This window comes from Lentzea sp. NEAU-D7 (assembly GCF_026242055.1).
Taxonomy (GTDB): Bacteria; Actinomycetota; Actinomycetes; order Mycobacteriales; family Pseudonocardiaceae; genus Lentzea.
In genome coordinates, this window is record NZ_JAPJDL010000018.1 from 1 (window position 1) to 57,671 (window position 57,671).

General features: G+C 70.7%; 49 protein-coding genes (1 of these 49 running past the window's edge). 27 read left to right on the forward strand and 22 right to left on the reverse strand.

Translation table 11 applies throughout. The annotated features are described in order from the left end of the window. Positions 1-212 precede the first annotated feature (212 nt). Positions 213-512 (forward strand): helix-turn-helix domain-containing protein, encoded by a 300-nt coding sequence (locus ORI60_RS30675; protein WP_266041481.1) that lies wholly within the window; start codon positions 213-215, stop codon positions 510-512. Here ORI60_RS30675 and ORI60_RS30680 read toward each other — a convergent pair. The 5 genes from ORI60_RS30680 to wecB all read right to left on the reverse strand — a co-directional run bounded on the left by ORI60_RS30680 (position 444) and on the right by wecB (position 4,921). Further along, the gene (locus ORI60_RS30680; RefSeq protein ID WP_266041482.1) at positions 444-776 is read right to left on the reverse strand and encodes a S26 family signal peptidase; all 333 of its coding nucleotides are present in this window, start codon (positions 774-776) and stop codon (positions 444-446) included. The two genes, ORI60_RS30675 and ORI60_RS30680, sit on opposite strands and share 69 nt — an antisense overlap. Beyond that, on the reverse strand, positions 776-2,557 hold the full coding sequence (locus tag ORI60_RS30685; protein WP_266041483.1) for an ABC transporter ATP-binding protein: 1,782 nt from the start codon (positions 2,555-2,557) through the stop codon (positions 776-778). The genes ORI60_RS30680 and ORI60_RS30685 overlap by 1 nt, the downstream gene beginning before the upstream one ends. After that, complete coding sequence (locus tag ORI60_RS30690) at positions 2,554-3,489, reverse strand: TlpA family protein disulfide reductase (protein WP_266041484.1); 936 nt, start codon at positions 3,487-3,489, stop codon at positions 2,554-2,556. The genes ORI60_RS30685 and ORI60_RS30690 overlap by 4 nt, the downstream gene beginning before the upstream one ends. A gap of 58 nt (positions 3,490-3,547) precedes the next feature. After that, on the reverse strand, positions 3,548-3,709 hold the full coding sequence (locus tag ORI60_RS30695; RefSeq protein WP_266041485.1) for a hypothetical protein: 162 nt from the start codon (positions 3,707-3,709) through the stop codon (positions 3,548-3,550). Positions 3,710-3,811: 102 nt separating this feature from the next. Beyond that, entirely contained in the window at positions 3,812-4,921 is a 1,110-nt protein-coding gene (gene wecB / locus ORI60_RS30700; protein ID WP_266041486.1) for a non-hydrolyzing UDP-N-acetylglucosamine 2-epimerase, read from the reverse strand. Positions 4,922-5,027: 106 nt separating this feature from the next. Between wecB and ORI60_RS30705 the strand changes: the two genes are divergently transcribed. From ORI60_RS30705 to ORI60_RS30750, 10 genes are all read left to right on the forward strand, one after another. After that, positions 5,028-5,855 (forward strand): hypothetical protein, encoded by an 828-nt coding sequence (locus tag ORI60_RS30705; RefSeq protein ID WP_266041487.1) that lies wholly within the window; start codon positions 5,028-5,030, stop codon positions 5,853-5,855. Further along, positions 5,852-6,796, forward strand: coding sequence for a polysaccharide deacetylase family protein (locus ORI60_RS30710; RefSeq protein WP_266041488.1), 945 nt, complete (start codon positions 5,852-5,854; stop codon positions 6,794-6,796). Before ORI60_RS30705 ends, ORI60_RS30710 begins: the two co-directional genes overlap by 4 nt. Further along, the gene (locus tag ORI60_RS30715) at positions 6,787-7,959 is read left to right on the forward strand and encodes an O-antigen ligase family protein (protein WP_266041489.1); all 1,173 of its coding nucleotides are present in this window, start codon (positions 6,787-6,789) and stop codon (positions 7,957-7,959) included. The genes ORI60_RS30710 and ORI60_RS30715 overlap by 10 nt, the downstream gene beginning before the upstream one ends. Continuing rightward, on the forward strand, positions 7,941-8,975 hold the full coding sequence (locus ORI60_RS30720) for a glycosyltransferase (RefSeq protein WP_266041490.1): 1,035 nt from the start codon (positions 7,941-7,943) through the stop codon (positions 8,973-8,975). Before ORI60_RS30715 ends, ORI60_RS30720 begins: the two co-directional genes overlap by 19 nt. Beyond that, entirely contained in the window at positions 8,972-9,826 is an 855-nt protein-coding gene (locus ORI60_RS30725) for a hypothetical protein (RefSeq protein ID WP_266041491.1), read from the forward strand. Before ORI60_RS30720 ends, ORI60_RS30725 begins: the two co-directional genes overlap by 4 nt. Positions 9,827-10,148: 322 nt before the next feature. Next, the gene (locus ORI60_RS30730; RefSeq protein WP_266041492.1) at positions 10,149-10,298 is read left to right on the forward strand and encodes a hypothetical protein; all 150 of its coding nucleotides are present in this window, start codon (positions 10,149-10,151) and stop codon (positions 10,296-10,298) included. Beyond that, positions 10,295-11,578: a glycosyltransferase 87 family protein gene (locus tag ORI60_RS30735; RefSeq protein WP_266041493.1), complete on the forward strand. Its 1,284-nt coding sequence runs from the start codon at positions 10,295-10,297 to the stop codon at positions 11,576-11,578. Before ORI60_RS30730 ends, ORI60_RS30735 begins: the two co-directional genes overlap by 4 nt. Continuing rightward, positions 11,575-12,975, forward strand: coding sequence for an oligosaccharide flippase family protein (locus tag ORI60_RS30740; RefSeq protein WP_266041494.1), 1,401 nt, complete (start codon positions 11,575-11,577; stop codon positions 12,973-12,975). The genes ORI60_RS30735 and ORI60_RS30740 overlap by 4 nt, the downstream gene beginning before the upstream one ends. Beyond that, positions 12,972-14,039 carry a glycosyltransferase gene (locus ORI60_RS30745; RefSeq protein ID WP_266041495.1) on the forward strand — a complete coding sequence of 356 codons (1,068 nt, stop codon included), beginning with the start codon at positions 12,972-12,974 and terminating at the stop codon, positions 14,037-14,039. The genes ORI60_RS30740 and ORI60_RS30745 overlap by 4 nt, the downstream gene beginning before the upstream one ends. After that, positions 14,036-15,133, forward strand: coding sequence for a glycosyltransferase family 4 protein (locus tag ORI60_RS30750; RefSeq protein ID WP_266041496.1), 1,098 nt, complete (start codon positions 14,036-14,038; stop codon positions 15,131-15,133). The genes ORI60_RS30745 and ORI60_RS30750 overlap by 4 nt, the downstream gene beginning before the upstream one ends. Here the strand turns inward: ORI60_RS30750 and ORI60_RS30755 are convergent. After that, complete coding sequence (locus tag ORI60_RS30755; protein WP_416234519.1) at positions 15,114-16,352, reverse strand: putative glycoside hydrolase family 15 protein; 1,239 nt, start codon at positions 16,350-16,352, stop codon at positions 15,114-15,116. The genes ORI60_RS30750 and ORI60_RS30755 overlap by 20 nt on opposite strands. Continuing rightward, positions 16,331-17,674, reverse strand: a complete 1,344-nt coding sequence (locus ORI60_RS30760; RefSeq protein WP_266041498.1) for a sugar transferase — start codon at positions 17,672-17,674, stop codon at positions 16,331-16,333. Before ORI60_RS30760 ends, ORI60_RS30755 begins: the two co-directional genes overlap by 22 nt. A 339-nt stretch (positions 17,675-18,013) precedes the next feature. On the opposite strand from ORI60_RS30760, the gene ORI60_RS30765 reads away from it, so the two are divergent. The 5 genes from ORI60_RS30765 to ORI60_RS30785 all read left to right on the forward strand — a co-directional run bounded on the left by ORI60_RS30765 (position 18,014) and on the right by ORI60_RS30785 (position 23,958). Continuing rightward, positions 18,014-18,838, forward strand: coding sequence for a glycosyltransferase (locus ORI60_RS30765; RefSeq protein ID WP_266041499.1), 825 nt, complete (start codon positions 18,014-18,016; stop codon positions 18,836-18,838). After that, positions 18,838-20,172, forward strand: a complete 1,335-nt coding sequence (locus ORI60_RS30770) for an NAD(P)/FAD-dependent oxidoreductase (protein WP_266041500.1) — start codon at positions 18,838-18,840, stop codon at positions 20,170-20,172. The genes ORI60_RS30765 and ORI60_RS30770 overlap by 1 nt, the downstream gene beginning before the upstream one ends. Further along, complete coding sequence (locus ORI60_RS30775) at positions 20,148-21,104, forward strand: lysyl oxidase family protein (RefSeq protein WP_266041501.1); 957 nt, start codon at positions 20,148-20,150, stop codon at positions 21,102-21,104. Before ORI60_RS30770 ends, ORI60_RS30775 begins: the two co-directional genes overlap by 25 nt. 373 nt (positions 21,105-21,477) lie before the next feature. Further along, a complete protein-coding gene (locus ORI60_RS30780; protein ID WP_266041502.1) occupies positions 21,478-22,572 on the forward strand; it encodes a tryptophan dimethylallyltransferase family protein in 1,095 nt (364 codons plus the stop codon). A 24-nt stretch (positions 22,573-22,596) separates the two neighbouring features. Continuing rightward, positions 22,597-23,958, forward strand: coding sequence for a tryptophanase (locus tag ORI60_RS30785; protein WP_266041503.1), 1,362 nt, complete (start codon positions 22,597-22,599; stop codon positions 23,956-23,958). Between the two features lie 52 nt (positions 23,959-24,010). Here ORI60_RS30785 and ORI60_RS30790 read toward each other — a convergent pair whose 3' ends face one another. The 5 genes from ORI60_RS30790 to ORI60_RS30810 all read right to left on the reverse strand — a co-directional run bounded on the left by ORI60_RS30790 (position 24,011) and on the right by ORI60_RS30810 (position 28,364). Beyond that, on the reverse strand, positions 24,011-24,619 hold the full coding sequence (locus tag ORI60_RS30790; RefSeq protein WP_266041504.1) for a GTP-binding protein: 609 nt from the start codon (positions 24,617-24,619) through the stop codon (positions 24,011-24,013). Beyond that, positions 24,600-24,977, reverse strand: coding sequence for a DUF742 domain-containing protein (locus ORI60_RS30795; RefSeq protein ID WP_266041505.1), 378 nt, complete (start codon positions 24,975-24,977; stop codon positions 24,600-24,602). The genes ORI60_RS30790 and ORI60_RS30795 overlap by 20 nt, the downstream gene beginning before the upstream one ends. After that, entirely contained in the window at positions 24,974-25,411 is a 438-nt protein-coding gene (locus ORI60_RS30800) for a roadblock/LC7 domain-containing protein (protein ID WP_266041506.1), read from the reverse strand. The genes ORI60_RS30795 and ORI60_RS30800 overlap by 4 nt, the downstream gene beginning before the upstream one ends. Before the next feature lie 25 nt (positions 25,412-25,436). Beyond that, positions 25,437-27,833, reverse strand: coding sequence for a nitrate- and nitrite sensing domain-containing protein (locus tag ORI60_RS30805; RefSeq protein WP_323055959.1), 2,397 nt, complete (start codon positions 27,831-27,833; stop codon positions 25,437-25,439). Positions 27,834-28,235: 402 nt separating this feature from the next. Further along, positions 28,236-28,364 carry a hypothetical protein gene (locus tag ORI60_RS30810; protein WP_266041507.1) on the reverse strand — a complete coding sequence of 43 codons (129 nt, stop codon included), beginning with the start codon at positions 28,362-28,364 and terminating at the stop codon, positions 28,236-28,238. A gap of 542 nt (positions 28,365-28,906) precedes the next feature. Between ORI60_RS30810 and ORI60_RS30815 the strand changes: the two genes are divergently transcribed. Both ORI60_RS30815 and ORI60_RS30820 read left to right on the forward strand, forming a co-directional pair. Next, on the forward strand, positions 28,907-29,785 hold the full coding sequence (locus ORI60_RS30815; protein ID WP_266041508.1) for an ATP-binding cassette domain-containing protein: 879 nt from the start codon (positions 28,907-28,909) through the stop codon (positions 29,783-29,785). Beyond that, positions 29,782-30,591, forward strand: coding sequence for a hypothetical protein (locus ORI60_RS30820; protein ID WP_266041509.1), 810 nt, complete (start codon positions 29,782-29,784; stop codon positions 30,589-30,591). The genes ORI60_RS30815 and ORI60_RS30820 overlap by 4 nt, the downstream gene beginning before the upstream one ends. A gap of 3 nt (positions 30,592-30,594) precedes the next feature. Here ORI60_RS30820 and ORI60_RS30825 read toward each other — a convergent pair whose 3' ends face one another. Next, positions 30,595-31,242 (reverse strand): hypothetical protein, encoded by a 648-nt coding sequence (locus ORI60_RS30825; RefSeq protein ID WP_266041510.1) that lies wholly within the window; start codon positions 31,240-31,242, stop codon positions 30,595-30,597. 450 nt (positions 31,243-31,692) lie between these two features. On the opposite strand from ORI60_RS30825, the gene ORI60_RS30830 reads away from it, so the two are divergent. The 5 genes from ORI60_RS30830 to ORI60_RS30850 are packed head-to-tail and all read left to right on the forward strand — an operon-like array spanning position 31,693 to position 39,936. Beyond that, on the forward strand, positions 31,693-32,994 hold the full coding sequence (locus tag ORI60_RS30830) for a helix-turn-helix domain-containing protein (protein WP_266041511.1): 1,302 nt from the start codon (positions 31,693-31,695) through the stop codon (positions 32,992-32,994). Between the two features lie 36 nt (positions 32,995-33,030). Further along, the gene (locus ORI60_RS30835; protein ID WP_266041512.1) at positions 33,031-33,987 is read left to right on the forward strand and encodes an AAA family ATPase; all 957 of its coding nucleotides are present in this window, start codon (positions 33,031-33,033) and stop codon (positions 33,985-33,987) included. Beyond that, positions 33,984-35,153, forward strand: a complete 1,170-nt coding sequence (locus ORI60_RS30840; protein ID WP_266041513.1) for a DUF58 domain-containing protein — start codon at positions 33,984-33,986, stop codon at positions 35,151-35,153. Before ORI60_RS30835 ends, ORI60_RS30840 begins: the two co-directional genes overlap by 4 nt. Beyond that, positions 35,150-37,366 (forward strand): DUF3488 and transglutaminase-like domain-containing protein, encoded by a 2,217-nt coding sequence (locus ORI60_RS30845; RefSeq protein WP_266041514.1) that lies wholly within the window; start codon positions 35,150-35,152, stop codon positions 37,364-37,366. Before ORI60_RS30840 ends, ORI60_RS30845 begins: the two co-directional genes overlap by 4 nt. Further along, positions 37,363-39,936: a PKD domain-containing protein gene (locus tag ORI60_RS30850; protein ID WP_266041515.1), complete on the forward strand. Its 2,574-nt coding sequence runs from the start codon at positions 37,363-37,365 to the stop codon at positions 39,934-39,936. Before ORI60_RS30845 ends, ORI60_RS30850 begins: the two co-directional genes overlap by 4 nt. Positions 39,937-39,945: 9 nt before the next feature. Here the strand turns inward: ORI60_RS30850 and ORI60_RS30855 are convergent, their stop codons facing one another. Genes ORI60_RS30855 through ORI60_RS30865 form a run of 3 tightly spaced genes read right to left on the reverse strand, consistent with a single transcriptional unit; the run spans position 39,946 to position 42,849 of the window. Next, entirely contained in the window at positions 39,946-41,331 is a 1,386-nt protein-coding gene (locus tag ORI60_RS30855) for a toll/interleukin-1 receptor domain-containing protein (protein ID WP_266041516.1), read from the reverse strand. A 37-nt stretch (positions 41,332-41,368) separates the two neighbouring features. Beyond that, the gene (locus ORI60_RS30860) at positions 41,369-42,358 is read right to left on the reverse strand and encodes a hypothetical protein (protein ID WP_266041517.1); all 990 of its coding nucleotides are present in this window, start codon (positions 42,356-42,358) and stop codon (positions 41,369-41,371) included. Next, a complete protein-coding gene (locus tag ORI60_RS30865; RefSeq protein ID WP_266041518.1) occupies positions 42,355-42,849 on the reverse strand; it encodes a hypothetical protein in 495 nt (164 codons plus the stop codon). The genes ORI60_RS30860 and ORI60_RS30865 overlap by 4 nt, the downstream gene beginning before the upstream one ends. Before the next feature lie 371 nt (positions 42,850-43,220). Here ORI60_RS30865 and ORI60_RS30870 point away from each other — a divergent pair, with 371 nt between their 5' ends. Both ORI60_RS30870 and ORI60_RS30875 read left to right on the forward strand, forming a co-directional pair. After that, positions 43,221-43,463 (forward strand): hypothetical protein, encoded by a 243-nt coding sequence (locus ORI60_RS30870; RefSeq protein WP_266041519.1) that lies wholly within the window; start codon positions 43,221-43,223, stop codon positions 43,461-43,463. Then, positions 43,457-45,148, forward strand: coding sequence for an HEXXH motif domain-containing protein (locus ORI60_RS30875; protein WP_266041520.1), 1,692 nt, complete (start codon positions 43,457-43,459; stop codon positions 45,146-45,148). Before ORI60_RS30870 ends, ORI60_RS30875 begins: the two co-directional genes overlap by 7 nt. Positions 45,149-45,152: 4 nt before the next feature. On the opposite strand, the gene fxsT is transcribed toward ORI60_RS30875, so the two are convergent. The 3 genes from fxsT to ORI60_RS30890 are packed head-to-tail and all read right to left on the reverse strand — an operon-like array spanning position 45,153 to position 52,524. Then, positions 45,153-49,388, reverse strand: a complete 4,236-nt coding sequence (gene fxsT / locus ORI60_RS30880; protein ID WP_266041521.1) for an FxSxx-COOH system tetratricopeptide repeat protein — start codon at positions 49,386-49,388, stop codon at positions 45,153-45,155. Next, complete coding sequence (locus ORI60_RS30885; RefSeq protein WP_266041522.1) at positions 49,385-50,419, reverse strand: AAA family ATPase; 1,035 nt, start codon at positions 50,417-50,419, stop codon at positions 49,385-49,387. The genes fxsT and ORI60_RS30885 overlap by 4 nt, the downstream gene beginning before the upstream one ends. Continuing rightward, a complete protein-coding gene (locus ORI60_RS30890; protein ID WP_266041523.1) occupies positions 50,416-52,524 on the reverse strand; it encodes an effector-associated domain 2-containing protein in 2,109 nt (702 codons plus the stop codon). The genes ORI60_RS30885 and ORI60_RS30890 overlap by 4 nt, the downstream gene beginning before the upstream one ends. Positions 52,525-52,650: 126 nt before the next feature. Between ORI60_RS30890 and ORI60_RS30895 the strand changes: the two genes are divergently transcribed. Continuing rightward, positions 52,651-53,304 carry a Crp/Fnr family transcriptional regulator gene (locus ORI60_RS30895; RefSeq protein WP_266041524.1) on the forward strand — a complete coding sequence of 218 codons (654 nt, stop codon included), beginning with the start codon at positions 52,651-52,653 and terminating at the stop codon, positions 53,302-53,304. 82 nt (positions 53,305-53,386) lie between these two features. Next, positions 53,387-53,710: a hypothetical protein gene (locus ORI60_RS30900; protein ID WP_266041525.1), complete on the forward strand. Its 324-nt coding sequence runs from the start codon at positions 53,387-53,389 to the stop codon at positions 53,708-53,710. An 81-nt stretch (positions 53,711-53,791) separates the two neighbouring features. On the opposite strand, the gene ORI60_RS30905 is transcribed toward ORI60_RS30900, so the two are convergent. The 3 genes from ORI60_RS30905 to ORI60_RS30915 form a co-directional block, all read right to left on the reverse strand. Further along, positions 53,792-54,892 carry a serine hydrolase domain-containing protein gene (locus ORI60_RS30905; protein WP_266041526.1) on the reverse strand — a complete coding sequence of 367 codons (1,101 nt, stop codon included), beginning with the start codon at positions 54,890-54,892 and terminating at the stop codon, positions 53,792-53,794. An 83-nt stretch (positions 54,893-54,975) separates the two neighbouring features. Beyond that, positions 54,976-55,644: a phosphoribosylformylglycinamidine synthase subunit PurQ gene (locus ORI60_RS30910; RefSeq protein WP_266041527.1), complete on the reverse strand. Its 669-nt coding sequence runs from the start codon at positions 55,642-55,644 to the stop codon at positions 54,976-54,978. Then, a protein-coding gene (locus ORI60_RS30915) for an AIR synthase-related protein (protein ID WP_266041528.1) crosses the window boundary here: on the reverse strand, positions 55,641-57,671 show its 3' portion. The gene runs 753 nt beyond the window's last position; only the last 2,031 of its 2,784 coding nucleotides appear in the window; the start codon falls outside the window, past its right edge; its stop codon occupies positions 55,641-55,643. Before ORI60_RS30915 ends, ORI60_RS30910 begins: the two co-directional genes overlap by 4 nt.

Genomic DNA, 57,671 nt, shown 5'->3' on the forward strand with positions numbered 1-57,671 from the left:
CCCCGGAGACGACACCGCCGCGACGCCCGAATACAACCCGGTATGAGGGCATCGCGGCGGCGCCGTCTCCGGGTCTCTCGCCCGCGCCTGCCACCGGACGAACTTCCGGGACACGACCTGGTCGCGAGGCCAGTGGCGAATTCCCGCCCCCTCGGGTAACCATGCAGTGGGCTGACGGAGAGGAAAAGAGCACCCACAACACGGGAGTCTGGATGGCCACAGGGGGCAAGACCGAGCTCGCCATCGACCTGGACGAGCTTCGTCTGCTGGTCGGATTGTCCTACCGCGAACTGGCACGCCGCACGGGGTGTGCCCGCAGCACGTTGCACGACGCCTTGACCGGCCGCCGGTTTCCCCGGCTGGACACGGTGCTGGCGATCGCGCGGGTGTGCGGCGGGGACACGACGCGCTGGCGGTTGCGCTGGGTCGCGGCGTGCAAGCGCTCATCTTCCTCGCACCGCACCGACGATGTCCTTGCAGTCGACCAGTCCGAGCTGACGGGAGTCCTGTGAACGCGGGTTGTCCCCCACGACGGCGACGAAACCGTCCGGCACGTGCGCCAAGCCGGGCAGCGTGGCGGCCAGCCACGGTGGCACCGGATCGCCTGCTGTGGCCGCCACCCTCTTGACGCGGTGCGGCAGTTCGGGGTCCGGTACCCGGAACACGATCACCTCGTGGTGACGGGGCCGCCGGAAGAGCCTGCGCGCCAGCAGCTTCTGACCGTCGTGCAGGGTCGGCGACATGCTGTTGCCCCGCACGGTGACCCTGATCCACATCAGTTGACCCTCGCGTCCTGGTAGCCGTCGGCCTGGAGCCGGAACAGGCGGGCGTACTCGCCTCCGGCGTTCATCAGCGCGTCGTGGTCACCCTGCTCGGCGATCCGCCCGCCGGCCAGGGTGACGATGAGGCCGGCCCCGCGCAACGCGGCCAGCCGGTGCGAGATCAGCAGCCGCGTGCGGCCCTCCGCGTGCTGCCGCACGGTCTCGTGCACCCGGTGTTCCGCTTCGGCGTCCAGCCCGGACGTCGGCTCGTCCAGGATCATGAGGTCGGCGTCCGCGCGCATCAGGCACCGCGCCAGCGCCACGCGTTGCCACTGCCCGCCGGACAGCGTGACGCCCGCCCGTTCCTCGTCGGCGTGAGTCCTCGACAGCACCGTGTCGTACCCGTCCGGCAACGCTTCCAGCGTCTCCGCGACACGGGCCCTGCCCGCGGCCGCGACGATCCGCGCCCGGTCACCGAGCTCGTCCACCCGGCCGATGCCGATGTTCTCCGCCGCGGTCAGGTCGTAGGTCATGAACTCCTGGAACACCACGCCGATCCGGGCACGCAACGCCGCCACGTCGAGGTCGCGGAGATCCACGCCACCCCACGTGATCGACCCCCGCTGCGGGTCGTAGAACCGGCACAGCAGCTTCACCAGCGTGCTCTTGCCCGCGCCGTTGACTCCGACCAGCCCGACCGCCTCACCGGCGGGGATGGTCAGGTTCACCCCGCGCAGCACCCACGGGCCGTCGTCGGAGTACCGGAACCAGACGTCCCGCAGCTCGATCGCCGCCTCGCCGGGAGTGCCGGTGCCCGGCGGCAGGTCGTCCCCGGTGCCGATCACGTCGAGGTAGTGCCCGAACAACCGCACGGCGCGCCCGGCCTCGCCGAGCTGCAGCACCACCCCGGACAGCCCGGTCTGCACCCCGGCCACCGCCCCGAGGAACAGCACGAGGTCACCGACCGACGACCTGCCCGCGACGACGTTGAGCGCCACCACGACCGTGCCCGCCCCGGCGACGACCGCGCCGAGCAACGCCAGTGCGCTCTGCACCGCCGTGCCCCTGCGCTGCGCCGCGAGCCGCGCACCGCTGACCGTCACCAGCGATCCGACCATCCGGGTGTGCAGCAGCGAGCCGAGGCCGAACAGCCGGATCTCCTTGGCGGCGCGCACGTCCGTGAGCAACGCCCGGTAGAACAGCCGCCGCCGGTCCGTCGCCACCCACGCCTCCTCCGTCGACGCCTCGCGCCGCGCGGTCGCCAGCCGGGCGAACACCGCCGTCACCACGGACGCCAGCAGCAGCAACGTCATCGGCGGCCACACCACCAGCAACGCGCCGGTGAAGCTGGCCAGCAGCACGACCGAGCGCACGACCTCCTGGGTGAACTGCGAGATCGTGCCGGGCGCTTCCTGCGCGGCCTGCTCGGCGAGCCGCAACCGGTCGTGGAACGCGGGATCCTCGATGCGCGCCAGCCCCGGCAGCGTGGCGACGCGCTGGAACAACCTGCTCTCGACCGTCACCGCCACCCGCTGCCGCACGACCTCCCCGAGATGCCCGCAGAGGTAGAGCAACGCGATGGCGACGCCACCGACGAGCGCCGACGCGACCGCCAGGAACGCCGCCCGGCCCGCACCGGCCTGACGCGACGTCAGCTCGTCCACCAGCAGCATCGTCAGCCAGGCCCCGCTCGCGGGAGCGGCACCGGCGACCACCGTGAGCGCGAGGGTTCCACCGGCGAGCACGGGTGCGGCCTTGAACGGCAACGCGAGCGCCGCCAGGGCGTTGCGGATCATGCCACCGGCGCCGGGACCCCGGCGAAGTCCGCGAGCTTGGTCCCGGACGCCGTCACCACTCCTCCGTGCGTGTACAGCAATGTCGGATAGGCCATGACCTCGAACGCGGACAGCACGGGGTCATCGGTGCCGACGACGGCCACCCGGCCCAGCGCGCCGACCTTCTCGACCAGCCGGGCCGTGGCCTCGGGATCGCCCGGGTCTCCGTCCACAACGGACACGAACCGCGCCGCGGGCGAATCTGCCAGCAGGGCGTCGGTCAGCGTCCGGCACGGCCCGCAGCCGACCGAGAAGAACCCGACCTGCACCGGCCCGTCGAGATCGGCCTCGGTGAACGGAACACCGCTCGTGTCCGCGACCGAGAACGGCTTGATCACCAGGCCCGGCCGCGGCAGGTTCGACTCGCGCTTCGGCTGCGAGTTCTCCTGCAGCTCCCGGACCCTGGCCACCAGCCCGTACGTGAACAACACGTGAAGCGCCACCACCACGGCGAGCAGCACGACGGCGATCGTGAGCAGGGTCAAGGGTTCCTCCCAGGAAACAGGTGCCGGCACGAACGCGCCCAGCGCGGCCACCGCGATCAGCAGGCCGTTGCGCACGAGGTGCTTGAGCCCCAGCACGTCCCCACCCGCGCCAAAACACTTGCAGCGCACCGACTTCCGGCCGGTGATGGCCAGCACGACCGCGCCGCAGAACGTCACGAGCAACGTCACGGCGACGCCGTACCCGAGCCTCGTACCGGGAACGGCGAGCAGCACGACCGCCAACGCCTCCCCCGCGAGCACCGCGACGGCGAGAGGCCGGGCGGGCAGCGGCACCAGGGCGGCGATCGAGTCGCGGAACTCGGCGAACCCCCGCCGTGACCGCACCTTGCCGGCGAAGGCCACCAGGAACACCACGGCGAGCAGCACACGAGCGAACAGATCGAGCACGTCGGCCTCCGGCAACGAGTGCGGGGTGCCGGTGACGAGTCACCGGCACCCCGTCGTGTCACTTGCAGGTGCTGCTCACCGACGAGCAGATGCCGTTGCAGTTGAAGCGGTAGCCCCTCTTGCAACACTGGCCGTGCTCCGGCACGCAGGCACCGGCATCGATCTTCGGCAGCACGAGTCCGACGAGCCGCTCACCGGCCAGCTTGGCGAATCGCTTCACGGGTCCGCTCCTCCCAGTTCGACCAACATCAACGCCACCCACGCTGGTCTGCGGCGGCGGCGAGCGGAAGACGGGTCGGACGAAGTCGGACGAGCTCGGACTCTAGGCCAGCATCCGGCGGACGGCGGACGCGATCAGCTCGGACGGCGAGCCGGTGCCGTAGGGCGACGGGATCTCGCGCAGCGCGGCCCGATGCCCCTCCACGTCGTCCAGCCACGCCAGCACCGAGCTGCCCACCAGCGGACCGGGCGGGACGAGCGTGCCGAACGTGCCCTCGATCTCCGGCCGTTCGGTGCTGCGCCGCACGACCACCACGGGCCGCTTCAGCACGCTCACCTCCTCCTGGATGCCGCCCGAGTCCGACACGACCACCGCGGACCCGTGCGCCAGGGCCAGGAACGGCCGGTACGGCTGGGGTTCGACCACCTGGAGGCCGTGCAGCAGCGCCTCCAGCCCGAACTCGGTGATGCGACTGGCGGTCCGCGGGTGCAGCGGCAGCACGACGGGCAGCGGCAGCCGGCCCAGCTCGCGCAGGATGATCTCCAGGTTGGCCGCGTCGTCCACGTTCTCGGGGCGGTGGATGGTGGCCAGGACGTAGCCGTCGGGCTTCAGGCCGAGCTCGCCCAGGACCACGTCCTGCTCGTCCGCGGAGGGCAGCGCGTGCGCCAGCGCCTCCACGACGGTGTTGCCGGTGACGGCGACACGGCTCTCCGCGACGCCCTCGCCCAGCAGGTTGCGGCGGTTCAGCGACGTCGGCGCGCAGCAGAGGTCGGAGAGGTGGTCGATGAGCACGCGGTTGTGCTCCTCCGGCATCGCGCGGTCGTAGCTGCGCAGGCCCGCCTCCACGTGCACCAGCGGCACGTCGCAGGCGTTGGCGGCCAACGCTCCCGCGAGTGCGGAGGTCGTGTCGCCCTGCACGATCACGGCGCCCGGCCGGTGCGCGGCCAGCACCTCGTCCACCGCCGAGACGGCACGGCCGAGCTGGTCGCCCCGGCGCAGTCCGCCCAGCCGCAGTTCGTGGAACGCGCCGGGTTCCGGCACCTCGCGGCGGATGAGGGAGTACATCGAGCGGTCGTAGTGCTGACCGGTGTAGATCATGGTGCACGCGCTGCCGAAGTGGTCGACGAGCGGCGCGAGTTTGATCAGTTCCGGCCTGGTGCCGCAGACGATCGTGACGATGTTCGTTTCCCGCACCGCGGCAAGGTACTTCATCGATCTTGACGAAACCGGGCACATCCCGCGCACGTTCACTCGAAAGAGTTGCCTCCGATATCGCTCGAAAGTGTTGCCGCACAAGCGTGTCGTAGTGTCCGCGCTCATGTCCGGTCATCTGGCACTTGCGGTGTCCACTGTGCTCTACGGCCTGGGGATAGTCGCGCAGACCGTCGCCGCGCGCAGGGCTGAGGAACGTCCCGGCACCGGGGTGGGGCTGCTCGCCCGCCTCGCCGCGGACCGGTTGTACCTGCTGGGGTTCACCGGTCAGGTCGGCGGGTTCCTGTTCGCGTTCCTGGCGCGCGAGGACCTGCCCCTCTACCTGGTGCAGGCCGGTTCGTCGTGCGCGGTCGGCCTCGCCACCGTGATCGGCGTGCTGCTGCTCGGCTGGCGGATCCGGCGCGTCGAGATCGCCGTGCTGGTGGTGATGGCGTGCGGACTGCTGTTGCTGACGGGTGCGGCGGCGCCGTCCACCGCCCGCGAGCTCCCGCTGGTGCCCGCCCTGGTGGTGCTGGGGCTGCTGACGCTCGCGGTGCTGCCGCTGGCACGGGTGTTCAAGGCCGCGACGCCGGTGCTCGCCGGCATCGCGTTCGCCGTGGTCGCGGTGGCCGCGCGCAACGTCGCCGGCAAGCCGGTGCTCGACCTGGTGCTGCACCCGCTGACCTGGGTGATGGTGATCGCCGCGTTCGTCGGGCAGGCGTGCCTCGCGACGGCGTTGCAGCGCGGTTCGGCCACGTCCGCGGTGGCGTCGATGGACGCGACCACCGTGGTGATCGGCTCGGCGGCCGGGCTCGCGGTGATGGGCGACCAGATCGCGGCCGGGCGCGAGTGGTGGGTCGTGCTGGGCGTGCTGCTGGTGGTGTCCGGCGTGCTGGTGCTCGGGTCCGTCGCGAAGCCCGCCCGGGAGCTGGTCACGGCCAGAGGTGAGCGGTGAAGCCCGTCGCCAGCGTGTCGCTGGACCTCGACAACCTGTGGGCGTACCTGCGCACGCACGGCGACCCCCGCTGGGAGAGCAGGCCGAGCTTCCTGCCGTCCGCGGTGCCGCGCCTGCTGGACGTCTTCGGTGAACAGCGCCTGACCACCACGGTCTTCGTGGTCGGCGCGGACGCGGAACGCGACGACGGCGCCGAGGCGGTCGCGTCGATCACCGCGGCCGGGCACGAGATCGCGAACCACTCGTTCTGGCACCAGCCGTGGCTGCACCGCTTCTCCGACGAGGAGGTCGAGAAGGAGGTCATGCGCGCCGAGGAGGCGATCATGACCGCCGGGGCGCCGCGGCCCGTGGGGTTCCGCGGCCCCGGCTACAGCGTCACGCCCGCGCTGCTCGACGTGCTGCGGCGGCGCGGCTACCTCTACGACGCGAGCGTGCTGCCGACGTGGATCGGGCCGCTGGCCCGCGCGTACCACAACCGCTCGGCGGGGTCGACGGACGGCGGCGAGGACCTGTTCGGCGGGTTCGGCAAGGTCCGCGCTCCCAACACCGCGTACCGCTGGCGGGACACCGGACTGGTCGAGCTGCCGGTGACGACGATGCCGTTGCTGCGTGTGCCGATCCACGGCGCGTACCTGTTGCAGCTGCACCAGGTCTCGCCCCGGCTCGCTCGCGGGTACTTCCGCACGGCGTTGCGCCTGTGCCTGGCGCGCAAGGTCTCCCCGTCGTTGCTGCTGCACCCGACCGACGTGCTCTCCGGTGCCGAGGCGCCCGGGATGGAGTTCTTCCCCGGCATGGCCGTGCCGGGCGCCCAGAAGGTCGAGCTCCTGGGCTGGGTGTTGTCCCTGCTGCGCAAGCACTTCGACGTGGTCGGCACCGGCGCGCACGTCGAGCGCGTCGCCGCATCCCCCCTGCGCGAACGGGATCCGGTCGCATGTGGCTGACGGTCCTGCTGCGCGTCTTCGCCTGCGGGACGGTGGCGCTGGCGCCCCTGGAAGGCTATCTGCTGCAGGTGCACGGGCAGCTGGCCAAGATCGTGCCCGCGCTGCTGATCGGTGTCTGGCTGTTCTCCCTGCACCGCGATCGGCGACTGCCCGCGCCGCACCCGCTGCACCTGGTCGTCGCGTCGCTGGCGGTCGTGCTGCTCGCGACCTCCGCCGTGCACGAGGCCGAGCAGTTCACGCTCGAGTACCTGGTGCGGTGGGTGCCGTTCCTGGTGATCACGGTGGTGCTCGCCGACGTGGCCGCGCGGGAGGTGCCGGTCCGCGCGTTGCTCGGGGCGACGGTCGCGGGCGCGGTCGTGGCGGCGGCGGGCGGGCTGCTCAGCGTGGCCGGTGGCTCGTTGCGCGCCACCGGGCCGCTGGAGGACCCCAACGACCTGGCGTTCTTCCTCGTGGCGGCGCTGCCGCTGCTGGTCGCGCTGCCGGCCAGGGGCCGGTCGCGGATCGTCCTGTTGCTGCTGGGCGCGGTGCTGGTGGCCGGTGCCGCGGCGACGTTCTCGCGCGGCGGCGGGATCGCGCTGGCCTGCGCGCTGGTGTGGCTGATAGCGCGCCGGGCCCTGCCGGTCCGGGCGGTGGTCGTGACGGCCGCCGTCGCCGGTGCGGCGGCGCTGCTGTTCGCCTCGACGGCGCAAGCGGAACTGTCGCGGGCGCTGCAGGAGAAGAGCCACATCGCGGGCACCAACGCCGACACCCGGATGCTGCGCTGGCAGGCGGCCGCGCGGATGCTGGCCGACAACCCTGTGCTCGGCGTCGGGCCCGGCGGGTTCCGCCAGGAGTACGCGGCCGCCGGGCACAACGCGGAGATCGACGAGCAGACCCCGGTGGCGCACAACCTGTTCCTCGAAGTGGCCGCCGAGCTCGGGGTCGCGGGGTTCGCGCTGCTGATCGCGTTCATCGCGGTCGGGTTCGTGGCGAGCGAACGGGCGCTGCGGCGCGTGGCGGACCGGCGTGAGGCCGTGGCCGTGCAGGCGGCGCTGATCGCCGTGCTGGTCGCCTCGATCTTCCTGTCCGAGCAGTACTACCTGCCCCTGTGGTCGCTCGTCGCCCTCGCGGCCGCGATCGAGCGGCGTTCCCGGAAGGAGCCTCGATGCGCGTTCTCCACGTGATCAGCGAGATGGGCGCGGGTGGCGCCGAGGCGCTCGTGGCCGGGATGGCCCTGGCGGGCGGCGACGTCGGCTGGGAGTCCGCGGTGGCGAGCGGCGGCGGGTTCCGCGTCGAGGCGTTGCGCGCGGCCTCGGTGCCCGTTTTCGACGTTCCGGTGGCACGGCGTTCGCCGCTGGGTGTGGTGCGCGCGGCGTGGGCGGTGCGGGTGGCCGTGCGCCGGTTCCGGCCCGATGTCGTGCTGGCGCACAACGTCTCCGCGTCGCTCGTCGCGCGCATCGCCACGCCGCGACGGCCTGTGGTGACGGTGTTCCACGGTGTGGCCGAGGCGGACGTGCCCGGTGCCGTGAAGGTCCTGCGTCGGGTGTCGACCGTCGTCGTGACCGTCGCCTCGGCCGCGGCGCGACGGCTGCGCGACGCCGGACTCGGCTCCGCGGTCGTCATCCCGAACGCCGTCTTCCCGTCCGTGCCGACGGCGGACCGGGCGACCGTGCGGGCCCGGCTCGGGACGCCGCCCGACGTGCCCGTCGCGCTCTGCCCTGCCCGGCTGGAACCGCAGAAGCGGCACGACGTGCTGCTCGACGCGTGGGCGCGGATCCCCGGCGACTGCGAGCTGTGGCTGGCCGGCGACGGCAGCCTGCGGGCGGAGCTGGAGGCGCGTGCCCCCGGCCGGGTCCGGTTCCTCGGCACCCGCACCGACGTGCGCGACCTGCTCGAAGCCGCGGACGTCACCGTGCTCACCAGCGACTGGGAGGGCATGCCGATCGCGCTGCTCGAATCGCTGGCGGCGGGCCGCCCGATCGTCGCGTCCGATGTGGACGGTGTGCGGGAGGTGCTGTCCGGCGGAGGTGGCGTCCTGGTCCCCCGCCGGAGCCCAGAGCAGACCGCGAAAGCGTTGCGCGGCCTGCTCTTCTCCCCCACCGCGCGCTCGGTGGCCGCGTCCCACGACGGCTCGGCCTGCGCGCACACCCTGATGAAGTCCTACGACGAACTGCTTCGTACCGTCCTGGAGGGACGATGAAAGCTCGCAGAGCTGTGGTGGAAGGCGTGCTGGCCGCCGTGCTGGTCGGTGCGGCCGTGCTGCTGGCCGTCGCACTGCGCGACGGCGTGACCGAGGGCAGGCTGACCCTGCTCGCCACCCCGTCCGCACCCGGCGGCGCCCAGTTCGGCGAGGTCACCTCGCTGGCGGCACCGGCGGTGGTGCAACTGGTCCGCAGCCCGTCCGTGCTGGACGCGGCGGCGGGCGCGGCGGGCACGACGCCGGACCGCCTGGCCGACGCCATCGCCGTCGAACTGGTCCCCGCGTCCGGCGTGGCCCGCATCTCGGTCCGCGCCGACTCGGCCGCCCACGCCGCCGCGGCCGTGACCGCGGTGGCCCAGGCGGTGATCGAGGCCGACCTGCTGACGCCCGCCGCCAAGTTCCGCCTGGTCGACCCGCGCCCCGAGACCACGCAGGTGACGCCGGACTGGCGCCTCGCCACGGGCCTCGCCCTGGTGGCCGCGGTGATCGCGGGCGTGGCCGTGGTGGCGGTGCGCCGCCTGCGCGCCAACGTCGTGGGCGCCGCTCTGTCCACGGCGGGCATCAGGCACCCGGTCGTCGTCGCGCACGACGACGACCCCGCTCTCACCGAGCGCCTCACGGCGTTGTGCGTGGCGGCGGCCCGCCCGGTGCGGGTGCTGCCGGTGAGCCCGTCGCTGGCGGACCGCGCGGAGGAACTCGCGCGGACGTTGCCGGACAAGGCTTCCGAACCCGCGGACGGCACGGCCGTGATCGCCGTCGCGTCGAACGACCGCGCGCGGCGCAACGACCTGGCGACGGCCCTCGCGGTGCTGCCGGCCTCGTCGGTGCTGGTGGCGGTGGTGCTGGCGTGATCGCCAGGAACTCGGCCACCCGGCACGTGAACACCCGGAGTGCGGCCAGCGAGAGTGCAATCAGCCGAAGCGAGACCACCCGGAGTGCGGCCAACGGGGACGCGACCACTTGGAACGTGACCAGCCGGAACGTGACCAGCGGTAGCGCGACCAGCGGTAGCGCGACCAGCGGTAGCGCGACCACCCAGGAACTGTCAGACCTGCCTGAGATGATGGGAGTGGGGGCCCGATCCCCCCTGGGGGCCGGTCAGTCCGAATCGATCCCGACGGCCGCCGCCCCAGCCGGTCGCCGCACCGCCCAGCCCGCAACGGCGGTGGCGGCGTGACGATCTCCTCCCGCTGGGCCGCCCTAGTACGCCAGGTGGACGTCCGGACCGTCCTCACCGTCGCCGGTCTCGTCTCTCTCGGAGCACTGGCCGCGGTCGCCGCCGCGGCCGCGACCTCGATCATCCTGGCGGTGGTGCCGGAATGATCACCACCAGCCGCACCGGCCTCACCAAGAAGACCGGCCTCACCAAGAAAGCCGGTCTCGCCAAGAAGATCGGCCTCGCCCTCGTCGCCCTGGCCGGCGTCCTCAGTGCCTTCCGCGCGCTCAAGCCGTCCTGGGAGGTGCCGCTCCCCACCGAGTCGAACCTGCCGGAAGAACGCATGCAGGACTTCCGCGACGCGCTCTACTTCCCGATCCGCGAGTTCCTCGGCGGCGGCAACCCCTACGACCCGGCGGTGATGTTCGAGCACTGGCCGGTGCGCCAGAACTTCAACCTCTACCAGCCCTACCACCTGGTGCTGCACCTGCCGTTCGCGCTGCCGGAGTACCGGGTGGGCGCTGTCGCGTTCGCGCTGGCGTGCCTGGTGCTGCTGGTGGGTCTCGCCGTCATGGCGGCGGGGCACGCGAAGCTGCCCGTGGTCGCGGGCACGGTCGTGATCAGCACGCTGCTGGTGACGAGCCAGGTCGGCAAGGCCCAGATGTACGTCGGGCAGGTCAACCCGCTGATCGCCGTCGGCGCGGCCGGGGCGCTGCTGTTGCGCACGAAGAGTCCTGCCTGGGCGTCGGCGGCGCTGGCGCTGGCCTGGTTGAAGCCGCAGTTCGGGCTTCCGCTGGCGCTGCTGCTGTTCGTGCGCGGTGACCGGAAGGTCGCGCTGCTGGGCACGGTGATCGCGGCGGCGGCCAGTCTGCCCGTGGCCGCGCTCCTCGTCTTCCGGGGCGGTGGGGTCGGCGCGTTCCTCGACGTCATCTCGCGCAACCTGGAGTGGGCCAGCAGCACCGGGTACGGCGCGGTGGACTCCATGACGGCGCAACGGGTCGACCTGCCGGCGGTGTTCTTCCGCACGACCGGGTGGCTGCCGCCCGCGGCGGAACTGCTGGCGCTGTGCGGGGTTCTCGCGGTCACCGCGCTGCTCGCCCGCAGGCTCGACCGCACCGCGCACGGGTCGGAGGCGGCGGACCTGCTGACCTGCCTCGGCATCGTGGTCGCGCTGGTGCACCAGCCGGGTGACGTGCTGATCGCGGTACCGGCGATGACGGCGCTGGCCGTCGTGTGCTGGCGTCGGCGCCAGGACAGCCACTGGCGGTGGGCCGGCGTGGCCACCCTGCTGCTCGTGGTTCCGTTCGCGCACCTGTACTTCGTCGACACGGCCATCAAGGGCGTGCTCGGCGCGCGGGCCGCCGTCACGCTGGACGGGGTCGCGGTCGTGGCGGCCTGGCTGGTGCTCGCGGTGTTCGCGGCACGGCACGTCCGGCGCGCCGCATGACCGATGTGGCGGTGCGGGGGTCGCTGTGGCTCTTCGCGGTCAACCTGGTCAGCAAGAGCAGCCAGATCGTGGTGACCCTCGCGCTCGCCCTGTTCCTCACCGAGGCCGACCTCGGCGCGGTGGCGCTGGTCGTGTCGGTCGTCAACATCGGCCAGGTCGTCCAGGCGATGGGCGTCTACGACATCGTCAGCCGCACCGCCCTGGATCCCCTCAGGACCGCCGGAACCGTGCTCACGATGAGCGTCGCGACCGGAGCGGCGCTGACGGGGATCATCGTCGCCGCCGCGCACCCGATCGCCACCGCGCTCGGGGCGCCGGAGGCCGCCGGGATGCTGCGGCTCGCGGCGCTGACCCTGCCGTTCACCGCGGCGGGCGGGGTGCAGATGGCGTTGATGCACCGCGAGCTCGACTTCCGCCGCCGCATGCTGCCCGACGCGGGCGGCATGCTCGTCGGCGCGGCGGTCACGGTCGCGCTGGCGGCGAACGGCACCGGGCCCACGTCGCTGGTCCTGGGACTGCTCTGCACCGCGGTCGCGCAACCCGTGCTCGCCGCCGTCGCCGGGGCGCGGATCCGCCCCGTCTGGGACCGCGATGCCGCGACGGAGGCCGCGAGGTGGCTGGCGGTCGTGGGACCCGGCGCGTTGATCGCGGTACTGCTGATCAACGTCGACTACCTGGCGATCGGGCACGTCCTCGGCCCCGGGGCGGTGGGCGGGTACTCGCTCGCGTTCCGCATCGCCTGGGTGCCGTACATCATGATCGCCGTCGTGCTGGGCGGCGTGCTGTTCCCGATCTGCGCCGAGCTGGTCCGGAGTGGACGGACGGACCAGCTGCCCGCCACCCTGCGGCGGTTCACCATCGCCGCGCTGGTGGTCACCGGCGGCCTGTACGTCGTGGTCGCGCTGTCCGCGGACGGGATCGTGGTCCTCGGCGAGCAGTGGGCCGGCGCGGCCGGGCTGCTGGTCCTGCTGTGCGGCTACGGACTCGGCCTGAGCCTGCTGCACGTCTGGTACCAGGTGATCAGGGCCGCCGGGCACGCACGCCAGTACCTCGCCCTCGAGGCCACCCACCTCGCCGCCCTGCTGACCGCGCTGGTCTTCACCACCGGCGAAGGCCCGGCGGCGGTCGCCCTCACGCAGGTGACCGTGGTGTGGCTGCTGGTGCCGCTGACCTGGCTGGTCCTCGCCCGCAACGGCCTCGCGTTCCCCGTCCCGCTGCGCGCCGTCGCCGGTGTCGCCGGGGCGGCGCTCGCCTGCCTCGCCCTCAGCACCGTCCTGCCGGACAGCACCACCGTCACCGGGCTCATCGCCACCGGCCTGCTGCTGCTCGCCACCTACTGCGCGATCGCCCTTCCCCTGAACCGCACCGTCCTCATCGGACTGAAGGAGCGCGCGTGAAGGTCGTCCACGTGACGCAGCCGGTCGAGGCCGGGGTCGCCGTCGTGGTGCTGGACCTGGCCAAGGCCCAGCGACGCCGCGGCTGGGACGTCAGCATCGCCTGCCCGTCCACCGGCTGGCTGCCGGACGAGGCCGCGAAGGCCGGGATCCCGCTGCACCCCTGGCAGGCCACCCGCAGCCCCGGCCCGGGCACCGCGCGGGAACTGCGGGCGCTGCGCGGGATCCTACGGGCGCACCGCCCGGACGTCGTCCACCTGCACAGCTCGAAGGCAGGATTGGCCAGGCTGGTCCTGCGCGGCCGCACGCCGACGATCTTCCAGCCCCACCTGTGGTCGTTCCGCGTCGCCACCGGGCTGCTCAGCCGCGCCTGCCGGCTCTGGGAGGCCGCGGCCTCCCGCTGGACGACCCTGCTCCTGTGCGTCAGCGACGACGAGCTGCAAGCCGGCCGCACGGCAGGTGTGACCGCACGGGCCGAGGTCGTCTGCAACGGCGTCGACACCCGGCGCCTGAGCCCGAAGCCCAAGGCGCACGACGTCCCCACGGCGGTGTGCGTCGGACGACTTGCTCACCAGAAGGGCCAGGACCTGCTGCTCGAAGCCTGGCCACAGGTCCTCGCGAAGGTCCCCGACGCCGAGCTCCTCATCGTCGGCGACGGCCCCATGGCAGCGCAGCTCCGCGCCACCGAACACCCGAACACCCGCTGGCACGGCCACAGCGACGCGGTCGACCGCTTCTACACCGAGGCCGACGTCGTGGTCCTGCCCTCCCGCGCCGAAGGCATGGCGCTGGTACCGCTGGAAGCCATGGCCTGCGGACGGTCCGTCGTCGCGTTCGACGTCGAGGGCGTCGAGCAGAGCCTCGGCGACGCGGGCGAGGTGGTCCCCGCAGGCGACACGACAGGCCTGGCGCAAGCGATTGCGCTCCGGCTCGCCGATCCGGAGCTCGCCGCCGCCGAAGGAAAACGCGGCCGGCTGCGGGCCGAGACCCTGTTCGACCGCGACCGCATGACCGGCCAGATCGCGACGCTCACCGCGACACTGGTCACCGAGGAAGGACGAAGATGACACGGATCGCCTACCTGCTCACCCAGGACAGCGGTGGCCCGGTGGACGTGACGGTGCGCCTGGCCGCCGCGCTGGCCAAGTCGGGCGAGGCCGAGGTGCGGGTGTTCGGCCCGCGCCCCCGGCGAGGAGCGGAGCTCATCGACCCGTACTTCGAAGAGACCCTGGTGACGCGCAAGGGGGACATGGCCGCCGCACGGCAGGCGCGGGCCGCGATCAAGGCCTGGCACCCGGACGTCGTGCACGCCCAGGACCGCCGGTCCGGACTGGTCAGCGCGGCCCTCGCCACGAGCGGCACCAAGATCGTGCACACCTACCACGGCGTGCCCGACGAGGTGGCCGAGCCGTGGTTCCGCAACGTCCGCGGCGCCACCCCTCCCCCGGCCTACACCAGGGCGGTGCTGGCCGCCGACGCCGCCGTCGCCCGTGTCGTGCACCGCACCGTGGTCCCGGCCAGGGAGATGGGCCGGTTCCTGCGCGAACGGCTCTACGTGCCGCCGCACCGCATGACCCACATCGACAACTGCGTCGAGGTCGGTGCCGTGAACCCGCCCGCCGGCCCCGTGCGCAAGCTGGTGTTCGTCGGCCTCCTGGTGGAACGCAAGGGGTTGCTGGACCTGCTGGACGCGCTGGAGAGCACGATGCCGCAGGACGCGACGCTCACCGTCATCGGTGACGGCCCGCAGCGGCTCCAGGCCGAGGGCCGGGTCACCCGCCGCGGTCTCTCGAGCCGGGTGGAGTTCCTGGGCTTCCGCAGCGACGTCCCCGAACTGCTGCTGGAGCACGACGCCCTGGTGCTGCCGTCCACAATGGAGCAGCAGCCGCTCGTCGTCGCGGAGGCCATGGCCGCGGGCAAGCCCGTGGTCGCCACGGACACCGGCGGTGTCGCGGACATGCTGGGCGTTCCCGGCACCGACTGCCCGAAGCCCGGCGACGTAGCGGCGCTGGCCGCACGGCTGCGCGCGCTGTTCGCCGACCCCGATCCTGCGAGCACCGGGCACCGGCTCGCCACGAGGGCGCGGGAGCGGTTCACCCCGGAGGTCTGCGCCCGCAGGCACCTCGACCTCTACCGCAGGCTCACCGTTTCGGCCCGTTGACCAGCACCACCGCGTCGGCCGACGGCAGGTCGAGCTGGACCGGCACCGCTTCGCCCTTCAGCGTGACGAGGCCCGGCGGGGGCGTCAGCAGCACGGACGTCTTCGTCGGGTTCACGGCCACCCAGCCGCCCGAGTAACGGCGGTTCCACACGCCGTTGGGCAGGCGGTTCGCCGTCTCGACCGCCTCGCCGAGGCGTGCGTCCTGGTACAGCGACCAGTACGGGTTCTTGTAGTCGGGCTGCGCCCTCGTCCAGCACGTGTGGGGGCTCGCGAGGAGCGCGGCGGAGGCGTACCCGACGCGTTCCTCCTTCTCCGACTTCGTGTGCGTGATCAGCAGCAGCCAAGACTCGCCGAGCGCGGCCTGCGCGCGCTGCTCCTTGAACTGGTTGCCCTGGAACGTGATCAGCTCGCCGGTGCCGTCGTCGCCCTGCAGGCCGAAGTTCTCCTCCATCGCGCCCGCGTACCGGGAGTGCGCCGACCAGCGGCCGGGGGTCAGCTGCGACTCCGACACGTTGGGGATCAGCATCTTCCCGGCCTTCTCCAGGGCGTCGCCGGTGAGTGCGAGCATGGCGTCGAGGCCGTCGCGCAACAGCCTGTCGGACCCCGCGGCGTCGGCGGTGCCCGCGATCACCGCGCTCGAGTAGTACTTGAGCGAGCTGAAGTCGTTGTCCGCCAGCACGCCGTCCCAGCCCTCGCGCAGCACCTCGCCGACGACCGCGTCCGCCCAGGCCTTCTGGTAGGCCGGGTCCCAGACCGTCATCTGCCAGTGCTTCGGGTAGCCGTCCCACTCGATGCGCTGCCCGAGCGTGCTGATCGCGAACCACCCCGGCTGGTTCCGCTCCGCGGCGTGGTAGCCGATCCCGGTGGGCAGGTACCGGGCGTCGCGGTCGCCCTCGACGGCGCCGTAGTAGTTGCGCGTGCTGGAGAAGTCCTTGTACACGAGCACTTTGACCTTGGGGTTCAGCTCGTGCAGCTTGCGCATGGACGCCGTCTCCCACGCGTTGAGCACGACGACGTCGTAGTGCTTGGCCGCGGCCCTGATCTCCCACGGCGTGGGCGAGTCGCCGATCCCGTACCACCACGCGCAGGGCGCCAGCGCCTTGGGGATCGGCCCCGTGATGATCGGGTCCGATTCGGCGGCGCTGACCGCACATGCACTCGAAAGAAGTACGAGAGCGACAGCTGCGAATCGACGTATCAGCGATTTCTCCGACAACACAACTCACCCGCTGTCATCAGTAGAATCCTCAGGTCGAGCCACAACGACCAATTCGCGATGTAGTAGTTGTCGTATCGAGACCTGTCGGCGATGGAAGTGTCACCTCGCAGACCGTGCACCTGGGCTAGTCCAGTCAAGCCGGTCGGAACGCGATGGCGCGCCCAATATAGCTCGTGAATGGACGAAAACTCGCGAACGAAACCGGGACGCTCCGGACGCGGTCCGACAACGCACATGTCGCCGCGCAGCACGTTCCAGAGCTGGGGCAGTTCGTCGAGCGAGGTGCGGCGCAGGAACCGGCCGACCGGACCGACCCGGGAGTCCCCCACGACCGACCACTTCACCTGCGAGTCGTCCTCACCGGACTGCCGGACGCTGCGGATCTTGTAGAGGGTGAACGTGCGGTCGTCCATGCCGACGCGGACCTGCCGGAAGAACAGCGGGCGGCCGCTCTCGACCAGCACCGCGAGCGCGCACAGGCCGATGACCGGCGACAGCACGACCAGGGCGACCGCCGCCAGCACCAGGTCGGCCGCGCGCTTGATCCACCAGGTGGGCCTGCTGGTCGGCGCGGTGCCGAGGCGCATCAGCGGGTAGCTGCGCAGCCGTTCGATGCCGGGGCCGTCGGGGTGCAGCTCGTACATGCGGGGCACGACGAGCGTCGAGCAGCCGAGCCGGTGCGCGGTGATCGCCGCGTCCACCAGCGGTGAGTCGCGGGTGTGCGAGAACGCGAGCACGACGGTGCCTGCCTTGAGCCGCACGATCGCGTCGGCCAGGTCGCCGTCGACCACCTCGAGCATCGGCGGCTGCCGGTCCGGATCAGGGCCGGAGTCGGCGAACGCGACGGGCCGCAGGCCGAACTGGGGGTGCTCCAGCATGGTCCGCGCGAGGGTCACGCCGACCTCGCCCGCGCCGACGATGATCGTGCGGTCGCAGCGGTCGAACCGGCGGCGGCACCACCGGCCGAACGCGAACACGCACCACCGCACCGGCTCGATGGCCAGCGCGAAGACGATCATCGCCCACTGCGCGCCGGCGAGGCCCGCCGGATCGGAACCGCTGGTCAGGCCGATGCCGGTCAGCAGCGCGAAGGCCAGCGCCGTGCTCGCCGCGGACCGGGGCAGGTCCTGCAGCCACGACAGCCACAGCCGCCGCCGGTAGAGCCGCCAGGCACCCCTGATCGTGATCACCGACGCCAGGACCGCGGCGCTCCAGCCCCAGCCGAGACCGCGCTGCGCGCACACCACGGCGAGCGTCACGGTGTCGGCGAGGACGAGCAGCACCGCGACCGCGTTCACCCGGCTGAGCACGTCGCGGCGCACCGAAGACGGCTTGAGGGGGCGCTGCGGCGGGCGTCCGGGATCTGCCTCGCGCGCGTGGGGTGGTCCAGCTGGAACGGCAACCGCCGAGAATCGCCTCATTGAAAGATCATCCGATCGAAGGAGTTGTGGCCGCAGGAGCGCACGAAAGGGTGAATGAACTCTGAGAAATCATCTCTTCGGGTATCAATATTCCCTCTTCGGTGTCCCACATGAACGCAGATGGTGAGGTTTCGACGTTGTTCCTGCCCTGAACTCACCCAGGGCCGCACTCAAAGCTTTAGCACGCCGTGTCAATAATTCACGCCATCAACCACGAGCCACCGAAGAGGGGGCGCCAGAGTGAGAGTCGACGAACACGGCATCCGGCATTCGGCCGGTGAACCGGTCGCAATCGTGCAGAAGCCGATTCGCACGTGCGGCGATGTGCACGTCGTCCTGCCCGCCTACAACGAGGCTGTGGCGCTGCCGTCCCTGCTGGCGCGCATCGCCGGCACCGACCTCGCCGACCGGATCACGGTGTGGGTGGTCGACGACGGGTCGTCGGACGGCACCGGTGAGAGCGCGACCGGTGTGCGCGGGCTCGACGTCCGCTTGGTGACCCACCCGGTCAACCTCGGACTCGGCCAGGCCGTCCAGTCAGGACTGCGGGCGGCGCTCGCGGAGGCCGCGCCCGAGCACGTGCTGATCGTCATGGACGCCGACGACACGCACGACCCAGGGGTGTTCCCCGCGATGCTGGCCGAGATCAAGGCGGGCGCGGACGTCGTGATCTGCTCCCGTTTCGTCGCGGGCGGCGACGACTCGACCGCGCCGCAGTGGCGCCGGCTGCTCTCGCGCGGCGCCCGCGTCGTGTTCGGCAAGGTGCTGCACTTCGACGGGGTCCGCGACTTCACCAGCGGCTTCCGCGCCTACCGGGTGAGCCTGCTGCGCCGCGCCACCGCGCACTGGGGCGAGCGCCTGGTCGAGGAACGCGGTTTCGCCTGCATGGTCGAGCTCCTGCTCAAGCTGCGGCACTGCGGGCCGATCGTCAGCGAGATCCCGCTGCACCTGCGCTACGACCGCAAGCCCGGCGCCAGCAAGCTCCGGCTCGGCCGCACGCTCAAGCAGTACCTGCTCCTGCTCACGCGTGACCGCCTCGCGCCCGTGCCGTTCCGGAAGCTCTGATGCCGCAGCGCGTCGTCGTGATCGGCGGGGGCATCTGCGGCCTCGCCACCGCGCACCGCCTCGCCCGCGAGGGCATGGCCGTGACGCTGCTGGAGGCGAGCGACCAGCTCGGCGGTCTCGGCACGTTCTTCACCTCGCGCGGCCGGTCGGTGGAACGCTTCTACCACTGCGTGATGCCCACCGACACGGCGTTGCTGGAGCTGCTCGACGAGGTCGGCCTGCGCGAGAGCGTCGGCTGGAACCCCACCTCGATGGGCATGATCGTCGAGGGCGAGCACCGCTCGTTCAACTCGGCGCTGGACCTGCTGGGGTTCCGGCCGCTGAGCCTCGTGAACCGGATCCGCTTCGGCGTGGTCTCGCTGCTGTTGCGCAGGCTGGGCAAGGGCAAGGACCTCGACGGCATGCGCACCGAGGACTGGCTGCGCGGCCTGTACGGCGACAAGATCTGGGAGCTGCTGCTCGCGCCGCTGTTCGGCGCGAAGTTCGGCGCCGCGTTCGGTGACGTGCCCGCGCTGTACGTGTGGCAACGCCTCGGCCGCGAGAGCAACGAGTCGGTGCGCGGTTATCCGGCCAGTGGCTACAAGAGCGTGATCGACGCGCTGAGGGCGTCCATCGAGGCGCACGGCGGAGAGGTCCGCACCTCGGCCCCGGTCGGGCGGCTCGAAGCCGGCGAGGACCGGGTGCTCGTCACGACGTACGACGGCGAGACGATCGAGGCGGACCACGCGGTCTCCACGGTCCCGCTGCCCGCGTTGCGGGCCATCGCGGACCCCGATCTCGTGCCGCTGCTGCCGGACGTCCAGCTGCAGTACCAGGGTGTCGTCAACACGCTGTTCTTCCTGCGCAAGCCGCTGTCCGGGCACTACTGGGCACCGGTGATCCGCTCGGGCACGGACTTCGACGGCGTGATCGAGATGACCCCGCTGACGGGCTCCGAGCGCTACGGCGACCGGCACCTCGTGTACGTCATGCACTACACCGACCGCGAGTCCGCGCTGTACCGCGAGGACTCCGAGAGCATCGCCCGCCGGTGGACCGAGCAGCTGCTGGGCCTCCACAAAGGACTGACGGCGGACGACGTCGACGAGGTGCGCGTGTTCAAGGCACCGTTCGTCGAACCCGTGTACCCGCTCGGGTACCTCACGAAGCGCCCGGCCGTCGAGGTGCCCGGCACGCGGCTGCTGCTCGCCACCACGGCCCACGTCTACCCCGACGTCACCAGCTGGAACTCGAGCGTCGAGCTCTCCCGCTCGGTGACGACCACGCTCCTGCGCGACGTCAGGAGCTCCCCGACCCAGGAGAACAGCGCATGGTCAGCAGAATCGGCGCGGTGATCGCGGCACTGACGTTCACCGCGGTCAACCTCGTCTCCTCGCAGCACGTCCAGGCCGACCCCGCGCCGCTGCTGCCCGACCTCCGCCAGGCGCCCATCGGCTGCCCCGGCGGTCACGACGGCTCCCCGCTGCTGTGCCGCGCCTGGGACGTGTGCCTCGTCGAGGACGCCTCGGCACCCCGCGGCAAGTGCATGTTCCGCGGTGGCACCGCGCAGGCCGTGCGGCTGCGGTTCACCACGTCGATCGACAACGTGGGCGACGGCCCGTTGCTGCTGCACGCCCACCGCGACAGCACCGCCACGCCCACGATGGACGTGCGCCAGGCGATCCAGTCCGGAGTGGACGGTTCGATCGCCGGGTCGTACAACGAGGCGCGCCGCGAGACCAGGTCCAGCGCCTACTACGAGCCCGCTCCCACGCACACGCACTGGCACCTGCTCAACTTCGAGTACTTCCAGCTGCGCGCGCCGGACGGCAAGGTCGTCGTGACGGACCGCAAGAACGGTTTCTGCATCGGCGACCGCTACACGGTGTCCGACGACCTCCCGCGCCGCCCGTCGAACCCGGAGAGTCCGGAGGGCAAGCTCGCGCAGCGCCTGGACGGCCACATGTGCGAGCACCACAACCCGTCCGCTTTGGACGTGATGTTCGGCATCTCGGTCGGTTCCGGCGACGACTACAAGTACGACGTCGACTTCCAGTGGCTCGACCTGACCCACGTGAAGTCCGGTGTGTACGACGTCGTGAACGTCGTGAACTCCGACCGCGCGCTGCTGGAGAAGAACTACGACAACAACGCGTCGTCGATCGCGATCTCCGTGCAGTGGCCCGACAACGCGGTGAATCCGCCCAGCACGATCGAACAGGCGCCGTCGGTGCGCATGATCCGCAGCTGTCCCGGGAAAGCGCGGTGCGCCAAGCCGGGCAGCTGAGCAGTTTCCCGACAAGCCCCGAACGGGGGTGTCCGCCTCGCGGGCACCCCCGTTTCTTTTGTACCGGGACAAACGGACTTGATGCGGGCGCTTTACCACGCAGGCCGCTAATGGCACAAATCTTACTCTGCGACACCATTAGCGTCCGCGCATAGCACACCCGTACTCGCAGACGCAATTGCCCGGGAGAACAGTCAAAACGGTCAAGTCAATAGACCGAGTGGTGCAATCTTCATCACAGTCCAGAGTGTCGCACGCAACCCCCTTGGCTCTTGACCTGGGCATGTGGCTGGTTGAGAGAATTCACTTCGCGATTCCACCCCGTCAGGATTGCGACCCGAGCTGATTCCCGGCCGATCAGGAGTGCCCCATCTTGAGCGCGCCAGCCGTCTCGCTGCACGATTTCGCCATTGGCCAACTACGCAACCTCCTGCGCGCCGTCGGTTTAGCGGACTCCGCTAATACGGCGACAAAACTGCTGGGTGAGGCATTAGGCCCCGGCTGCCGGGCACCCCTCTCCGCAGTTCCCCGATGGCCTTCGCTCGTCGCCGACGACCACTCTCCCGTGGAATTCTCGGTGGCTTTGGCCCAAAACGAACGGCCCGCCGTTCGCATGATCGTCGAGTCGCTCGCCGAGCAGCCGGACAGACAGGCCAACCTGACCGCCGCGCTCGGCGTGCTGGACCGGCTCGCGGACCGGTACGATCTGAGGCTCGGGCAGTTCGACCGGGTGCGCGACCTGTTCCTGCCGGACGCCCCGCAGGGCGCGTTCGCGTTCTGGTACTCGCTGATCGTCCAGCCCTCGGGCGCGCCGGCCGTCAAGGTCTACCTCAACCCCGAGGCGCGCGGCCGGGAGAGCGCGACCGGACTGGTCGCGGAGGCACTCGCCCGCCTCGGCCTCGACTCGGCCTTCCCCGTCGTCGCCGAGCACGGCCTGCGGCGCGAGGGGCTGGACCGGTTCTCCTTCTTCGCCCTCGACCTGACGGACGAGAACCGGGCACGGGTGAAGACCTACGTGTCGCACGACGACGCGATGATCACGGACGTGGCGCGGGCCGCGGCGGCCACCCCGGACGTCGACCCGGCACTCCTGACGGACGTCTGCGAGATCGCCCGCGGCGGCACGGGACCGTTCAGCGGGCGCCCGCTGATGTCGAGCTACACGTTCCTCTCCGGCGACACCGACCGGCCCAGCGGCTACTCCCTCTACATCCCGGTGCGGGACTACGTGCAGGACGACCTGGGGGCGTGCGAACGCGTGCTGGCGATCATGGCGAGGTGCGGGCTCGACACCACGCCGTTCGTCATGGCTCTCGCGAGCCTCGTGCGGAGACCGCTCGGCGACGGCGTGGGGCTGATCGCCCACGTGTCCCTGCGCCTGGGCCTGCCGAAGCCCGGAGTCTCGGTCTACCTGTCCTCCGAGGCCTACGACGTCACGCCACCCCGCACCACCGCACTATCCGCTTAACGCTGCACCAGGAAGGCCACCGCCGTGGAGCCGTACCGCATCAAGGTCGTCGAGCCCATTCCCATCACCACCCGCGACTACCGGGAACGCCGCTACGCCGAGGCCGGGTACAACCAGTTCAACCTCACGGCGGAGGACGTCACGATCGACCTGCTGAGCGACTCCGGCACCGGCGCGCTGTCCGCGGAGCAGCAGGCCGCCGGCATGCGCGGTGACGAGACCTACGCGGGGTCGCGCTCCTGGTTCAGGTTCCGCGAGGTGGCCGAGGAGCTCACGGGCTACGAGCACATCCTCCCCGTGCACCAGGGCCGGGCGGCGGAACGCATCCTGTTCAGCGCCTTGCTGAAGCCGGGACAGATCTCGGTCAGCAACACGCACTTCGACACCACCCGTGCGAACGTCGAACTGGCGGGCGGCGTGGTGCGGGACCTCCCCTCGCCGGCCTTCGCGGACCTCGACAGCGACGAGCCGTTCAAGGGCGACATCGACCTCGTCGCGCTCGAGGAACTGCTGGAGGGTCCCGAGGACGTCGGTCTGGTGCTCATGACGATCACCAACAACGGCGGCGGCGGGCAGCCGGTGTCGATCGCGAACCTCAAGGCCGTGCGGAAGCTGTGCCGCAGGCACGGCGTGCCGTTCATCCTCGACGCGGCCCGGTTCGCCGAGAACGCGTGGCTCGTGACGCAGCGGGAGGAGAAGTACCGCGACCACAGCCCGCGTGAGATCGCGCAGAAGGCGTTCCGGCTCGCCGACGGCTGCGTGCTGAGCCTCAAGAAGGACGGCATCGTCCACATCGGAGGGATGCTCGCGCTGCGGGACGGCGAGCTGGCCAAGCGGTGCGAGCTCCTGCTGATCGCCACCGAGGGGTTCAGCACCTACGGCGGGCTGTCCGGCCGCGACCTCGACATGTGCGCGCAGGGCCTGGTCGAGGTCACCGATCCGCTGTACCTGCGCGAGCGGGCCGAGGCCACCGCGTACCTCGCCGACTGCGCGCGGGAGGCCGGTGTGGACAGTGTGCGGCCCGCGGGCGTGCACGCGGTCTACCTCAACGCGGCCAGGCTGCTGCCGCACATCCCGCCCAGCCGCTTCACCGGCCACGCGCTCGCGTCGGAGCTCTACCTCGCGGGCGGGATCCGGTGTGCCGAGGTCGGTTCGCTCTACCTCGGCGACATCGACCCGTCCGGCGACCTGATCACGCCCGCGCCGTTCGAGCTGGTGCGGCTCGCGATCCCGCGCCGCGTGTACACGCGCAGCCACCTGGAGTACGTGGCGGAGACGCTCGCGTCCATCGCGAAGCGGCCCGAGCGGGTGCCCGGCTACCGGCTCACCGAGGTGCCGCCGATCCTGCGGCCGTTCCGGTGCCGGCTGGAGCAGGTCCGGCCGTAGGACGAGCTGAAGCCCTTGGCGCACGGCACCAAGGGCTTCAGGAACAGCGGGGTCAGGCCATCACGTCGAGGCGGTTCATCGCGTGCTCGATCACGCGGACCAGCACCGCCTTGCACGACTCGCGGTCGCGGGCGTCGCACAGCACCAGCGGCACCGTGTCCGCGACGTCGAGCGCCGCGCGCATCTCCTCCGCCGTGTAGGAGTGGCTGCCCTGGAAGCAGTTCACCGCCACGACGAACGGGATGCCCCTGCGCTCGAAGAAGTCGATCGCGCCGAAGCCCGCGTCGAGCCTGCGGGTGTCGACCAGGACGACGGCGCCGATCGAGCCGATCGCGAGCTCGTCCCACAGGAACCAGAAGCGGTCCTGGCCCGGTGTGCCGAACAGGTAGAGGACCAGCTCGGGGTTGATCGTGATGCGGCCGAAGTCCAGCGCGACCGTCGTGGTGGTCTTGCCCTCGACGCCGTAGAGGTCGTCGATCTCCTCGCCTGCCTCGGTGAGCAGTTCCTCGGTCCGCAGCGGGGTGATCTCGCTGACCGCGCCGACCATCGTCGTCTTGCCGACGCCGAAACCACCGGCGACGACGATCTTGACCGACGAGGGCACGAGGACTTCTTCCCCGCCCTGCCCGGAATCGGGCCGATCAGATTGCACGGACACCATCGAGCACCTTCTGGAGTAGGTTCATGTCGACCGGGGTCACCGTGGTGGCCGGGCCGCTGGTGATGACGTCACCGCGCTGGATGAGGTCGCTCAGGAGCACCTTCACCACGACCAGCGGCGCGTGCAGGTAGGCGGCGACCTCGGCGACGGAAAGCGGCTTCCGGCAGAGCTTGATGATCTCCAAGTGCTCCACCGACAGCGTGGCCTGGTCCGTCGTCGTGCGCAGCGCCCGGACCTGGGTGGTCAGGGTCAGGTCCTCGCCCGCGGGCTTGGGCCTGGTGCGGCCGCTCACCATCGCGTACGGGCGGACCATGGGGCCCGCCGCCTCGTCGTACCACCAGTCCGAGGAGTTGCTCATGACAACCCGAGGGGGTTGGGCATCCTCGGCGACGCCAGTGTTCTGGGCGCGGACGAGAGGTACGCGCCGACTCGCTTCACGAGCATGTTCATCTCGTAGGCGATCATGCCCATGTCCGCGTCCTCGTCACCCACCACCGCGAGGCAGGCGCCCTGCCCCGCCGCTGTGACGAACAGGTGCGCGCGCTCCATCTCCACGATGGTCTGGCGGACCTGCCCACCTCCGAAGTGCCGTCCGGTTCCGCGAGCGAGGCTCTGGAACGCCGACGCCATCGCCGAGAGGTGGTCGGAGTCGTCCTTGGAGAGCTCGGGAGAGTGGGCGAGCAGCAGGCCGTCCGCGGAGAGCACCACCGCGTGCCGGGCACCGACCACTCTCGCGACGAGGTCCTCCAGCAGCCAGTTCAGCTCGGGGTGCCCGCTGGTCAGGTCGTCCACGGAAATAGCCCTTTCAGTTTCGTGATCACGGTTCCACGACGTCGTCGGCCTGGCGGGCTTCACGCGTGCCCTGCTGGAAGGCGGACATGCCGTCGCGGGTGCGTTCCGCCCGTTCCTCGGGGTTGAACTCCGCGAGTTCGGGCATCGGCCGGAGTTCGTCGTTGGCCAGCTGCGGTACGAGGTGCTGCTGCCGCCTGCGGCGGGGCAGCTCCGGCCGTGTGTTCTGACGCGTCGTCGCCTCACCTTCCGCCGGGTCGTCGGCCGGCCAGGCCCCGGTCAGGCGGTCTTCCCGGGGCAGCTCGATGTGTCCGCTGCTGCTGTCCAGGTCCCTGTCCGGGCCTGGAGTCCGGTCGTTTCCCACTGCCCTCCCGGCCCAGAAGTCGTCCAGGTGGAAGGTCTCGGTGGGTCTCTCGCCCGGCCGGGAGTCCCGCACCAGGTCGCCCTGCATCGGGACCGAGGCCTCCAGGGCCTCCGGTGACCGCGACGCCTGCTGCAGCGCCTGCTGGCGGAACGTCGGCTTGGGCATCTGCTGCGAGTCGGCCGGGTCGGCCGCGCCCACCTCGCCGACGATCAGCTCGGACGGGATCAGGACCAGCGCGATGGTGCCGCCGGACGGGCAGTCGCGCAGCTCGACGTGGATGTGGCGGCGCGCGGCCAGCCGGGCGACGACGAACAGGCCCAGGCGGGACTCGCCGCGCAGCCTCATCGCCTCGAAGTCCGGCGGCGCGGCCAGCATCTTGTTGTGCAGCTCGCGGTCCTCGGGCTTGATGCCGAGGCCGTGGTCCTCGATCTCGATGACGAGACCCTGCGGCACCTCGCTGCTGTGGATCTCGACCTGCGAGCGCGGCGAGGAGAACGACGTCGCGTTGTCGACGAGCTCGGCGATCAGGTGGATGGTGTCCGCGACGGCGGCGCCGACGAGCGCGACCTCGGGCACCGGGTTCACCTTCACGCGGGCGTACTGCTCGGTCTCCGCGACGGCGGCGCGCACGACGTCGAGCATGCGCACGGGCTTGCGCCACTGCCGTCCCGGCTGCTCGCCGGTGAGGATGATCAGGTTCTCGGCGTTGCGGCGCGCACGGGTCGCGAGGTGGTCGAGCTGGAAGAACGCGTCGAGGTGGTCGGGGTTCTCCTCCTCGCGCTCCAGCTTGTCGAGGATCTTGAGCTGGCGGTGCACGAGGCCCTGGTTGCGGCGCGCGATGTCGAGGAAGACCCGGTTCACGCCTTCACGGGTCTGGCTCTCCTTCACCGCCGCGGCGACGGCGGTGTACTGCGCCGCGTTGAACGCGTCGGCCACCTGCCCGATCTCGTCGTTGCCGTAGTCGAGCGCGGGCACCTCGGCGGCGACGTCGACGTGCTTGCCGTCGCGCAGCCGCTCGACGATGTCCGGCAGGCGTTCGTGCGCGAGCTTGAGCGAGTCGCTCTTCAGGCTGATCAGGCGGACGATCAACGCCTTGTTGACCAACCGGTTGGAGACGCGGACCGCGACGAAGATGCCGGCGATGACCGCGATGAGGGCGATCAGGCTGCCGATGAGGACGGTGGTGAACTTCTCCTTGCCGTTCGCCATGGCGATGTTGACCGCGCCGGTGGACTGCTCCTGCACCATCGTGGTGAGTTCCTGCGAGACCGCGCGGGTGGCGTTCTCGTAGTCCGCCAGCGTGACCTGCTGCCCGATGGGCCGTTCCGCGTTCTGCAGCAGGCGGTTCTCCAGGGTCACCAGCTGCTGGTACGGGGCGCTGCCGGTGAGCCGCTTGAAGTGGTCGCGCACGTTCGGCAGCGAGGTGGGCTCGATGACGTTGAGCGTGAAGTGGTACGCGCCGACGAGGCTGACGAACTCGCGGTGCTCCTCCGGCGTGAACTTGCCCGTCACGATCGCACCCGCGGCGACGGAGCTGGACCGCGACATCGCGTCGGAGGCCTGGAAGTACTGCAGCGCGCCGAGTGCGCCCTGCACCGTCTCGGCGTCGGGCACGATGCGGGCCTGCGTGCCGAACAGCGAGCCACCGGCGTCGAGCACGCTGTTGTAGTAGCGGTAGACCTCGTCCTTGGACGTCGCGCCGGACTCCAGCCGCTCCCGCTGCTCCGGCAGCTGGTCGAGCAGGCCGTTGAGCTTGTTGATGCCGTCGACGATCTCCTGCGGCGCCTGGGAGGCGAGCTCCGCGAACGCCGACTTCATCTTCTCGACGTCCTTGTCGGTGTCCTGCTGCTGATTGAGCAACGCCGACGTGCTCGAGCCGGACCGGCTCAGGCTCGTCATGGACAGCTCGCGTTCCTTCTGCAGCGACGCGAACGACTGGACCGCGGGGATCGACGCGTCCCGCGCACCGGAGGCGACCAGCTGGAGGTAGAGCCCCTCGAACACCGTGTAGGACGAGAACAGCGCCCACATGGCCAGAAGGACGACGCTGGGAACCACCACGACACCAGTGAGCCGGGAACGAATTGTCTTGTAATTCGTCTCAGGCACGTTCTTCAGCTTCACAACGCTCCACGACCACCCGAATTGGCGACGGAAAGATAACACCACATGATCAACATGACCAACAGCGATGATCTTGAGGGGGTGAGTGCAGAGTACTCAGTCGGATGCGCAACGCAACACCCCCGTTCCGAGGATCGGTCTCGCTCGTTGTGGTGTATGAACGCGCTCTCCCAGGCGGGGGCGGGCCTCCGTGACCGAGCGGGCGAAAGGATGCGAGCTGGGCTTTTGCTAACTGAACTGTGGAAACGCGGCGCTATTGACCGCGAACTTGACAGCCGCGCACGGCGTCTCCTGCCCGAGAACGGAGCGCGACCAATCGTCGCTATCCGTCACCGGCTCTTATTCGGGAATTCGCATGACGATCACGGTGACCGGCGTGATCAACAGACGGCATTCCTCGATCGTGATCACGGGGACCGGCCTCTCCCGCATCACCGAGGACGCCGTGATGCCGCTGGTCACCGCCATGACGCAACAGCTCCGGCCACGAGGAGCACCGAGTGGGCGCGCGTCGCAATGACACGATCGGGCACTGATGGAACCGCCGGTGCCCACCAATGCCTTACCGGCCGAGCGCCGAGGCCGACGACCACCACCGCAGTGGCCTAGGCCACAGCCGCGGGCCACCCGGCGGCCCGAAGATCGCGCACCCGCGCCGGCGGTTTCCTGTCTGATTTCTGCCCGCATGCCCCCGGACCCAATCCGGTGCGCACCTCGCCGATACCCGCCGCTCGATCCGTTCGGGGACAAGACCGGCGTTTTGGTGCGTTTCGACCGGGACGACGGACTCGGTCCGCACGCTCTCCCCGAGGCGGAGTCCACGCGGGACTGAAAAGCTTTCGCCCGGCTCGAACGCGTCCGCAAGTCCTTCGACGACGGTGCGACTCCGCGGTTTTCCTTCTGCCTCAGCGGCGAACGTGCACCATCTTCACCAAAGGCGGGCCGTGCGGCTGAACCGCGACACGGCGATTCAGCCCGCGACGGACAGTGACTACCGCTACGGTGAGTAGGTGCTTGCAGCGTGGGGGCTGACCAAGGCCTACGAGGGTCGTACCGTCGTCGATCAGGTGGGCTTCGAGCTCCAGCCGGGCACCGTGACCGCCTTCCTGGGGCCCAACGGCGCCGGCAAGTCGACGACGCTGCGCATGATCACCGGGCTGACCCGGCCCGATCGCGGCCAGGCGACGATCGCGGGGCGCGCGTTCACCGCGTGGCCCAACCCCTCCCACGTCGCGGGGGTGCTGCTCGACGCGGCGGCCGTCCACCCAGGACGCAGCGGCCGGAGCCACCTGCGGATGGCCGCTACGCTGTCCGGTGTGCCCGCGCGCAGGGCCGACGAGGTGCTGGAGGTGCTGGGGCTGGCCGACGCCGCCACCCGCAAGATCGGCAAGTACAGCCTCGGCATGCGCCAGCGGCTCGGCATCGCCCACGCGCTGCTCACCGATCCGCCGCTGCTCGTGCTCGACGAGCCCATCAACGGTCTCGACCCCGAGGGCATCCGCGCGGTGCGCAACCTGTTGCGGGCACACGCTTCCCGGGGAGGCACCGTGCTGCTGTCGAGCCACGTCCTGTCCGAAGTGGACCAGACGGCCGACCGCGTGCTGGTGATCGGCGGCGGGCGGATCGTGGCGGACGGGCCGCTGGCGAGCCTGACCACCTCCTCCCGTTCCCTGGTGCGCGCCAAGGACGTGAACCGCCTGGCGGAGTCGCTGCGGCGAGCCGGCATCGCCGTCCAGCCCGCGCCGGACGGCTTCCTCGCCGCGCACGCGCCGGTCGAGAGGATCTCCGACGTCACGTTCGCCGCGGGAATCCCGCTGCTGGGGCTGCGCGAGGAGCAGATGAGCCTGGAAGACCTGTTCTTCCGCCTGACCAGTGGGGGTAGGTCATGACCGTCGGTCATCCGGCCGCGTGGCAGCAGCACCAGGCGGCGCCGCCTGCCGCACCAGGCCCGTGGGCCGCCCGTGCCGCCCGGTCGTCGTCGTTCTGGCGGCTGGTGGCGGTGGAGGCGCGCAAGCTCGTCGGCACGCGGTCGGACAAGATCGTGATGGCCTGCGCGCCGGTGTTCCTGATCGGGCTGATGGCGCTGTTCACGTTGCCTCAGACGAACCTCGCGAGCGCGGGCAGGCAGCTGCAGCCGGTGCTCATGGTGATCCAGCTCGGTCTGCTGCTGGTCTTCGCGACAGTGATCAAGCTCGTCGCGGGCGAGTGGCAGTACAAGAGCGTGCAGCCCACGCTGCTGGTGCAGCCCTCGCGCCCGCGCTACCTGCTGGCGCAGGGCACGGTGCTCGCCGGCGTGTGGCTGGCGTGCTCGGTGTTCACGTTCGTCCTGTACCCGTTGCTGATCAAGAGCGCGGCGCAGGGCCTCAACCACACCTACCTGCTCGGCTCACGGCCGGGCTGGGTGCTCGGCGTGACGATGCTCGCCACCGCGCAGGTGCTGCTCACGGCGTTGATCGTCTCGCTGCTCATCCCGAACACGGGCGGCTCGCTGACGGTGTTCTTCGTGGTCGTGCCGCTGCTGGCGGTGGCCCGCCTCGCGCTGCCGGAGGTGTTCGGGCTGATCTACCCGCTCGAAGCGGCCTGGCACATGGCCGGTGACGGCGCGGGATGGCCGCAGACGATCTCGTCGCTGGTGATCTGGCTGACGCTGCTCGCCGTCTCGCTCGTGGTGCTCGGCCGGCGCGACGCGGGCTGAGGCTCAGCCGGCCCGGCTGCCGCCGTTCTCGTCGATCAGTGGCAGCAGCTTCTCCGCCGCCTCCCTGGCCCTGGGGCAGAACTCGCGCAGGGCGCGGTCGATCGGCTGGTCGACGTCCTGGGCCGACAGGGCGAGGCTCTCGTCGAAGTCCATCGAGGCGGTGACCTCGAACGGCTGCTCGGAGCCGGTGTCGACGGTGACCGTGCAGCTGTCGTTGACCGAACCGGCGATCTTGGTGATGGCGTAGTAGCGGTCCAGCAGGATCGACCGCTGGAAGTAGCCGCCCCCGCCGAGGTCGCCGTTCCAGGCGTCGGAGAAGTACTGGGCCTTCGACCTGCGGTTCGACATCGGGCTGAACAGGTGGATCGAGAGGTTCCCCCACGGCTCCCGCGCGGTGCAGCCGCCGCCCATGCCGTCGGCGGGCTTGGACTCCAGTCCGAGCACGGACTGGAGGTCGCGCGGAAGCGTGCCGCACCTGTTGTCGAAGACGGCGGGCCGCGACTTCACGAAATCCAGGTTGTCGTAGTTGACCGCCTGCGGGTCCAGCTCCGGTCCCGGCGTGGCCACCGGCGGTTCTGGTGGCGCGGTGCAGGCCGTGAGGGCCGCGATGCAGGCCAGCAGTGCGGTGCGACGGATCGTGCGCGTACCCATGCCGTCAGTTCAGCACATCCGCGATCTTCCGGCGCCGGTTCGGCGCGGTCGACCGGGTGCACGACCGGGTGACGCGCGGTCAGGACGGCGCGCCCGTCCAGTCCCTGTTCACTCTTCTGCTCCCCCTCCACATGTTTGTCTGTGGCGGCAGGCTGAGCCCCCAGCCCCGGCCTGCCGCCACACCCCCCAGCACAAGACGACGTCTCGCGTTGCCGTCCGGAACCAGCATGTCCCGCAACGGCTCCGCGGGGCAGGGGTCTCCCGTCTCCCGATCACGCGGGCGACGGGAGACGCCTGGGATTCGGCGGGACGGCGGATCAGACTCGGAGGGCAGCCAGGCGTCCGCCGACGCCGGCGCTCCGGGGGGACTGGGCCTGCGACCAGCGGCTCAGTAGTCTGCAACGGTCGATTCACCGGCCGCCTGGGGGCGGCGGTCGAGGACGGGGACGAATGGCTGAGCAGTCGGATGTCTTTGGGGTGGAGCTGCGGCGGCTGCGCACCGCGGCGGGCCTGTCGCTGGCGGCGCTGGCGGCGCAGGTCCACTACAGCAAGGGCTATCTGGGCAAGATCGAGACTGGCTTCAAGCAACCAGGTGTTGATCTGGCCCGGCGCTGCGACGCGGTTCTCGGAGCCGGTGGACGCCTGGCAGCCCTGGTGGACCAGCCCGCCCCCGCGAGCCCGCTCGCAGCCGTCGCGGCCGACGGCGACGGCGAAGTGTGGGTGATGAGCATGGCTCCGGACGGGTCGAGCTGGATGGTTCCGATGCCCCGGCGCGAGGCGATCGCGACGGGCGCCGCCTCGTTGCTCGGGCTGACGCTGGGAGCTCCCCGCGCCGCCTCCGCCAGCGCGGTCCACGACGGCACGCTGGCGGCGTTCCGCTCGTTGTTCGCCGAGGTCAGGAAGCTGGGACAGACGACGAGCCCGAGCGTGGTGCTGCCGATGGTCACGGTGCACACCCACACGTTGCGCGGCATGGCCAACGGCGCCCCCGCGCCCGTTCGCGAACAGCTGCTGGGGCTCGCCGCCCGCTACAGCGAGTACGCCGGGTGGATGGCCCAGGAGGCCGGCGACGACCGGGCCGCGATGTGGTGGACCCGCAACGCCGTCGAGATGGGCGCCGCGGCCGGTGACACCGAGATGGCCACGTACTCGCTGATCAGGCAGGCGTTGATCACGCTCTACCGCGACGACGCCGCCGGCACCGTCGACCTGGCCCAGCAGGCGCAGGCCGCGCCGGGCACCTCCCCGCGCGTCCAGGGGCTCGCCGCGTTGCGGGAGGCCCAGGGCCACGCGCTGGCCTGCGACTACGACAACTGCCGGCGGGCGCTCGACCGCGCCGCCGTCCTGCTCGCCAGGGCGGACAACGCCGACGGCATGGTCATCGGCTCCGCCTCGGTCAGCGGCGCAGATCTGATCAGCCTCGTCGAGGCCTGGTGCCTGCACGACCTCGGCCAGTCCCGCCAGGCGGCGGACGTCTTCGACCGCCAGCTCTCGCTGGTGCCGGACAGCGCCCACCGCACCCACGCGCGCTTCGGCGCCCGCCGCGCCCTCGCCTACGCCTCCGCGGGAGACATCGACCACGCGAGCGCGTTGACCGCGAAGGTCCTCGACGCCGCCGACCTGGTCGACTCGGCCACCGTGCGCCAGGACCTCAAGCAACTGGCCAGGCTCCTGGGCCGCGAGCGCAGGCAGGCCTCGGTCAGCGAGGTCTACCCCCGCCTCAACGCGGCTCTGCGCAGTCAGCTCCACTGACGATTCACCGAACACCAGCACGATGGGGGCGTCGAAGTGTCCGATGCGGCGATTTTCCAGCGCAGGTTCGAGGCGCTGGCCGCGAACGTCGAGGACTTCATCCGCGGCAAGCCGGAGGTGGTCAGGCTCGCGCTCGTGTGCCTGCTCGCCGAGGGACACCTGCTGATCGAGGACGTACCGGGCGTGGCGAAGACCTCGCTCGCCAAGGCGATCGCGCGTTCGGTCGCGGGCGCGGAGGTGAAGCGGATCCAGTTCACCCCCGACCTGCTCCCGTCCGACGTGACCGGCGTGCAGGTCTACGACCAGGGCCGCTCGCGCTTCGAGTTCCGCCAGGGCCCCGTCTTCACCCACATCCTGCTGGGCGACGAGATCAACCGCGCCTCCCCCAAGACCCAGTCGGCACTGCTGGAGGTCATGGCCGAGGGCCAGGTGACCGTCGACGGCCGCCCGATCCCGGTGCCCTACCCGTTCCTGTGCATCGCCACCCAGAACCCGGTCGAGCACCAGGGCACCTACGCCCTGCCGGAAGCGCAGCTGGACAGGTTCATGATGCGCATCAGCATCGGCTACCCCGAGAACCTGGCCGACGAGGTCAGCATCCTGTCCTACGGCGTCACCCGCCGCCGCCCGGACGAGCTCAAGTCCGTGATGGAACTGGACGACCTCCGCCTGATGATCCGCGCCGTCCGCGAGCAGCGCGTGGCCGACGACCTCCGCGAGTACGTGGCCCGCCTGGTCCGCGCCACCCGCGTACACCCGGACGTCGAGCTGGGCGTGAGCCCGCGCGGCGGCATAGCCATGATCACCGCGGCCCAGGCCTACGCGCTGGCCGCGGGCCGTCCCTACGTGACGGCGGACGACGTGAAGGCCGTGGCGGTGCCCGTGCTGAACCACCGCCTGCTCCTCACCCCGGAAGCCCGCATCCAGCAACGCACCTCGGAGTCGGTGCTCCGGGACGTCCTGGCGACCGCGCCGGTGCCGGCGGGCCGATGAGCACCGCTTCCCGGCTCAGCAGAACCGGGCTGACCTCGACCGGCGCCTGGATGGCGGTCGCGGCCGTGTGCCTGGTCGCCGCCGGCACATGGGCCGACTACCCGGAACTGGTGACACTCGGCCTGGCCGCGGCGGGCGCCCTGCTGGTCGCCGCCTTCTGGCTGCTGGCAACACCCAAGCTGACGGTCGTGCGGGAGATCCGGCCGCGCCGCGTGTTCGAGGGCAGCGCCGCCCAAGGCACGCTGACCGTGACGAACGTGGGCAAGCGCGGAAGCCCTCCACTCGTGATCACCGAGACGCTCGGGAAAGAGCGCACGACCGTCACCGTGCCCGCGCTGGCCGCGGGCCACAGCTGCACGGTCAGCTACCCGCTTCCGGTCGGGCGGCGCGGACGCTACGTCATCCCACCCGTGCGGCTGGGCCACTCCGACCCGATGCGCCTGTTGCAGCGCGGCCGCGCGGCCGGGGGCGAGCTCGTCCTGCACGTCTACCCGCGCGTGCACCTGCTGGCCGTGAACACGCTCGGCGGAGCACAGGACGCAGAAGGCCACACGACCAGCAACGCCCCGCTGGGCGGGGCGGCGTTCCACAGCCTGCGGGAGTACGTGCCCGGCGACGACTGGCGGCGCATCCACTGGGGCGCGACGGCCAGGACCGGCACCGTCATGGCACGCCACGTGGTGGTGCCCGACGAGCCGCGCCAGCTGATCGTGCTGGACACCAGCTCCGCGCCCTATCCCGGAACGCTCTTCGAGGACGCGGTCCGCGTCGCCGCGTCGTTCTGCGTCGCCGCCGAGGGATCGGGCCTGCCGCTGCACCTGCGCAGCACCGGCGGGGCGGAGCGGGAGTCGAGCGGTACCGCGCTGGAGCTGCTGTCCGCCGTGCAGCGGAGCAGCGCCGACCGGGGGCTCGCCGCACTGCCTGACCTGGTGCGGGACGTGGTCTCCGGCACGCAGGGCGTCGCCCTGGTCGTCGTCACCGGTCGCACCGACGCCGAGGCGGCCCAGCTGCTGATGTCGTTGCGTCCCCGGTTCCTCTCGGTCAGCCTGGCCCAGCTCGTCCCGCCGGACACCGCGGCGCCGGCCAGGCCACGAGGGGTGCTCGCGGTCACCGCGGCGACCAGCGAGCGGTTCGCCACGAACTGGAACCGGCTGGTGCTGCGATGAACTGGCGGAGTCTCACGTCGGGCAGCGCGGCCGAGGTGGTGCTCGCCGTGGTGGCCACCGCGGCGGGAACGCTCGTGTACCAAGGGTTCTTCGCCACCAGCGGTTACCTCCCGGTGCTCGCGCTGGCGTGCCTCACCGGCGCGCTGACGGCCGCAGCAGGCCACCGGCGCACGTGGGTGACAGCGGTACTGGGAGCCGTGGGACTGGTTCTCGTCATGGTCTACGGGGTGTTCGGCGGTGCCGCGTCCGCCGTGTTCAGCGGGACGCGCGGTAGCTGGAACCGCCTGCTGACCGTGACCGCTCCCGCAGACAGCTGGCCCGAACTGCTGGCGGCACCGGCGCTCGTGACGTGGGCTGCGGCGTTCTCGTCGGTCCTGCTCGTCCTGCGAACTCGTCACCCGCTGGCACCGCTGGCCCCACCACTGGCCGGCTTCCTGTTCGCTCTCCTGGTCGTCGGCAACCAGGCAGGCGGCCACCTGGCCGCCACTGTCGTGTTCCTGCTCGCCGCACTGCTCCTGGTCGCGGTCCGCACCCATCGCGGCAGTGCGGTGCCTGCCGGGCGCCCGTCAGGCAGGCCGGTGGTCGCCCTCGCCCTCGTGACCGCGATGGTCGCCGCCAGTGCTTTGTCCGGTGTGGCGGGCGGGCAGGTGCTGCCCTTCGCGTCCGGCGATCACCGCTTCGACCCGCGGGACGTGCTCGCCCCACCGGTCCTCGGCACCGACACGCTGACCCCGTTGGCAGAGCTGAAGAAGCAGCTCAACGAGAACCCGCCGCGCCCGTTGTTCACCGTGCGGACGGATCTCGCGACCGCCGGGAAGCTGGACAGGGTCCGCACCGCCGCTCTCGACCGGTTCGACGGCACGACCTGGACCGCGGACGACACCTACCGCGTGGCCGGGAGCCACCTCACCGTCGATCCTGGCATGACGAACCGCAGCCAGGTGAAGATGCGGATCGAGTTGCAGGAGCTCACCGGTCCGTACCTCCCCGTCGCCGGCTGGCCGTCGCGGCTGGACGTGCGCGCCGGGACCGGCGCGAAGGTCGGTTTCGCCCCGGACTCGGGCGTGGTGGTGCGCACCGGTTCGACCTCACCGGGCTTCACCTACGACATCACGGCCGAGACCAACCGCGGGCTCGACGAACCGGGCCGGTCCACGCCGACGCCGACTCTGGACCACTCGGCTCCGCTTCCCGGCGGCATTCCCGATTCGCTGCGCTCGCTGGCGGAGAAGGGCCGCGAGAACCACCCGGACGCCCCTCACCTCCAGCTGCGCTACCTCGAGACCGAACTGCGAGGTCTGCACTACCAGCTGGACCGGCCACCGGGGCACTCGTACGCCGCCATCAACCGTGCCCTGGTGGCAGGAGCCGGCGGGTACGCGGAGCAGTACACCGCCGCGTTCGCGGTGATCGCCAGGATGTGGGGGTTCCCGGTCAGGGTCGCGGTCGGCTACCGCCTGCGTGCCCCCCAGCACGGCGTCTTCCACGTCACCACAGCGGATGCCCACGCCTGGGCCGAGGTGCACTTCGCCCGACTCGGCTGGGTCGCGTTCAACCCGGCCGGTGGCGGCTCCGCGAGCACACCGCCCCCACCGCAGGAACCGCCCCGCGTGGTTCCGCCGCAGGTCGCCCCGCCGACCGGAACCCCGGAGCCCGCGCCACAGGCGGAAGCGGAGTCCACCCTCGCGCCGGAGGCGTGGGCGCTGCGCTGGAGCGACGTCCTGAACGGCACCCTGGTCCTCGTGCCGGTGGCGGTTCTGCTCCTGCTGCTCACCGGCGGGCTGATCGCGCTCGGCAAAGCCGACCGCCGCAGGCGAAGGCGCCGCGGCGCGGACGACACGGCGCGCATTCTCGGAGCGTGGCAAGAACAGCTCGACCGGCTGGCCGAACGTGGCGTCTCACCACCGGTCTCGCTCACGTTCCACGAGGTGGCACTGCACGCGCGGAGCACCCTCGGCGACGTGGCGAACCCGATCGCCGCCACCGCTCAGCTGGCGACCACGGCGATCTACGCGCCGGAGCTCATCGGCAGGCCGGAGTCCGATCAGGCCTGGGAGCACGAGGCGCGGTTGAACGCAGGGCTCCACCCGCGACGCCTGTCCGCCGCAAGGGTTCGCGCGGCGGTCGATCCGCGTCCGCTGTGGACCTCGTGGAGCGTCGTGCGGCGCAGGCGACGGGCAGGCGAAAGACTGGAAATGGGGCGATACCGGTGAAGTCGAGACACGTCCGCGTCATGCTCGCCGTCGTCGCCGCGCTCACCGGCGCGATCGTGGTGGGAGGTCCCGGGTACGAGACCTCCCAGGCACGGATGTACTCCGGGGCGGTGTGGCTGGCGTCCGAACGGGTCGGCCAGGCGACGCTCGTGGACGGCGCCTCCGCCGAGGTGAAGGCCCAGGTGACGGTCGATGGTCCGAGCACGGCGCTGAACGTCACCCAGCAGGGCGACGCCGCCCTGGTCCTGAACGAGAGGACCGGTGCGCTGCGCCGCGTCGACAGCGCCACCGAAGACGTCTCACCGCCGGTGTCCGTTCTGCCCGCGAGCGACGGACTGGTCGTGCTGCCCTCTCCGGACGCGCCGCGGGTGATCGACGTCCACAGTGGAATGACCACGGTGGTCGACCCCGTGACGCTGGCGCCGACCGGCGAACCCGAGCAGCTGGCCGACAGGATCCGGCCGGGCAGCGGCGTCGTCGACGGCGAAGGCCGGGTGTGGGCGATCGACGACGCGACCGGCGACGTGGTCTGGCTGAGCGGGGGCAAGCGGCGAGTGCGTACCGCGGACACCGGCAACGGCAGACTCGCGATCACCACGGGCCGGCCCGTGCTGGTGGACCCCGAGCACGGCACGGTCCAGCTGATCCACCCTGAGAGCGGAGGCGTCAGCCGATCACTGCGACCGGAACTCCGTCCCGACGACGACGTGGTCGTCAGCGGCTCCCCCGGCCTCGCCAGGGTGCTGATCGTGGTTCCCTCTCGCGGCGAGCTGATCACGTGCACCTTCGACGTCGGTTCCTGCACCGAGCCCGTGAAAGTCGCCGCCGCGGGTGCCGACCTCGGCGCCCTGGTCGAGGCCGACGACCACGCGGTGGTACCCGACCACTCGACCGGGCAGGCGACGATCGTCGACCTCGGCACATCACGGGTGGTGGCCCAGCGCAGGCTGTTCGACCGGCCGGCTCCGTTCGAGCTGATCACCCGCGACGACATCGTGTTCTTCAACGACCCGGAGAGCGACAAAGCCGGCGTGCTCGACCTGTGGGGCGGCGTGCGCACGATCACCAAGTACGCCGACGACCCCGCCACGCCCGCTCTCCCCCTGGTGCCCGAGAGCAAACCGTCGGACGACGTGAAGAAGACCGGCCGGCAGAAGCCGGACCCCGGGCTCGGACTACCCGGCCTGACCGGCGATCCCGGCGAGGGGATCGCCGGGCCCGCGGCGTCCATCCTGGTCACGCCCGGCAATCGCGGTGCGGTCGGCGACGAGTTCGAGCTGACCTTCGTGCTGCGACCCGCCGTCGAGGCCGCGGTCCGGTGGTCGTTCGGCGACGGAGCCGACGGATCCGGCTCGTCGGTCCGGCACAGGTGGACCGAGCCGGGCACCTTCACCGTCCGCGCGACCGCCACGTTCAGCACGGGCAAGCGTGCCGAGGCGGAGACGAGGGTGGTCGTGGACCCGCCGGACGCCCCGCCGGCCATCACCTCTCTCGACATCCGGCGAGCGAAACCGGTGGTCGGTGAGTCGGTGCGCTTCAGCGCCGACACCACCCGCGATCCGGACCGCTGGGAGTGGACCGTCACCAGGTCCGGCCGGCCGGTACCCGAAGTGACCGCGCGGACGGCCGAGTTCGCCCACGCGTTCACCACGGCAGGCCACTACGTCGTCACACTCACGATCATCAAGGGAACCCGGACCGCTCAGTCCTCCCGGCAGTTCAGCGTGGGACGGGGCGCCGTCAAGGTCTGGGGCCGCGAGACCGAACGCTTGAACCTGGCCCCTCCTCGGGAGGCGGAGAGCGGTGTGATCGCGATCGACGCGGCGGAGAGCCACATCGTGGCGTTGAAGTCGGACGGCCGTGTGATCGCCTGGGGCGACGACCAGTTCGGCCAGTTGCAGGTCCCGCCCCAAGCGTTGAGCGGTGTGATCGCAATTTCCGCCGGGGGACATCACAGTCTCGCGCTCAAGGCCGACGGCTCCGTCATCCAGTGGGGCAGGACGGACAACGGGGAGCAGGACGTACCGGACGAGGCACGGCGCAACGTCGTCGCCATCTCCGCAGGCTCGATGGACAGCATGGCGTTGAAGGACGACGGCCGCGTCATCGTGTGGGGCAACGGCTCCGAAGTGCAACCGGTGCCCGAAGCGGCCACCAAGGGTGTGATCGGGATCGAGGTCGGAAACCTGAAGTTCACGGCCTGGAAGGCGGACGGCTCCATCATCGTCTGGCCCTTCGGGGAAGACGCGGGCGGCCGGGTGGACGGCGGAGTGCGCTCAGCCGGCTGGTCGGACGCCGTCACCCTGGTGTTGGGGGAGAACGGCTCGGTCACCAGTCGGGGCTTCCCCATGACCTCCCTCTACTTCGTGCCCGAGGAAGCCAAGAGCGGTGTCGTCTCGCTGAACTGGGGTCGGCAGCACGTCCTGGCGCTGAAGGAGAACGCCACGATGCTCGGATGGGGCCTCGGGTACGACTTCGAGCCCCCGCCGCCGCCCGAGTACAACCGCGGGGTGAGGGCAGTGGCGGCGGGCGAGGGGTTCAACCTGGTCCTGCTGGACGAGATCGACTGACCTGTGCGGTTACGAGTAGCGGGCACGGGTGGCCTGGCGCAGTTCACGCCAGGCTGCGGCCACGTTGGCGGTCTCTCCCCCGAACGCACCGGCGCGCAGCAGCGCCGACTCGGCGTCCAGCCGCGCGGCGTTGCGCTGGTAGACGACCGAGTCGTCGTGGTCGAGGCGCACCGCGAACTCCCCCAGCGACGAGAACGGGGCGTCGTGCAGTTCCAGCAGGCTGCGCAGGAACTCGTAGTCCGCGAACGCCCACTCGAACGCCGGGCCGTCCACGACGTTGAAGAACACGCGGCTGAGCACCTGCCTCAGTTGCACGCTCAGCGCTTGGTGGGGCGGCGCGCCGCCCCACGTGGGGAGCGCTGCCGCGTGCCGCGGGTCGACCACGTTGCGCAGCGCCAACTCCCGCAGCACGGGCGTCGTGCGGCCGTCAACGGAGGTGGCCGACGTCTGGCACAGCAGGCGGTGCAGGAGCTCGTCCCTGCCCGCCGCCACGGCGGCCACGCCGATCACGCAGGTCAGCAGCAACGCCGGATAAGCCGTTGCGTTGACCCACGCGTCGTTCGCTCCGTGGTGGCGCGGGCGTGGACGCAGGAAGCGTTCGACCAGGCCTGTCCACACCTCGTCGTGCCGGCGGTCTCCGGACCGCACGCCGATGGCGACGAGGCGCAGCAACGGTGCCAGGTCGTGCTCGTAGCCGGTGAGCCGCTTCTCCAGCTCGGCCGGCAGGTCGCTGTCGTCGAGGTGGCCGGACGTGGGGTACCGCGCCTCCGTGAGCAGTTCGAGCGCCGCCGTGGCCGCCGACTGGACGCGTTCGTACACCGACTGGCCGAGCGGTTCGGACAGGGCCTGGCGGAACTCGGTGATCGGGCTGCGCAGCTCGCCCTCGGCCGGGCGGGCGGGGCGCGGGGCGGACGACGGGCGTGGTGCGACGAGCTCCGGGACCAGCTCGACCAGCTCGTCGACCAGGCGGGGCAGGTCCAGGTCGTCGCTGCGGTGGTGGATGCGCAGGTACTGGCAGCGGGCCACGCGCTTCAACGCGTCGGGCAGGTCGGCCTCGCGCAGCGGGTCGATGCCGTCCATGAGGACCGGGATCACGCGCAGGCCGCAGTCGAAGGCCTCGAGGATCTCGCGGCGCACCCAGTCGTCGGACTTGCCGAGGCGGCGGACGCCCTCGCGGTCGACGGCGTTCACCCAGCGGGGGCCGATGAGGGCCAGGAGCACCTCGCACCGGCGCAGGCCGCTCAGGATCTCGCGGGAGAAGTCCTCGCCGAGGCGGATCGACTGGCTCGCGTAGAAGACCTGGCCGGCTCCGAAGCGCGCGCTCAACTCCCGCTTGACCAGGGCAGCAGCCCATTCACCGTCACCGGTGCGGTAGTTGACGAACACGCCAGGCATCGCCCTAACCCTCTCACGTGAGGCCGTGACGAGGAGATTACTGACCGCCTCCAAAGCGATTTGCCACCCGGCGCTCTTCGCGGGCCTGTTCGACGCGTTCCTCCAGCGCCTCGAACCACTCGCGGCCCTGGCGGCCGCAGTGGTCGCGGATCTCGTGCTTGAGCTCGGAGGTGTTGGCGTTCAACGTGCGGACCATGTCCAGGCCCTCGTCCACGTGGGACCGCAGCTCGCCCTGGGAGCGGGCCAGGTGGGCCGCGGCGGCCCTCATCTCGGCGCGGGCCCGGCTGCTCACGGTCAACTGGTAAGGCGCGCGGCGGGCGTGGCGGACGAGACCCGCCATCGTGCGCAACGAGGTCTGCGCGGAGTGGTAGGCGATGTGGGCGGTGTCGGCGCACTGGTAGGACTCGCGGTGGAACACGCGCAGGGAGTGGAACTCGACACCGGGACGCTCCGCGCGCTGGAGCTTCTCCACGCGTGCCCGCACCTGCTGGGCCTGGCGGCGCACCCGGTCGTTCTGGGCGCGGACGCGCCGCACCGCCTGGTCGGCCTCGGCGGCCGCCGCGCGCACCTCCGCGACGGTGACCCTGCGGGCGCGGCCGTCCCAGAGCCGCATGGCGACCAGGACGACGAGGCCGATCAGCGCGGCGCTGCCGAAGAGCGACGTGCCGTCGTCGATGACGTGCTCACCGAGGAGGGAGGGCTCCTTGCGCAGGAACACGAAGGCGTTCGTGGCGGCGAGCAGCCCGAGGCCGCGCAGCAGGTACCCGGACCAGCGGCGCACCGGTGGCGAGCGGCGCAGCCGGCCGCCGCGGCTCAGCACGATCCGGACCGCCAGCGCGGCCAGCGGCACCGCCACGGCCGAGCCCCACAGCCACTCCTGCAGGTACACGGCGTGTTCGGGCCGGCCGTCGACGACGATGCGCGCCGCGATCGCCGGTGACACCAGCACGAGCGCCAGCGGCATCACGAGGAACAGGGCGAGGAACGCGAACACGCAGCCGCAACCGCTGCGCTGGTTGCGGCTCACCGGGCGCGGCGCGGCTTGCGGCGGGCGGGTGCGAGAGCGGTCGCGCCCGATCCGTTGAGCACCTTGTCGATGACGTTCGCAACGCCGCCGGTGAGTTCGGAGTGGTGCTGCACGAGCATGGTGGTGAAGTGCTGCGTCAGGTCGATGTAGGCACGGCGCTCCGCGAGCTCCAGTCCCGGCTTGACGGTCGCGCGCTGCATGTTGACCATGCACTCCCGCAGCGCCGCCGCGCTCTTCCCCGCCCTGCCGAGCTCCTTCTGCATGCCGCGCAGCGTGGCGGTGGACTCCCGGCGGCGCTGGTCCAGCACCGCCAGCCGGACGTCCCTGTCGTCCACCGCCTTCGCCGCGCGCACCTCGCGGATCTCGGTGGCCAGCGCGTACGTCTCGGCGACGCAGCGGCCGGCGGCGCCGAGTGGTTTCAGTTGCTCGGCGACACGGGACAGGGCGTCGGTGAAGCCGACGTCCCGGCCCTCGAAGGTGACCAAACCCATGGAAGTCTCATCCTGCCGCCCCGCCGGAGCGTTACACCCCGAACGAACACGGTCACGCCGCGACCCCGACGACGGCCCCCCGCCACAGCCGGAAAACCACCTGGCGCACAACGGATCCGGCGGGCAAGACACCGTGATATTCCGCTGTGACGGGAATCCGTGTCCATGAATTGTCCACTTTGGCCTTCTACAAGGATTTCCGCTGGTCATGAGATCATGGAGTGACCGAACATCACCCATGGTGCCGAAATTCCCCGTGGTGGCGCAGATGGAGCAGCACCCATGTACGCGAAAGGATCTCCCATACACCAGGGCGATTGGGCATGATGCAAGTGACATCGGTGTCACGGTCGGTAGTCGGGAGGGAACCCGTGGAAGAGGCTCCAGAGGTGAACTGCGCACTCGTCGACCTGACAGGCATTTCCCTCGACGAACTGCGGCACACGACCGACGAGTCGGTTGCCGCGTCGGTACGCGCGGTGCTGCTCGACGTCGCTGATCCGGGCGCCCGCGCGGCGCGGATGAGCAACTCCGCTGACGAGGACAAGTGCGACGGAGGCCTGTTGCCGGAGCGGAGGACCGACCGAGAGCTGGTACCGCTGATCAAGTGCTGACCTCCCACCGGCTGCCGCTCCAGTCGGTCGACCAGCTCGCACGGGGCGGCGGCGATGACGCGGTTCTAGCTCGGCTGAACGACGGTCAGTTCAGTGCGCGGCTCGTCGCCTTGCGCGCGTTGCTGGACGAGGTCGCGGGTCGTTCACTCCTGCTCGAGATCGACGAGGCGTGGGACCTGCTCGTCCTGGCCCAGAGGAAATCTCCCGGTCTGGTACGTCAGGTCCTGATGCTGCCACAGGTCGGCGCGTGGCTCACGGACGTTCTGCGGAGGCTGCGCGGGACGATGAAGTCCGCAGAGCCCCTGTGGGTGGAAGTCGGCCATCTGAGGTGCGTGGCAGCGGCGGCGGCTCACCTGTGCGACATCGACTTCTCACTGGACGTTCCTGTGAGCCGGGGCGTGATCTCCCTCCCGTCGCTGGGCATCGCCGCGGTGCCGGTGTCATCTCATTGGGCCGTCGCGAGAGCAGAGGCGCACGCGGGCCGGCTTTCCTTGTTCTGCGGTGAACACGCGGTTCGAGTACCGGAGGACGAGAACTGGTCACCGGTCCACCGGGTGGTCTCAGGTGACTTCCGGCCTCTGCTGGACGATGTCGAGCCGCACCGCGACTACCGCGCCAAGGTTCCCCCGCTCAGGCTGACGGACATCGAGATCGAGCGGTGGGCACGAGGACTCGACGAGGCACGGGTCCTGCTCGGCAAGGAGTACGTGAGTGCCCTCACCGCGATGGTGACCACGGTCGTGCCAGTCGCGCCGGCGAACGACGGCACGCCCTACAGCGGCTCGTCCGCGGATGCGTACGGTGCCGTGCTGCTGTCGGAGCCCCCGGACTCCACCGCGTTCGCCGAGACACTCGCCCACGAGGTGCAGCACACCAAGCTCGCCGCGCTGATGACGATGGAACCTCTTTACACGGCAAGCGGAAACGCCTATTGCTACGCGCCGTGGCGCGAAGACCCCCGCCCCTTGAGCGGGCTCTACCAGGGCGCGTACGCCTTTCTCGGTGTGACGGACTTCTGGCGAGCACATCGTCTGGCAGCCCCGTCCGGCCGTGCGGACTTCGAGTTCGCCTACTGGTGCGGGCAGACCACCCACGCGACCAGGTTTCTGCGCGGTCGCCGTGAGCTCACCCCTCTCGGCCGCCGGTTCGCCACGATCATGGCGGCACGGCTGAAGCCGTGGAACCGGATCAAGGTCTGTGCCGCGGCCGGACTCGCGGCGCGCCTCGCTGCCCTGGACCACCGCGCGACCTGGCGTGCCCGGCATCTCACGCCTGATCCCGCCGGCGTGAGCCACCTTGCGGATCTGTTCCTCGCCGGGCATCAGCGACCGCCCGGAGAGCTACCGCCCTCGACGCTGTCGCCGGGCCCGGCGCCACCGCTGCCGCGCATCGAACTCCGACGGCGGCGGTTCCACACCCTCGAGAACGCCCAGGTGCCCGCCGCGACTGACGCCGACCTGCTGCACGTCGCAGGCGATCAGGAGGGCGCGACTCGCCTCTACCTGGCGGACATCGGAATCCGGCCGGACGACGCGGCCGCGTGGATCGGGCTCGGGCTCGCGGATCCGGCGGCGCGAACCGTGTTGCGGGCGCCGGAGGTCGTCATGGCGGTGCATGCGGAGGTCGCCCGGCGTACCGGTGAGTTCCCCGACCCACGCGCGATCGCCGCGTGGGTCGGGCGCTGATCGCTCAGCCGGTGGGCAGCGGTTCCAGGTCGCAGTCGGCGCGGGCACTGCTGGCCGCGGCGATCGTGGCCGGGTGGTTCTTGCCGAGCACCCGCCGGAACCGGCTGATGACGTCGATCTGCAGGGACTCAGCGTCCGCGGTGCGGTCGAGCCCGCGCAGGTCCAGGACGATGTTCGCGAGACACGCGAGCGTCGACGGGTGGTCCTCGCCCAGCACACGCCGGGAACGTTCGAGCACTCGCTGGTTGAGGGTGTACGACTTCTCGTACTCGCCCGATGCCGCGTAGTCACTCGCCCTGTTCGTGGCGCACACGAGCGTGAACGGGTGGTCGTATCCCAGTGCGTCCTGCATCGTGACGAATGCGTCCTCGTTGAGTTCGGACGCTCCGGCGACGTCACCCATCAACCGCAGGGTGACGGCCAAGTTCGTCTTCGCCGCCAGCACGTAAGGATGGCTCTCGCCCAGTGTCGCCGCGTAGGCCTGGACGACCTTCTCGCCGAGTTCCCTCGACTCCGCCAGCGCACCTGTCTGCCTCAGGTCCACCGCCAGGTTCATCGACGCCGCCAGTGATCCGGGGTAGTTCTCGCCGTACCTCTTCGCGTACCGCAGAACCGCTTCCTCCGAAAGGCGCAAGGCACCGGCGTGGTCACCCGCCTTGCGGCGAGTCACAGCGAGGTTCTTGATGGCCCGCAAGGTGTCCGGGTGATCATCGCCGAAGAGCCTGCGGTGTTTCGCGACGGCGGTCTCCAGCATGTCGCGGGCCTGGACGTACTCACCGCATTCACGGATGTCCAGGCACAGGTTGTTGAGCATCGACAGGGTGAACCTGTGCTCGTCACCGAGAATGCGCGCGCGAAGCTCCCAGGTGGACTGGTCGATGTCACGGGCCTCAGCGAACCTGCCGACGAGGCGCAGTGCGATTCCGAGGTTGTCCGCCATCGCGAGGGTGAAGCCGTCCTCCTCACCGAAAACCTCCTCGGCGATGCGGTAGCCGTTGTCGCTCAATTGCCACGCCTTGGTGAACTCACCCAGCGCGCGAACGTCCATGGCGACCATGTTGGCCAGGATGAGCGTTGTCTCGGATTCATTGCCGAGGTGTTCCTGCGCCACCGCGTACGCACGTTCATCGACCGCGAGTGCTTCCGTGTACCGACCGAGTGCGCGGAGACAGATTCCCAGCTGTTTCGATGCCATCAGCGATTCAGGCTTTTCCTCGCCGAACCGCTCACTCCAGTAGTTGAAAAGTTCGCGCGAGTAGTCGTGACCACTGTGGTCGTCACCCCACGCGGAGAGGAAGACAGCGCTGTGCAGAGCGGTGCGCCGCACCCAGGGGTCATCGCATTCATGCATTTTCGATGCACGCACGTGGGGCAGCAGCTCGATGTACTTCGACCAGTTCTTCTGGTTGGCCGGTCCGCGTGGATCGTCAGTGGCGAGCAGCACGTGCGCAGCGTGCCGCATTTGCGCACGTTCCTGCGGGGTCATGCGGTCGTACAATGCGCCTTGCACCAGCCGATGAAGCAGAATCGTGGCGTTGCTCTGGTCGATCTGCGCCAGGCTGTACCTGTTGATCTGACGCATGGCCTTGCCGAGCAGCAGCGGGTCGCGCAGTGCGTCCGCCAGCTCCTCCGGCACCGGGATTCCCTGGAGTTCGATGAAGAGGTTCCGGTCGATCGGCTCGGGCGCGAAGAACGAGCAGACCTGCAGGAGCTGCAGAGCCGCGGGGTTCTCCTGGCTCAGTCGATCGAGCGACACGTTCCACGCCGCAGCCACCGGTACGTGGTAGTCGAGCGGCAGACCGGCTTCGAGGAGTTCCGCACGCTTTTGCGCGAACAGCAGAAGGTATTCCGCGGCGTTCATACCCGTCTCACGCAGCCAGGACGCGGCCTGCTCGATCGCGAGAGGCAGGTCTCCGAGCACCTCGGCGATCTGCTCGGCGTCGGAGTCGGTCAGCCCGCGGTTGCGCCGCTGCAGCAACTGCCTGCTCTCGGACCGGCTGAACAGGTCGACCTCGACCGTCTGCGCGACGTTCGACCAGTGAGTGTTGCGTGAAGTCACGAGGATGTGCCCTGAACCGCCGCTGGGAAAGAACGGACGAACATCCTCGGGCTTGTCGGCGTTGTCGAAGACGAGCAGCCATCGCCGATAAGGATGACCGCGCCGCAGCGACTCGCGCACAGCCTCTATGACCGCGTGGACCGCGCCGGTGTTCGGAATTCCGAGTTTTTCGGCGAGCGTCATGAAAACCGAACGGATGTGCGTGGGGTCCTCCGACGGAATCCACCAGACCACGTCGTAGTCGTCCGCGTGCAGATAGGCGTACTCGATTGCCACCTGCGACTTGCCGATCCCTCCCAGGCCGTACAAAGCCTCGGGAAGCACCGCGGTGAGATTCGTGTCGCCGGAAGTCAGCCGGGCGTGCAGGGCCGAGAGCATCTCGGTGCGCCCGGTGAAGTTGAAGTTGCGCGGCGGGACCGACCATGCCCGCGGAACATCACCTTGCTGATCCAGGAGTGTGGACGAGGTCTCGTCGCGCAGGGTCACAGTCCCTCCTGGGTCCGGTGCATTGATCGTCGATATTTGTGAGGGAGATTCCTCTTCGGTGGGAGCAGACACGGGCGCGATTGAATCAGCGACCACGTCCTCCTGATCGACCTGGTCGGCCGTCAGGTCGGTGATGATCGCTCTGATACGATTAGACCGTTTGGCGTATGGCCCGCTCATCGCCCGGAAAATCACCTGCTGCAGGCGCAGATGAGGAAGGTTTTCCGGGGTCGCCTCCGAAATGGCGGAGTCCGGATCGTCGAGCGCTTCCTTGAGGTCGCGAGTCGCCTCGCTTTTCGGGAGCAAGTCGGCCACGGTGCGCAGAACGCGGGCCGTGTCCGCTCGCGAGCAGGTGGAGAGCAATTCCTGCCGCAATCCCTCCCGGAACTCGTAGGTGCCGGGAGAAGAAGTGCCCTCGTCGCGTTCGACGAGGCCGCCGAGCAGCACCTCGGCCAGGTGCGAGAGCTTCGTGCCGGGCAGCACGGTCTGGCGCACGGCGCTCATCACCGGCAGCTTCAGCGGGACCGGGGTGGCGGCGAGCAGGCCGGCGAGGGCGAACGCCGGCGGGGAGGCGATGGTGCGGAAGCGGCTCACCCGGTCGGCCGGGCTCAGGTGTGGCATCGGGTCGACCTCGAAGGTGCTCTCCTTGGCACTCGGGTCGGCGAACAACGTGGTGAGGTGGACGGCGGGGCCGTCGCCGGTGACCAGCCGGGTCCAGTGGCCGAGCCAGTCCGGGCGCAGTTCCAGCACGGGCACGGGCACCGCGGTGTCCGGCGGCCGTTCGTCGGAGGGGTCGGCGAGGCGGTAGCGGATGCGGGCGTTCGGCGAGCCCGCGCCGGGCATCCGCAGCTGCACCCTCGTCGTCACGAGGCCGGTCCAGCTCCACAGCTCGTGCGGGAGCAGGTGCATGACGGACACGTGGATCGAACGGCCCCAGTAGCCGATGACGCGGTCCGCCGCGCCGGTGTGCCACGCCCTGCCCACCCCGTCCGTCACCACGAGCACCAGGCGTCCGCCGGACGGGTCGAGCAGTTCCGCGGGGCCGCGGGACGGGCCGTCCGGCGCGCCGACGCGCACCAGCAGGTCGCCGGCGCTCTCCTGGTCGAAGTCGACGAAGTAGAGGCGGACCGTGCGGAACGCGCCCTGGGTCTCGAGCACCGCGCGGAAGTCCGCGATCTCGCGCTGCCAGATCTCCAGCGACGCCATGTCCACGACGAGCGCGATCTCGAACGGCCGGGTGAGCGCGGGGAGGAAGGCGGGCAGCCACACGCCGGTCTCGGCGACGCGGACCGCGGTGGTCTCCTCGTCGAACTCCACCTCGTGGTCCGAGGGCACGAGTCGCGCGAGCGGTCGCAGTGCCCGCGAGATCGCGCGGGTGTGCGGCAGGCTCTCGGCGACCGGTCGGGCGGCACCCGGTTCGTACTGCGGTGGCACGCCAGGAGCGAACCTCGGCGGAACCTCGTCCTTTGTGGACCGCATTTCCGGGAGACCGGGCGGAGACGCGGTGGGCCGGAGAGCCGGTGGAACGTCGTCGGGAGGCGGAAGTGCCATCGGCAGAACGACGTGCTGCCGCGTGGGCGTGCCCGGAACCGCCGCCGGGCCCGCCACCTCCCTGCTCGCGTTCCACACCTGGCTCGCGAGCCACAGGGCGTCCGCCAGCTCCCTCGCGGTGAGGTCGCGCTCCGCCGCGCTCATTCGAACCCCGTCGTGGAAAGCCGGTGCCACAGGGCGTCGCGCAGGCGTTCCCACGCGACTCGGTCCGAGGTGAGCCCGCTCGACGACGCGAGCTGGATGGTGTTCAGCAGCTGGTCGATCGCGAGTCCGCCCTCGGACTCGCTGCGGCGCAGGAACTTCCGGATCAGCTCGGCGGAGCCGCCCGACGCGTCGCGGAAGTGCGCGGCCACCATGCTCGCGAGCTGCTCCTCGTTCGGCGGCTGCATCTCCAGCTGCAGCGTCCTGCGCAGGAACGCCGGAGGGAACTCGCGTTCCCGGTTGCTGGTGAACACGATGAACGGGAAGGCGCGGCACACCACCCGTCCCTCGGTGATCTCCGCGCTGCCACCGGGATCCGCGGTGTGCACGACGACCTTCGGCGTCCGGCGTGCGACGCGGGCGAGCTCGCGGATCAGGAACTCCCCGTCCTCCAGCACCGCGAGCAGGTCGTGCGGCAGCGAGAGATCGGCCTTGTCGACCTCGTCCACCACCAGGACCCGCGGAAGCTCGTACGGCAGCAACGCCGTGCCCAGCGGCCCCAGGTGGATGAAGTCGCCGATGTCGGTCGGCTCGTCGAGCACCCCGCTCGCCCTGGCGCTGGACGCGTGCACGCGACCGATGGCGTCGTACTCGTAGAGGCCGTCCTGCCGGAGCTTGGTGCTCGACGTCACCGGCCAGGTCAGAACCGGTCCCAGCGAGAGCTCTCTGGCCACGCGGAACGCCAGCGACGTCTTGCCGGTGCCGGGGCCGCCGGTGACGAGCAACGGCCTGCGCAGCAGCAGGGCGGCGTTGACCATGTCGATCTCGTGGCGGTCCGCCGGGTAGGACGTGTCGGCGCCGGGCGCGCCGATCCGCCGGGTGTTCTCGTGCTCCCCGCCGGGCGGCAGGGGCAGCGCGGGACCGCCCCGGAACACCCGCCAGGGCGGCGGTTCCGGCAGGTCGGTCCGCAGATCCACCTCGGCGGCCGGTTGCCCCGTGCCGGTGTAGATGTGCCAGTCGTCGGTCCGCGTCAAGGCGCGACCACCTCCTGCGGCAGGGGTTCCACCTGCCGGGCCGGGTCGTCCCAGAGGACGCTGATGTGGCTGCCGGGGTGCACGTCGCAGTCGTCGGCGTACTGGGCCTGGCCGCGCAGCTTCTTCACGTTCTCCAGCAGCTTGCCGAGCCCGCCGTCCGCCAGCAGGTCGTCGACGGCGCTGCGGAACGCCTTGCCGGCGCAGTCCTCCCGGTGCCAGATCAGCACGGGCACACCCGTCTTGAGCGCGATCGCCACCTCCATCCTGCCGACGCTGTCGCGGGCGGACGGCGGGTCGGCGAGCACGAGCAGCACGACGTTCTCGGCGAGTGCGAGCTTGGCTCCGAGTTTCTGAAGGTGCCGAGGGCCGTCGAGCTGGCTGCGGTGCACCGCGTCGTCGATCGGACTGTCTCCCGCCTGGAGATGACTCTGCAGGTTTGTCCATCGCCGCTTCCACCGGCGGTGTTTCGCTTTCTCCCTGCTCCGTTCCAGTGACCGCAGGGACACCAGGTAGTCGACCCCGATCGGTGTCGCCACCTCGTCGGAGAACGAGATCCACTGGTCGACGGGCAGGTTGAGCAGGTCTTTCGGCAGGATCATCTCGATCGAGACGCTGCTCGCGTTCTCCGCCCAGCCCTCGATCCGGCCGACCAGCTCGCCCACCCGAGCCCGCAGTTCGGCGAGGCTGCCGGTGTAGTCGCGGCCTCGCTGCGGCGCCCACGTCGCCGAGTTCACCTGCCACCACTCGGAGAGCAGGTAGCGGCCGGGGCCGACGCCGTGCGGCTGCAGCCGCAGCACCAGCGACGCCTCGGCGGGCGCGACGGTCTCCGTGGTCTCCACCGAGATCGACCCGCGCAACGCGAGCAGGTCGGCGTGCAGGCCCATGGCACGCGCCTGGTCCTCGGAGAACTGCCAGAGGCGCTGGGAGAGCACGTCTCCCGCGTGCAGCGCGAGGTGTTCGAGCAACGCGAGCGCGGGCGGGACGCCGTCGGGACGCGCGTTCATCCGCTCCAGCCGGTTCAGCACGTCGACGGCGTCGTGCCGGCCGGGTGGCAGGGGCGCTGCCTGGCTTCCCGCCGCGACCCGATAGCACTCGGCGAGCTGCGGGAAGTCGGTGTCGCGCAACAGTTCGGTGATGGTGCGGCGGTCCTCCTCGCCGAAGAGCTCCAGCGTCGCCATGTCCTCGACGAGGCGGCTGATCTGCCGCAGCTCCTGGGCTTCCGGCTGCAACTGCTCGAGGGCCTGCAGCAACGCGCGCACCGCGCCCGGCCGACGCCCGCAGGCGAGCACGATCGCGAAGACGTGCAGCCGGGCGTCGTCGAACTCGGCGACCCGCAGCCGTGGTTCGAGCACGCTGTTGACCAGTTGCAGGCACAGCCTCCGGCCCTCGATCCGCGCCATCAGCGGCATTCTGGCGATCAGCTCGGCCAGGACGCCGAGCGACTCACCGCCACCGGCCATCGCCCCGTCGTCGATCTCCGCCGGTGCCACCGGGGCCGGTGCGGGCGCGGCAGCGGCCTGCATCGACTCGGCGGACAGCCGGATCCACGCCGACGTCCTGGTCTCCTTGACCGCGACCTCGATCTCCCGGTACGCGAGCGGCTCGGCCGCCGGGTCGTGCCACAGCACTTCCTCGTAGAACGCCTTCGACACGATCACCGCGAGCACCGAGGACGAGCCCGCCAGTGCGGACTTCAGGGGGTCGGCCTCCAGCAACCGGAACGTGAGGTTCACGCAGTCGCCGACCGCGCCCTTGGCGTTGAACGTGACCTCACCGAAGTGCAGCGCGATCCGCAACCGGATGCGCGCCTCCTGGGTGACCGTCGCGTTGTACCGCAGCAGGTTCGCGATCAGCCGGCGGAGCAGGAACTCGGACAGCACCTGCTTGGGCACCTCAGGGGTGAAGAGGAACATCGCGCCGTCGCCGCGGTCCTCCTGGTGCCAGCAGTGCTCCTCGATGTTGCTCTCGCGCAGCGCGGCGTGCAGCGCGTCGTAGAGTCCGCCGTGGGCGACGAGCTTGTGGTGGTTGGTCCGGCTGGGGTCGCTGAACTTCTCCACGTCGACAGCCAGCACGGCCCGCGGCTCGGCGCGTGGTGTCTGTTCCACGGGTTCTCCCTACCGGCATGGGCGAGGGTCCATTATCCGGAGTTGATCTGAACATTGGTGCATTCCGGCCTGATTTAGATCAATCGGGGCAGTCAGCGGCCTGCGGTTGCCGGAATCATGAGAAGCATGATGATCGACCGGTCTTTCTGGGGGATGCTCGACGAGGCCGATCGCACAGCGTTGCGGAACACCGCGACTCGTGTCGAATTTGCATCCGGTTCGGTGATCTGCCATCAGGGGGACCAGTCGCGCAACGTGCTCGTGGTGTCGAGGGGCAGGGTCAGGGTGAGCCGCTTCACCGTCACCGGGGAGGAGACGGTGCTCGCCGTCCGCGGCCCCGGCGAGATCATCGGCGAGCTCTCCGCAGTGGACGGCCGCCGCCGTTCCGCCACCCTGACCGCGGTGGACGACGTCAGTGGCCTGGTGATTTCCCCTCGGGCGCTGAAGACGCTGTGCCACGTGCGCCCCGGCATCACGTGGGCGATGCTGCGCGTCGTCGCGTCCCGCCAGCGGGCGATGGTCGGCCAGCAGGACCTCCGCACCGGCCCGTCGCTGCACCGCGTGGGCGCGATGCTGCTCGACCTCGCGCACCGGGAGGCGGACGACCTGATCGCGACCGTGCCGCTCTCCCAGCGCGAGCTGGCCGGAATTGTGGGTATTTCCCGCGAAACGCTCGCCCGCACGTTGAAAGTCCTGCGCGAAGGCGGAATCATCGTGACGCGCCGCAACGGCATAGAAATTCTTCGTGAGGAAGAATTGCGCGTCCTCTGCGGGATCTGACGCTGTGTGGCATCTGACGCAGACATCCGCGGCCCGTGACGATTTCCTGGGTGCTCAGTTCGCCGAGCCCGCAGGAGCCGTCATGAAGCGCCGTTCACTGCCCGACCCCGACTCGCGCACCCAGGTCCTGCGGGCGCGTCGCAAGCACACGGAGCAGGTGGTGCTCGCCCTCGTCTTCACGGTCGTCGAACTGTGGGCGATCGTGGCCGTCATCGTGCTGCTGGAGGCCCGCGGCGTGCTGGCCGTCGCCGTCGCCGTGGTGCTGTCGGCGTCGCTGATCGCCCTCTGGGACACCTGGCGCACGCTGCTGATGTTCGGCAGGGCGTTGCGTTCCTGGTTGCCCGACGACCTTCCCGCCGCGGACGCCGAGCCGCCACGACGACCGTCGAACCTGGTGCGGTTGTAGATGCCCGGCGTGGCCCCGGCGGGGGGTCGGGGCCACGCTCCCAGGTGACGCTGACCGACATGTCGAGCAGGACGTACGGCATCAAGGCCGATCGGCCGCGGGGCTGGTCGCGGCGTTCGCGATCCGCAGCGTCATCTGCTGCTGTGTGGCGTCACGCGCCGTCGGCGTGAACGAGTACGCGATGCGCCGCTGCTGGTCCCGCGTCGAGAACAGGCCCGCGTTGTACCCGTACTGCTCCCCCGTCTTCCCCCACACCGTGACGCCGTTGATGGTGAACGTCTGCAGCCCGGTGCTGTACGCGGCGGGCCGTCCGTCCACCATGGACACTTTCGGGAGCGTGAACAGCTTCTCCTGCAAGGCCGGCGGCAGCAGGTCGCCGTCGAACAGGGCCTCGGCGAACCTGGTGAGGTCACCGGTCGTGGAGATGATGTCGCCCTCGCCGTAGGACTTCGACGTGTTGAAGTCGGAGACGTCGACCAGGCCCTTCCCGGGCACGTCCAGGTAGCCGTGGACGTGCGCCCCGCGGATGCTCGTCTCGTTGCGGCCGGGCACGTAGGTCCTGGTGAGCCCGAGGGGCCGCGCGATGCGCTTGTCGACCTCGTGACCGTAGCCGTGGCCGGTGACCTTCTCGATGATCATCGCGGCGAGCACGTAGTTGATGCCCCGGTACTCCTGTTGCGTGCCAGGGGTGAACTTCGGCTCGGTGGCGGGGATCATCCTGAGGCGCTGGTCCGGCGCGTACCGGTCGTAGCGGTGTTCGAGGACCTTCTCCGGCGTGCTCAGGTCGGGGAAGCCGACCTCGAACGGGATCCCGCTGGTGTGGTCGAGCAACTGCCCGACCTCGACCTCGTCCAGCGTCGGCGGCAGGTCCGGGAGGTAGTGCCGGACGGGCGTTTCCAGACCGATCTTCTGCTCGGCGGCGAGCTGCAGCACGACCGTCGCCACGAACACCTTGGTGACGCTGCCGATGCGGAACCTGTCGTCCGGCCGGACCGGCCGCCGCGTCCGCGTGTCCGCGACGCCTTCGGCTCCGTACCAGCACCCCGCCGCACCCGACACACGCAGCTGCGCGGACGTCGCCGCAGGGTGGTCCAGGTCGGCGATGGCCGCGCGCAGCAGTTCCGGCTGCAGCGGCGGTAAGGGTGACAGCGCGACCACGGCCGCGATCAGGAGTGATTTCATGATCACCAACCTGCCGTGGACGGCGGGCCGCGACCATGGTGCCGGCCCCCGCGCTCGCGGTAGGGCCGGCACCAGTCATGCCACTAGCGAACCGCGCGCACGCCGTTGGAGAAGAACGCGAGCCGGACCTCGCGGTCGATCGCCCGCTCCGGGTGGTCCATCAGCCCGAACGCCAGACCGTCGGCGCTCGTGATGCCCGCGATGTCCTCGAACGACCCGTCCGGGTTGGAGCCCTTCTCGTACCGCAGTGCGACGCGGTACCCCTCGGTCTCGGTGCCCGGGTCGAACCGGCCTTCGCCATGCGCACACGGGAAGGACAGCGTCTGACCGCCCAGGCCCGCGAGCCACGGGCTGTCGTTGTCGCCGTCGACGACGTGCCGCTGGTTCTCCTCGTTGCGGAACGTCCCGGCGCTGTTGACCTTCAGGCCGACCTTGCCGAAGCAGCCTCCGCGCACGGCGATCTGGAAGCCGTTGCAGATGCCGATCAGCGGACGCGTGCGGCAGGCTTCGAACTGGTCCGCCAGGTGGCTGCGCAGCAACGCCGCCGCCACCGCGCCACCGCCGAGGTGGTCGCCGAACGAGAACCCTCCCGGAATGCAGAGGATGTCGGCGTCGTCGAGCCGTTCGGTGCCCGCCAGCAGGTCGGCCGCGAACCGCATCCGCGGCTCCGCACCCACCTCGGCGAACGCTCGGACGGTCTCCTCCTGGCAGTTGGTGCCGGGCAGGTACAGGACGTTGACGGTCGGCTTCATGCGATCCTCGCCGTGAACGAGTTGAGCCAGCCGTCGCGCGCGGCCGGGGCGAACAGGTCGATGCCTTCGAGCGCGATTCCGGTGCCCTCCAGCGTGCCTTCGAGGACGCCGAGGACGACCGGGCCGAGCTCGGCGGGCAGGGCGTCGACGTCGCCGGGGGCGACCTCGACGACAGCGCCGACGCGGTGCTCGGCGAAGAGCGACTCGGTGGTCGCGGACTCCAGCTTCACGCCGATGCCGCTGGCCAGCACGCCCTGGGCGAGCGTGGCCGCGACACCACCGGCACCGATGCGGGCACCGCTGCGCAGCAGGTTCCTGCTCGCGGCGAGCGCGCTCAGGTAGCTGTCCACATCGGACAGTTCCAGGTCGTCGAGCGCGCCGGCCGGCAGGCTGAGCTTGCGCGCCGCGACCGTGCCGACCGGGGAGCTCGTGGCCAGGCCGACGCGGACCAGCACGTTGCCCGGCGTGGTCCACTGCTCGCGCAGCAGGCCGTCGCGGTGCGGCACCTTGCCCAGCGCGCTGAGGAACACCGCGGGCGGCACGCTGACGAGGCCCTCGTCGGTGTGCACCGAGCCCGCCGACGAGTCCTTGCCCGAGATCAGCGGCACGCCGAAGTGGCGGACCAGCACGGCGAGCTCGTCGACCATGCCGACCAGCCATTCGCGCCAGTGCGGCGACAGGTGCGGGGTGTAGAAGTTGTCGCACATGCAGACGTCGTTCACCGCGACACCGGCGAGCACCTGGCCCGCGAGCACCGAGCAGAACATCTGGCGCGTCGCGGCGACCGGGTCGGCCTCGAACATCCACGGGTTGAACGCGGTGTTCACGACGGCGGCGGCGGGCGAACCCGCGACCGGCGTGCCCGCCCAGTAGGCCGTGCGGACCGAGTGCTCGGTGCCGTAGTGCGGGCCGTACCAGGTGTTGCCCTGGACCGTGGAGTCGTACTGCGAGTCGGCGTGGTGCTGGGAGGCGACCTCCGCGTCGGCGACGACCTCCTCCAGCAGCCCGGCGAGCTGCGTGGGTGCCAGCTCCGGCCACTCGGGCACGCCCGTGGGACGCGGCGGCGGGCCGACCTCCTGGCGTTCGACCTCGATGTCGAGCAGGTCGTACGCCACGTCGAAGCCGAGTTCGCCCTGGTGGGCGGGCACGACGTCCGGGGCGCCCGCGATCAGCGCCTCCTCGGTCAGGTCCGGGGCGTGGAACACGTGGTAGCGACCCGTGTCGGCGAACCGGCCGATGACCGTCGAGCGCACCATGTGGCGGTCGAGGATCTTCTTCGCCCGCTCCTGGTGCTCCGGCGGCACGGCGAGCAGCATGCGTTCCTGCGACTCGGACAGCAGGATCCGCCACATCGGCAGCGCCGCGGTCTTCAACGGCACCAGCGCGGTGTTGATCCAGACACCGCACGCCTCGCCGATCTCGCCGACGGCGCTGTTCAGGCCCGCGCCACCGACGTCGGTGAGCGCGCTCATGCAGCCCGCTTCACGCAGCTCGATCAGCGCCTTGCGGAACTTGACCTGCTCCAGCGGCGCGCCGATCTGCACGGCGGCCGTGTCCATGACGGCACCGGCGGAGCTCGCGGACGCGCCGTGGATGCCCTCGTTGCCGGTCAGGCCACCGATCAGCACCACGAAGTCACCGGGCCGCGGCGTGCCGCGCTGCGCCGCCGACACGGGCAGCAGGCCGATGCTGCCGCCGAGCGCGAACGGCTTGGCGCGGTAGGCGGGGTGGAACGTCATGCGCGACGACATCATCGGCACGCCGAAGGTGTTGCCGTACTCCTTGATCGCCCGGATCGTCTCGCCGGCGAGCCTGCGCGCGTCCGGCCGGCCCTTGATGGGCGCGGGCGCCTCGGGCTCACCGATGGCCGTGTACTCGAAGCTGCCGATCGGGTCGGCGCTCAGCCCGGTTCCCAGGATGTCGCGCAGCACGCCGCCGAGCTTCGTCAGCTGGCCGAAGTAACCGGAGATCGCCGACGGCCCGTTGTGCGTCTCGGCCTTGATGGCGATCGCGTGGCCGTCGTAGAA

Bases quoted from the DNA above. Each gene is read 5' to 3' on its own strand.
- ORI60_RS30675 (WP_266041481.1), top strand. From the start codon at position 213: ATGGCCACAGGGGGCAAGACCGAGCTCGCCATCGACCTGGACGAGCTT.
- ORI60_RS30680 (WP_266041482.1), bottom strand. From the start codon at position 776: ATGTGGATCAGGGTCACCGTGCGGGGCAACAGCATGTCGCCGACCCTG.
- ORI60_RS30685 (WP_266041483.1), bottom strand. From the start codon at position 2,557: ATGATCCGCAACGCCCTGGCGGCGCTCGCGTTGCCGTTCAAGGCCGCA.
- wecB (WP_266041486.1), bottom strand. From the start codon at position 4,921: ATGAAGTACCTTGCCGCGGTGCGGGAAACGAACATCGTCACGATCGTC.
- ORI60_RS30705 (WP_266041487.1), top strand. From the start codon at position 5,028: ATGTCCGGTCATCTGGCACTTGCGGTGTCCACTGTGCTCTACGGCCTG.
- ORI60_RS30715 (WP_266041489.1), top strand. From the start codon at position 6,787: ATGTGGCTGACGGTCCTGCTGCGCGTCTTCGCCTGCGGGACGGTGGCG.
- ORI60_RS30720 (WP_266041490.1), top strand. From the start codon at position 7,941: ATGCGCGTTCTCCACGTGATCAGCGAGATGGGCGCGGGTGGCGCCGAG.
- ORI60_RS30725 (WP_266041491.1), top strand. From the start codon at position 8,972: ATGAAAGCTCGCAGAGCTGTGGTGGAAGGCGTGCTGGCCGCCGTGCTG.
- ORI60_RS30735 (WP_266041493.1), top strand. From the start codon at position 10,295: ATGATCACCACCAGCCGCACCGGCCTCACCAAGAAGACCGGCCTCACC.
- ORI60_RS30740 (WP_266041494.1), top strand. From the start codon at position 11,575: ATGACCGATGTGGCGGTGCGGGGGTCGCTGTGGCTCTTCGCGGTCAAC.
- ORI60_RS30750 (WP_266041496.1), top strand. From the start codon at position 14,036: ATGACACGGATCGCCTACCTGCTCACCCAGGACAGCGGTGGCCCGGTG.
- ORI60_RS30770 (WP_266041500.1), top strand. From the start codon at position 18,838: ATGCCGCAGCGCGTCGTCGTGATCGGCGGGGGCATCTGCGGCCTCGCC.
- ORI60_RS30775 (WP_266041501.1), top strand. From the start codon at position 20,148: ATGGTCAGCAGAATCGGCGCGGTGATCGCGGCACTGACGTTCACCGCG.
- ORI60_RS30790 (WP_266041504.1), bottom strand. From the start codon at position 24,619: ATGGTGTCCGTGCAATCTGATCGGCCCGATTCCGGGCAGGGCGGGGAA.
- ORI60_RS30795 (WP_266041505.1), bottom strand. From the start codon at position 24,977: ATGAGCAACTCCTCGGACTGGTGGTACGACGAGGCGGCGGGCCCCATG.
- ORI60_RS30810 (WP_266041507.1), bottom strand. From the start codon at position 28,364: ATGGCGGTGACCAGCGGCATCACGGCGTCCTCGGTGATGCGGGAGAGG.
- ORI60_RS30820 (WP_266041509.1), top strand. From the start codon at position 29,782: ATGACCGTCGGTCATCCGGCCGCGTGGCAGCAGCACCAGGCGGCGCCG.
- ORI60_RS30825 (WP_266041510.1), bottom strand. From the start codon at position 31,242: ATGGGTACGCGCACGATCCGTCGCACCGCACTGCTGGCCTGCATCGCG.
- ORI60_RS30830 (WP_266041511.1), top strand. From the start codon at position 31,693: ATGGCTGAGCAGTCGGATGTCTTTGGGGTGGAGCTGCGGCGGCTGCGC.
- ORI60_RS30840 (WP_266041513.1), top strand. From the start codon at position 33,984: ATGAGCACCGCTTCCCGGCTCAGCAGAACCGGGCTGACCTCGACCGGC.
- ORI60_RS30845 (WP_266041514.1), top strand. From the start codon at position 35,150: ATGAACTGGCGGAGTCTCACGTCGGGCAGCGCGGCCGAGGTGGTGCTC.
- ORI60_RS30855 (WP_266041516.1), bottom strand. From the start codon at position 41,331: ATGCCTGGCGTGTTCGTCAACTACCGCACCGGTGACGGTGAATGGGCT.
- ORI60_RS30865 (WP_266041518.1), bottom strand. From the start codon at position 42,849: ATGGGTTTGGTCACCTTCGAGGGCCGGGACGTCGGCTTCACCGACGCC.
- fxsT (WP_266041521.1), bottom strand. From the start codon at position 49,388: ATGAGCGCGGCGGAGCGCGACCTCACCGCGAGGGAGCTGGCGGACGCC.
- ORI60_RS30895 (WP_266041524.1), top strand. From the start codon at position 52,651: ATGATGATCGACCGGTCTTTCTGGGGGATGCTCGACGAGGCCGATCGC.
- ORI60_RS30900 (WP_266041525.1), top strand. From the start codon at position 53,387: ATGAAGCGCCGTTCACTGCCCGACCCCGACTCGCGCACCCAGGTCCTG.
- ORI60_RS30905 (WP_266041526.1), bottom strand. From the start codon at position 54,892: ATGAAATCACTCCTGATCGCGGCCGTGGTCGCGCTGTCACCCTTACCG.
- ORI60_RS30910 (WP_266041527.1), bottom strand. From the start codon at position 55,644: ATGAAGCCGACCGTCAACGTCCTGTACCTGCCCGGCACCAACTGCCAG.